Source organism: Flaviflexus massiliensis (assembly GCF_001375495.1).
Lineage (GTDB): Bacteria > Actinomycetota > Actinomycetes > Actinomycetales > Actinomycetaceae > Flaviflexus > Flaviflexus massiliensis.
Window position 1 is genome coordinate 290,327 of sequence record NZ_LN831056.1, and the last position, 51,315, is coordinate 341,641.

At 59.1% G+C, this 51,315-nt stretch carries 48 protein-coding genes, 1 tRNA gene and 3 pseudogenes (1 of these 52 running past the window's edge); 31 read left to right on the forward strand and 21 right to left on the reverse strand.

The genetic code is table 11. From position 1 onward, the window contains the following. Together BN1241_RS01410 and BN1241_RS01415 are read right to left on the reverse strand one after the other, a co-directional pair. A protein-coding gene (locus tag BN1241_RS01410; protein ID WP_082418149.1) for a recombinase family protein crosses the window boundary here: on the reverse strand, positions 1-279 show its 5' portion. It extends 300 nt beyond the left edge of the window; 279 of the gene's 579 nt are visible here — the first part of the coding sequence; the start codon lies at positions 277-279; the stop codon falls past the left edge of the window. Then, a complete protein-coding gene (locus BN1241_RS01415; protein WP_054951951.1) occupies positions 276-620 on the reverse strand; it encodes a hypothetical protein in 345 nt (114 codons plus the stop codon). Before BN1241_RS01415 ends, BN1241_RS01410 begins: the two co-directional genes overlap by 4 nt. Before the next feature lie 245 nt (positions 621-865). Here BN1241_RS01415 and BN1241_RS01420 point away from each other — a divergent pair, with 245 nt between their 5' ends. Further along, the gene (locus BN1241_RS01420; RefSeq protein WP_054951813.1) at positions 866-2,104 is read left to right on the forward strand and encodes an IS256 family transposase; all 1,239 of its coding nucleotides are present in this window, start codon (positions 866-868) and stop codon (positions 2,102-2,104) included. 263 nt (positions 2,105-2,367) lie between these two features. Beyond that, positions 2,368-2,901, forward strand: coding sequence for an ArdC family protein (locus BN1241_RS01425; RefSeq protein ID WP_054951952.1), 534 nt, complete (start codon positions 2,368-2,370; stop codon positions 2,899-2,901). A 309-nt stretch (positions 2,902-3,210) separates the two neighbouring features. Here the strand turns inward: BN1241_RS01425 and BN1241_RS12495 are convergent, their stop codons facing one another. Both BN1241_RS12495 and BN1241_RS12920 read right to left on the reverse strand, forming a co-directional pair. After that, complete coding sequence (locus BN1241_RS12495) at positions 3,211-3,414, reverse strand: restriction endonuclease subunit S domain-containing protein (protein WP_082418150.1); 204 nt, start codon at positions 3,412-3,414, stop codon at positions 3,211-3,213. Between the two features lie 27 nt (positions 3,415-3,441). Next, complete coding sequence (locus tag BN1241_RS12920) at positions 3,442-3,741, reverse strand: hypothetical protein (RefSeq protein ID WP_187117582.1); 300 nt, start codon at positions 3,739-3,741, stop codon at positions 3,442-3,444. 541 nt (positions 3,742-4,282) lie between these two features. On the opposite strand from BN1241_RS12920, the gene BN1241_RS01440 reads away from it, so the two are divergent. Next, positions 4,283-5,338, forward strand: a complete 1,056-nt coding sequence (locus BN1241_RS01440; protein ID WP_054951953.1) for a hypothetical protein — start codon at positions 4,283-4,285, stop codon at positions 5,336-5,338. An 839-nt stretch (positions 5,339-6,177) separates the two neighbouring features. Here BN1241_RS01440 and BN1241_RS01445 read toward each other — a convergent pair. Beyond that, complete coding sequence (locus tag BN1241_RS01445; protein WP_077138220.1) at positions 6,178-6,981, reverse strand: DeoR/GlpR family DNA-binding transcription regulator; 804 nt, start codon at positions 6,979-6,981, stop codon at positions 6,178-6,180. A gap of 132 nt (positions 6,982-7,113) precedes the next feature. On the opposite strand from BN1241_RS01445, the gene BN1241_RS01450 reads away from it, so the two are divergent. Beyond that, the gene (locus BN1241_RS01450) at positions 7,114-8,757 is read left to right on the forward strand and encodes a glycerol-3-phosphate dehydrogenase/oxidase (protein ID WP_082418151.1); all 1,644 of its coding nucleotides are present in this window, start codon (positions 7,114-7,116) and stop codon (positions 8,755-8,757) included. Further along, positions 8,754-10,265 carry an FGGY-family carbohydrate kinase gene (locus tag BN1241_RS01455; protein WP_054951955.1) on the forward strand — a complete coding sequence of 504 codons (1,512 nt, stop codon included), beginning with the start codon at positions 8,754-8,756 and terminating at the stop codon, positions 10,263-10,265. Before BN1241_RS01450 ends, BN1241_RS01455 begins: the two co-directional genes overlap by 4 nt. Positions 10,266-10,448: 183 nt before the next feature. On the opposite strand, the gene BN1241_RS01460 is transcribed toward BN1241_RS01455, so the two are convergent. Further along, complete coding sequence (locus BN1241_RS01460; RefSeq protein ID WP_054951956.1) at positions 10,449-10,994, reverse strand: PadR family transcriptional regulator; 546 nt, start codon at positions 10,992-10,994, stop codon at positions 10,449-10,451. Between the two features lie 60 nt (positions 10,995-11,054). Here BN1241_RS01460 and BN1241_RS13545 point away from each other — a divergent pair. The 9 genes and pseudogenes from BN1241_RS13545 (at position 11,055) to BN1241_RS01505 (ending at position 22,000) form a co-directional block, all read left to right on the forward strand. Next, positions 11,055-13,508 (forward strand): annotated as a pseudogene (locus BN1241_RS13545) (xanthine dehydrogenase family protein molybdopterin-binding subunit). 14 nt (positions 13,509-13,522) lie between these two features. Then, complete coding sequence (locus BN1241_RS01470) at positions 13,523-14,302, forward strand: enoyl-CoA hydratase/isomerase family protein (protein WP_054951957.1); 780 nt, start codon at positions 13,523-13,525, stop codon at positions 14,300-14,302. After that, positions 14,302-15,201, forward strand: coding sequence for an FAD binding domain-containing protein (locus tag BN1241_RS01475; protein WP_054951958.1), 900 nt, complete (start codon positions 14,302-14,304; stop codon positions 15,199-15,201). The genes BN1241_RS01470 and BN1241_RS01475 overlap by 1 nt, the downstream gene beginning before the upstream one ends. A gap of 14 nt (positions 15,202-15,215) precedes the next feature. Further along, positions 15,216-16,442 (forward strand): xanthine dehydrogenase family Fe-S subunit, encoded by a 1,227-nt coding sequence (locus tag BN1241_RS01480; RefSeq protein ID WP_187117583.1) that lies wholly within the window; start codon positions 15,216-15,218, stop codon positions 16,440-16,442. A gap of 3 nt (positions 16,443-16,445) precedes the next feature. Then, entirely contained in the window at positions 16,446-17,987 is a 1,542-nt protein-coding gene (locus tag BN1241_RS01485; protein ID WP_077138221.1) for a class I adenylate-forming enzyme family protein, read from the forward strand. 42 nt (positions 17,988-18,029) lie between these two features. Beyond that, positions 18,030-19,361, forward strand: a complete 1,332-nt coding sequence (locus BN1241_RS01490; RefSeq protein WP_077138222.1) for a benzoate/H(+) symporter BenE family transporter — start codon at positions 18,030-18,032, stop codon at positions 19,359-19,361. A gap of 23 nt (positions 19,362-19,384) precedes the next feature. Beyond that, entirely contained in the window at positions 19,385-20,509 is a 1,125-nt protein-coding gene (locus BN1241_RS01495; protein ID WP_077138223.1) for an XdhC family protein, read from the forward strand. 44 nt (positions 20,510-20,553) lie between these two features. Next, entirely contained in the window at positions 20,554-21,078 is a 525-nt protein-coding gene (locus BN1241_RS01500; RefSeq protein WP_187117584.1) for a nucleotidyltransferase family protein, read from the forward strand. A 148-nt stretch (positions 21,079-21,226) separates the two neighbouring features. Continuing rightward, positions 21,227-22,000 carry an SDR family oxidoreductase gene (locus BN1241_RS01505; protein ID WP_054951962.1) on the forward strand — a complete coding sequence of 258 codons (774 nt, stop codon included), beginning with the start codon at positions 21,227-21,229 and terminating at the stop codon, positions 21,998-22,000. A 144-nt stretch (positions 22,001-22,144) separates the two neighbouring features. Here BN1241_RS01505 and BN1241_RS01510 read toward each other — a convergent pair whose 3' ends face one another. Then, positions 22,145-23,623, reverse strand: coding sequence for an NAD-dependent succinate-semialdehyde dehydrogenase (locus BN1241_RS01510; RefSeq protein ID WP_054951963.1), 1,479 nt, complete (start codon positions 23,621-23,623; stop codon positions 22,145-22,147). 353 nt (positions 23,624-23,976) lie between these two features. On the opposite strand from BN1241_RS01510, the gene BN1241_RS01515 reads away from it, so the two are divergent. The 11 genes from BN1241_RS01515 (at position 23,977) to BN1241_RS12730 (ending at position 38,154) form a co-directional block, all read left to right on the forward strand. Further along, positions 23,977-25,215: an IS256 family transposase gene (locus BN1241_RS01515; RefSeq protein WP_054951813.1), complete on the forward strand. Its 1,239-nt coding sequence runs from the start codon at positions 23,977-23,979 to the stop codon at positions 25,213-25,215. A gap of 174 nt (positions 25,216-25,389) precedes the next feature. Further along, positions 25,390-26,130 carry a sensor histidine kinase gene (locus BN1241_RS01520; RefSeq protein WP_222704363.1) on the forward strand — a complete coding sequence of 247 codons (741 nt, stop codon included), beginning with the start codon at positions 25,390-25,392 and terminating at the stop codon, positions 26,128-26,130. After that, on the forward strand, positions 26,127-26,813 hold the full coding sequence (locus tag BN1241_RS01525; protein WP_077138224.1) for a response regulator transcription factor: 687 nt from the start codon (positions 26,127-26,129) through the stop codon (positions 26,811-26,813). The genes BN1241_RS01520 and BN1241_RS01525 overlap by 4 nt, the downstream gene beginning before the upstream one ends. A 152-nt stretch (positions 26,814-26,965) precedes the next feature. Continuing rightward, a complete protein-coding gene (locus tag BN1241_RS01530) occupies positions 26,966-28,381 on the forward strand; it encodes an MFS transporter (RefSeq protein WP_054951965.1) in 1,416 nt (471 codons plus the stop codon). Between the two features lie 58 nt (positions 28,382-28,439). Then, positions 28,440-29,462 carry an extracellular solute-binding protein gene (locus BN1241_RS01535; protein WP_222704364.1) on the forward strand — a complete coding sequence of 341 codons (1,023 nt, stop codon included), beginning with the start codon at positions 28,440-28,442 and terminating at the stop codon, positions 29,460-29,462. A gap of 1,048 nt (positions 29,463-30,510) precedes the next feature. Next, positions 30,511-31,002, forward strand: coding sequence for an ABC transporter permease family protein (locus tag BN1241_RS12725; protein WP_147599176.1), 492 nt, complete (start codon positions 30,511-30,513; stop codon positions 31,000-31,002). After that, positions 30,999-32,096 (forward strand): ABC transporter ATP-binding protein, encoded by a 1,098-nt coding sequence (locus BN1241_RS01545; RefSeq protein ID WP_054951968.1) that lies wholly within the window; start codon positions 30,999-31,001, stop codon positions 32,094-32,096. The genes BN1241_RS12725 and BN1241_RS01545 overlap by 4 nt, the downstream gene beginning before the upstream one ends. A 38-nt stretch (positions 32,097-32,134) precedes the next feature. Continuing rightward, positions 32,135-32,506 carry a metallopeptidase family protein gene (locus BN1241_RS01550; RefSeq protein ID WP_230198235.1) on the forward strand — a complete coding sequence of 124 codons (372 nt, stop codon included), beginning with the start codon at positions 32,135-32,137 and terminating at the stop codon, positions 32,504-32,506. Positions 32,507-32,741: 235 nt separating this feature from the next. Continuing rightward, positions 32,742-33,557 (forward strand): alpha/beta hydrolase, encoded by an 816-nt coding sequence (locus BN1241_RS01555; protein ID WP_054951970.1) that lies wholly within the window; start codon positions 32,742-32,744, stop codon positions 33,555-33,557. A 35-nt stretch (positions 33,558-33,592) separates the two neighbouring features. After that, positions 33,593-37,957, forward strand: a complete 4,365-nt coding sequence (locus BN1241_RS01560; protein WP_147599179.1) for a hypothetical protein — start codon at positions 33,593-33,595, stop codon at positions 37,955-37,957. Then, positions 37,954-38,154 (forward strand): hypothetical protein, encoded by a 201-nt coding sequence (locus BN1241_RS12730; protein ID WP_147599181.1) that lies wholly within the window; start codon positions 37,954-37,956, stop codon positions 38,152-38,154. Before BN1241_RS01560 ends, BN1241_RS12730 begins: the two co-directional genes overlap by 4 nt. 3 nt (positions 38,155-38,157) lie before the next feature. Here the strand turns inward: BN1241_RS12730 and mscL are convergent, their stop codons facing one another. Both mscL and BN1241_RS01570 read right to left on the reverse strand, forming a co-directional pair. Further along, entirely contained in the window at positions 38,158-38,565 is a 408-nt protein-coding gene (gene mscL, locus BN1241_RS01565; protein WP_054951972.1) for a large conductance mechanosensitive channel protein MscL, read from the reverse strand. Between the two features lie 30 nt (positions 38,566-38,595). Next, positions 38,596-39,210 (reverse strand): SAF domain-containing protein, encoded by a 615-nt coding sequence (locus tag BN1241_RS01570; RefSeq protein WP_082418152.1) that lies wholly within the window; start codon positions 39,208-39,210, stop codon positions 38,596-38,598. 282 nt (positions 39,211-39,492) lie between these two features. Between BN1241_RS01570 and BN1241_RS13140 the strand changes: the two genes are divergently transcribed. Then, positions 39,493-39,663, forward strand: a complete 171-nt coding sequence (locus BN1241_RS13140) for a hypothetical protein (RefSeq protein WP_230198236.1) — start codon at positions 39,493-39,495, stop codon at positions 39,661-39,663. A 14-nt stretch (positions 39,664-39,677) separates the two neighbouring features. Here BN1241_RS13140 and BN1241_RS13145 read toward each other — a convergent pair. Both BN1241_RS13145 and BN1241_RS01575 read right to left on the reverse strand, forming a co-directional pair. Further along, a pseudogene (locus tag BN1241_RS13145) lies at positions 39,678-39,818 on the reverse strand (FmdB family zinc ribbon protein); the annotation flags it as partial. A 191-nt stretch (positions 39,819-40,009) separates the two neighbouring features. Further along, the gene (locus BN1241_RS01575) at positions 40,010-40,630 is read right to left on the reverse strand and encodes a 5-formyltetrahydrofolate cyclo-ligase (protein ID WP_054951999.1); all 621 of its coding nucleotides are present in this window, start codon (positions 40,628-40,630) and stop codon (positions 40,010-40,012) included. Between the two features lie 182 nt (positions 40,631-40,812). Between BN1241_RS01575 and BN1241_RS01580 the strand changes: the two genes are divergently transcribed. From BN1241_RS01580 to BN1241_RS01595, 4 genes are all read left to right on the forward strand, one after another. After that, positions 40,813-42,036 (forward strand): molybdopterin molybdotransferase MoeA, encoded by a 1,224-nt coding sequence (locus BN1241_RS01580; RefSeq protein WP_077138226.1) that lies wholly within the window; start codon positions 40,813-40,815, stop codon positions 42,034-42,036. Between the two features lie 299 nt (positions 42,037-42,335). Then, complete coding sequence (locus tag BN1241_RS01585) at positions 42,336-43,109, forward strand: hypothetical protein (protein WP_147599185.1); 774 nt, start codon at positions 42,336-42,338, stop codon at positions 43,107-43,109. A gap of 66 nt (positions 43,110-43,175) precedes the next feature. Then, positions 43,176-43,248 (forward strand) — tRNA-Ala (locus BN1241_RS01590). Between the two features lie 34 nt (positions 43,249-43,282). Beyond that, a complete protein-coding gene (locus tag BN1241_RS01595) occupies positions 43,283-43,966 on the forward strand; it encodes a hypothetical protein (RefSeq protein WP_222704365.1) in 684 nt (227 codons plus the stop codon). Here BN1241_RS01595 and BN1241_RS12145 read toward each other — a convergent pair. The 3 genes from BN1241_RS12145 to BN1241_RS01605 all read right to left on the reverse strand — a co-directional run bounded on the left by BN1241_RS12145 (position 43,921) and on the right by BN1241_RS01605 (position 44,927). Continuing rightward, a complete protein-coding gene (locus BN1241_RS12145; RefSeq protein WP_082418153.1) occupies positions 43,921-44,325 on the reverse strand; it encodes a recombinase family protein in 405 nt (134 codons plus the stop codon). The genes BN1241_RS01595 and BN1241_RS12145 overlap by 46 nt on opposite strands. Positions 44,326-44,458: 133 nt before the next feature. Beyond that, positions 44,459-44,629, reverse strand: a complete 171-nt coding sequence (locus BN1241_RS13150; protein WP_230198204.1) for a hypothetical protein — start codon at positions 44,627-44,629, stop codon at positions 44,459-44,461. 16 nt (positions 44,630-44,645) lie between these two features. After that, a complete protein-coding gene (locus BN1241_RS01605; protein ID WP_222704341.1) occupies positions 44,646-44,927 on the reverse strand; it encodes a single-stranded DNA-binding protein in 282 nt (93 codons plus the stop codon). A gap of 119 nt (positions 44,928-45,046) precedes the next feature. On the opposite strand from BN1241_RS01605, the gene BN1241_RS12925 reads away from it, so the two are divergent. Then, positions 45,047-45,268, forward strand: a complete 222-nt coding sequence (locus BN1241_RS12925) for a hypothetical protein (protein WP_054951733.1) — start codon at positions 45,047-45,049, stop codon at positions 45,266-45,268. Between the two features lie 169 nt (positions 45,269-45,437). Here the strand turns inward: BN1241_RS12925 and BN1241_RS01615 are convergent, their stop codons facing one another. From BN1241_RS01615 to BN1241_RS01645, 7 genes and pseudogenes are all read right to left on the reverse strand, one after another. Beyond that, a complete protein-coding gene (locus tag BN1241_RS01615) occupies positions 45,438-46,268 on the reverse strand; it encodes a glycosyltransferase family 2 protein (protein ID WP_222704342.1) in 831 nt (276 codons plus the stop codon). Next, complete coding sequence (locus BN1241_RS01620) at positions 46,265-47,245, reverse strand: glycosyltransferase (protein ID WP_054951734.1); 981 nt, start codon at positions 47,243-47,245, stop codon at positions 46,265-46,267. The genes BN1241_RS01615 and BN1241_RS01620 overlap by 4 nt, the downstream gene beginning before the upstream one ends. Next, entirely contained in the window at positions 47,242-48,303 is a 1,062-nt protein-coding gene (locus tag BN1241_RS01625; protein ID WP_054951735.1) for a glycosyltransferase family 4 protein, read from the reverse strand. The genes BN1241_RS01620 and BN1241_RS01625 overlap by 4 nt, the downstream gene beginning before the upstream one ends. Further along, positions 48,300-49,349 carry a glycosyltransferase gene (locus BN1241_RS01630; RefSeq protein WP_054951736.1) on the reverse strand — a complete coding sequence of 350 codons (1,050 nt, stop codon included), beginning with the start codon at positions 49,347-49,349 and terminating at the stop codon, positions 48,300-48,302. Before BN1241_RS01630 ends, BN1241_RS01625 begins: the two co-directional genes overlap by 4 nt. Before the next feature lie 83 nt (positions 49,350-49,432). Next, positions 49,433-50,326 (reverse strand): annotated as a pseudogene (locus BN1241_RS01635) (NAD(P)H-hydrate dehydratase). Further along, positions 50,323-50,760, reverse strand: coding sequence for a histidine phosphatase family protein (locus BN1241_RS01640; protein ID WP_077138198.1), 438 nt, complete (start codon positions 50,758-50,760; stop codon positions 50,323-50,325). Before BN1241_RS01640 ends, BN1241_RS01635 begins: the two are co-directional and overlap by 4 nt. Further along, positions 50,753-51,315, reverse strand: a 563-nt coding sequence (locus BN1241_RS01645; protein WP_187117585.1) for a recombinase family protein, incomplete at its 5' end; no start/stop codon positions are given. The genes BN1241_RS01645 and BN1241_RS01640, both read right to left, overlap by 8 nt.

Here is a 51,315-nt window from a genome sequence, read left to right on the forward strand (position 1 = left end):
GGTGAGAGACCTGAAGGAGATTCTGCGATCTCCGAGCCCCGCCATAATTGTCGCCAGGTGGGAGAGTGATCGGCCAACGCGATCGATCTTCCACGCGACGAGAGTGTCTCCAGGGCGGAGGTATTCTAAGCATTTATCAAGCCCGGGCCGGGACGCCTTACCGCCTGACACGGTGTCGGTGAAAATCTTGTCGCATCCATCCTGTTCGAGTGCATCAATTTGCAAATCGAGAGACTGTGAGGCTGTCGAAACGCGAGCATATCCAATGTATGAACTCAAAATCTGCGCAGTCCTAGGAAGAGAAAGAAAAGCATAAAAGCACCTGTGAAGAGAAAAAGCTTAGCAAGCGCTTTCACGAGTCCGAGAGGGGCCTGTCCGTAGTTCCCGCGATACTTCCAAGCCACCCACGTTGTACGAAGCCATAAGACGAGAAGGATGTTGGCGAGTTTTGTATTGACGACTGCCAGGGCGAGAACAACAGAGGGAAGTAGACAGAGAATGCTTCCCGCGATGATAAAGCCCTTGAGGTTGAGGACTCGTTGCTGATCAGGGGAGAGTTCATGCCATTCAAGGCGTGGTGGTGGTTCATAAACGGGTCCGACCTGGTAACGCTCATCCATTGCTGTACCTCCTTTATGGAACGGGTTTATGGAACTCAGTACAGGTGTATGGGTGACAGATTCTCTTGATTTTCTGAATATTGGTGGGACGTTTCGTAAAGGGTCGTTTGTGGAACGAGTGCGTGGGGTTGCGTCCCTTAGTGTGGTGTAACGCTTTCTGATGGTGGGCCTTGGGAAATATTGGGGCGGCCACCGTCAGTAACCTTTCGACTCAACTACCACATCTCACCGAAAGGCACGTAACGATGACCGCTGCTCCGCATTCTATCGACCCTGCAACCTATCTGGACGATCTGCTGGCACAGGCTTCCCCGGATCTGATGCGTCAGATGCTGCAAGGGTTTATCAACCAGATCCTCTCCGCCCAGGCTGATACCGTCTGCGGGGCTGAATACGGCGTCGCTTCTGCTGAGCGGGTCAACCACCGTAACGGGTACCGTCACCGAGACCTCGACACCCGGGTCGGCACGATCGATGTGGCGGTACCGAAGCTGCGCCACGGCGCGTTCTTCCCGGACTGGCTGTTAGAGCGACGTTCACGGGCCGAACGAGCCTTATCGACTGTGATCGCGACCTGCTACCTCAAAGGGGTTTCCACCCGTAGGATGAATGACCTGGTGGCAACACTTGGGATTTCCAACATGTCGAAATCCCAAGTATCGCGCATGTCGGAAGAACTCGACGAGATGGTCGCAGACTTCAAAAACCGCCCACTCGATCCCGGCGGGTACGCCTACCTGTCCTGCGACGCATTGACGATCAAAGTGCGCGAAGGCGGCCGGGTGGTCAAATGCTCCGTACTTTTGGCCACCGGTGTTAACGCTGACGGGTACCGCGAAATGCTCGGCATACATGTCGCCACTGCGGAATCCAACGCATCGTGGAAAGGCTTCTTCCAGGACTTAAAAGCCCGCGGGCTTTGTGGTGTCTTCCTTATAACCAGTGACGCCCACGAAGGCATCCAGCACGCCATTTCTGAAGTGCTGCCTGATGCGTCGTGGCAGCGGTGCCGCACCCACTTCGCGAAAAACCTCTACGAAAAGGTCCCGAAGACACAGTGGCCGATGGTCTCTGCGATGTTCCAGACCATCTTCCAGCAACCCGATGCCTCATCTACTTGGGGACAAGCCCGGGAGGTCGTCGACTTGTTGGAGCCGAAATTCCCGCAGGTTGCGGCCTATCTGGAGGAGTCGCTTGATGAGGTGTTGGCGTTTACCGCAGCGCCGAAACCAGTCTGGACGAAGGTGTGGTCGAACAACCCCACCGAGCGGTTAAACAGGGAGATCCGCCGGCGCACCGATGTCGTGGGCATCTTCCCGAACCGCGAATCCATCATCCGGCTTGTCGGTGCGGTTCTTGCCGAGCAACACGACGATTGGATCCAACAAAAGCGCTACATGTCACTGTCCGCACTCGAACACACCAAACACCTCATGCACCACCCAGGAGGTGATCATGGCGACCAACACCAGCTAACCGCCTAACCCAAAACCCCGAACTTCATACCGAGCCGAAAGCTAGACCGCTACACCACTACACGGGACTTGACCGTGCGTGGGCCGTGTGCACGGTGCGCAATGGCATGCACATAGCAGGCATCCGCCAATATTTTGAGAAAGGACAAGAAGATGACTGATGCCGAAGCGATCCTGGCAGCCCACCAAGACATAGTCGAGACACTCCTGGAACGGATCGAGGTGCTTGAGCGGCGTGTGGCCGACCTAGAACAGGAACGGCGTGAAAACTGATGGGTGCCTCGCGCGATGAATATCTTGCCCGGCAACGTCAACAGTTAGAAGATCTCCATTCGATAATCGCTGATGAGATCAACCGAGTATCAACCGGGGCTGAATGGCAGGACATGGTCCGGACGGCCGCGAAATTCCATCAGTATAGTTTCCGCAATGCGCTTCTGATCTTGGTGCAAAGTCATGGGAAGGCAACGTTGCCGGCATCCTATACAACGTGGAAGAAGCTCAATCGATATGTGCGTAAGGGTGAGAAGGGACTGCGGATTCTCGCCCCAGTTATTCGACGAAGCCCTTTTGATCGGGAAACACAACAACGATTGACGAAGGATGAAGCGAAAAAACGGCCGCCGGGATCTGTGATCTGGCGATCTGATGTGGTGAGCGTGAAACCTGTTTCGGTGTTTGATGTCTCCCAAACAGAAGGAAAGCCGTTACCGCAACCTCCAGAGCCGGTGTTCCTGGAGGGCGGAGTCCCTGACGGGCTCCAGGACAAACTCCCGTCGATCGTATTACTTAGTCTTGAGTGTTGACCAGAATGACTTAGTCATCGCATTTACGAAGCACACGGTGTAACGGCCAACGGACTGGGCAATGCCCAAGTCCCAGCAGACATCCCCGAGTTGCTCACTAATGGCCTTGTGTTCCATGATTGGCGTGGAACACAAGGCCATCAGCAACGTCACCGCGGAGCGTGTGCGCTATCCGCAGGGCCCTTCGGCCGGGGAAGCATCTTGAACGCTATCGAAAGCCCATCCCAACATGCGGCGGGAATACCCATCTCGGATGACACTCAAGCACACTCGGTCCTCGCCGTTGAGCAGGTAGGTAATATCCGACAGTCAAACCTTGTCAAGCTCACCGGCATCAAACATGTGCTCGACCAGGTCAGGGAGCGTGGATTTACGCTCGGATGGAATCGTTGTCACCGGGACAAAGGCGCGTGGCGAGATCCCTTCAAACCCCATCAGACCCATCCGTTTGGCCACGGCCTTCCGGTTAAGACCAATGCCGTAGCGTCCGGCTGGTTCTGCGGCGATCCGCATGGACCCATAAGTCTCACCGGCATTCGATCAGATCTTGTGGATCTTGCGATCACCGTCGTCGTAGCATGCTTCCCGGTCATCTTTGCCTGATAGTCGGTGCTGCTGCTTACGGGCCCGCGTGTAGCATCTGGGCCGAGACAGCTTCAACAGATGTGCCATACGTTTGATGCTGTAGTTCGCCTTCTCCTGCTGTATTAGTTCGAACTTTTCTGTTCGCGTTGCTTCGCAGAAGGGTGTCGCTTTGACAAAAAACTCGTTGTCCAATCTGGCCTGTGCCAACTCGCGGCGCAAACGAGCATTCTCAGCACGAAGATCAGCCGCGCTCATCCCGCCACAGGCACCTCGACGCTACCTCTCATTTTGGCCCACTTGCCCAAAAGTCCAGGAACGACACCAATTCCCCTTGCCACATGAGCAATCGGACGCTCGGAGTCAATAAACTAGATTCACGGCTTCACTCCGATACTCCGGTGTGAACTTCTTGCGTTGCTGACTCACAATGAACATCCTTTCCTACAGACACGACATCTGTACAAGTAGGGTGTCCACCAAACGAGGATAACCTCATGAGATGGGGTCGCAAGTATATTGTGGTCCCAACTTCTATGGGGCACCATCTCAACCAGGCTATTCGCGTCGATGCGATTAGGTCGAGGTTGTCATTCCCCTTCACTAGGATTTGCCTGTGGGAGCCAGCATTCCTGCGCTTGTTCGACATCGCGTACACAGTAGGATGTCTACGATTTGAGGGCTGGTGGGGCGAAACCTTTGTCCACTTAAGACTGGAGTGGTTGCTGCGAACCGTTGCCCTATTCCGGTGTCAGAGTGTGACCGTGACAAACTCGGGCAAACATGGAGAATAGGTCTCATGTTTATTTCCAAGGACCGGAAGAATCTTACCGCTATCGTCGCTACTTGCGTAGGAGCCGGGCTTGCTCTGAGCGGGTGTAGCGAGGACTCCTCAAATAGCGAAGATGTTGATTCGATGGAAGAAGACTCCAATGTTTCGCGGGAGGTTCCGGAGGGCCGTCCGGCGGAGTCCGACTTTTACCAGGACCTGGGGAACGGATACTTTGTTTACGGCGATGGATACGATGATACTCCGGACCTTCGAACCCTCTATGTAGCGCATGATGATTTGAATTCCCAACTTGAGCTGGTCGAGGACGGGGTGCTGAAAACCCCGCTTGTACTCGAAGGTGAGGGCTTTGCTGATGGGGTGACCGATCAGCTCGAGGACGCAATCGTCCTGGCGCACGCCAGTGACGAGGTTCTAGCATTCTCAAACTTCTTCTGGTTCGTCGATGAACGCGGGAATTTGATTAGCGACTCCGGTGACTTCTCGCCAATCGCCAAGATCCAGTTGAAGGCGGGCGATGACTACATTGATCCGGTGGCAGAACCGCAGGTGATTCTTGATGTGGTGAACAGTGACTACTACTTCTCCACCGTTCCTCGTGGCGGGAAGGACGAGAAAACTTTCGAATATGACCCCGACCTGCCGTTGGGGGATCATGAACCCTTCACATACGACCGTTCGGATGTTGGGCATGGGAACCTGGCTGACTTGGATGAATACCATCTGGCAACGTCATTCTTGATCAGCCAAGAGCAAGCGGATGTTGCGGCGGCTAAGCCTCTGTCGTTCCGGCTTGTGATGGAGGATGGGACAACGGTTGACGTTGACCTAGCAAGCATCCTTGGTGATGACACGACGTATATTGAGGACTTCCGGTACACGGGCAATGACACGTTCAAGGTGCTGGATCCTGGTCTGACCAGTTGGGCAAGCAATGATGAAATATTCGATGACGAGTTCGGTACTTCCCAGCGCTATTCAGATATGCAACGAGAACTGGGGCGGCACCAGGCCATTGGTGAGATGATGAGACTCGAGATCGAAAACCAACCCGAAGACTACTAGGCAGGGAAACTGCCCAAGTGCTTTGTGCGGAGTGACTGCCTCATTTCCGTAACCGACCCAGGGGCAGTCCAGGCAGCAGTCGGGGCCCAAAATGATCGGTGCCAGGTGTCAAAGCCCCGGTTGCCCACTCCCTGTGCACGCGGGCCTGCCTGATGCGTTTGCCTATCGGGAAGGGTTTGAGATTCCCGTAGTGGCATGATCTTTAGGGATGTAGGACTCAGTTACCGGGTTGCAGTATTCACCTAGGCAGTGACGATCGTTTGCCGTCGAACGATTTTTACTGAATGATTTCCACTGATTTACCTTATAGACGCAATTCAGAAAGTCGCTCACCCGCACCATCGCAACACATGTGCCTCACGTTGGGTGGGGAACCGGTTGAGCGAAAATAAGACGGCAGTTCAATACGGACAAGGATTCGCCGCGCTCGGGACCTCTTATTCGTGACGGCAACCGTGGCCCCCGGCCGGCCTGGACCGCTCGAGCGGCAACGGATTCTATTGGACCGTTCTGGCACTAATCGGCACGGATGCAACGGTCGTGGCAATCCGTCGAAAGGTGTCATCACCCAGCAAGATCCCACCCACGTCCCGCCGTGCTGTAGAAGATGAGTTGGGACCCTCGTTGCACTTTCTCCGCTGTCGCGGCATTTCCCTACCTCCCGGCCCCCAAACGGGTACCCTCCTGCAAGCATGGAAGTGTAGTTAGTTTTGTGCGGGGAACCGGTGTGCCTGCTCGTGGATCGCGGTAATGTGTCAGCTACTTCTCGGCTCGATATGTGTCTGCACATCCGTGGGCCGCATGGTGAGGTTGCTGCGTGCAAAGCTCCCGGCTGAGGCCTACAGAGAGCCCGTAGCGACAGAAATGACTGTGGTGCCCGCTTCTTTCATGATTCCAATCTCTTCGGCCGGTGCCCCCTCATCAACAATCACAATGTCGAATTCGGCAACGGAGGCAACGCGATAGGTGGCGGTGTGTCCGAACTTCGAATGGTCTGCCAGCAGAACGGAAACGGCAGATGATGCGAGCATCGCCTGCTTCACGTCGGCATTAGCCTGGAGCGGATGAAAGAGCTCGCCGCCCACGATGGCCGTGGTTGACATGAAGCAGATATCGGCGCGTAGCGTGCGAAGGTTACTGACCGTTGTGGACCCGTACATGGATTCGGATTCCGGACGGTACATGCCGCCGGTGACGAACAGATTCAGCGACGAGAGTCCCGTAGCCTCCTGGGCTACGGCCTGGGAGTGGGTAATGAGGGTGAGGGGGCCGCGGGAGGGAAGGAACGGGACCATGGCGAGAGTCGTCGTCGAATCGTCAATCATAATCGTCGCGCCCGCCTCAATCTCCTCTGCCGCACGCTCCGCGAGGGCTGACTTAATGGTGGAGTTGAGGCCCTTCCGGAATGATGCCGAGGCCTCCGTGAAGGAGGTTGCGCGTGCCGACACGAATCCGTGAGTTCGCGTGATGATACCGAGCCTCTCCAGCTCGGCAAGATCACGGTAGATCGTCATGGCAGAAACGGGGTAGCGGACGGTGAGCTCATCCACCGACATGGAACCGTTCTTGAGAACGAGCTCTGCCATGGAAGTGAGGCGGTCCTGCCGCTCATTACTTCGGTTCGAGGGTGTTGAAGAGTCCATTGCGCCATCATCTCACGATCTTGCGAAGTGAAAATGAGACCAGTTTTTTAGTTTCATAGTGTGAAAACAACATTAGTATGTGTTATTCTCGTGGGCATATCGGGCAAATGTTGCTAGCACGAAGGAGTGTGAATGATGAAGATTGCAGATAAACGAGCTGCCAAGTTCGCTGCAACAAGCGCGGGATACGACGTTGTCGTGGTAGGTGCGGGAGTCAACGGTGCGGGGATCGCATGGGATGCTTCGCTACGAGGGCTTCGGGTCCTGCTCATCGATAAGGGTGATGTGGGATCGGGAACATCCTCGTGGTCATCGAAAATGATCCACGGAGGGCTCAAGTATCTCGAAAAGTACGATGTTTCACTCGTCCGGGAGTCCTTGCGGGAGCGGGAATGGCTATTGCAAGCGGCTCCGCACCTAGTTCGGGAACTGCGATTCATCCTGCCGTTCTACGACCGTAACGTGCACTCGAAGGCAATCCTGTCTCTCGGAATGGTTGCCTATGATGTCCTGTCGTTTGACAAGTCGGTTAGGCGATTCGAGCTACTCTCCCGGGATAAGATGCTAGCTCGCGAGCCCGGACTGGATCCCGAGGGGCTGACTGGTGGAGCCGTCTACTCCGATGGTCAGGTGAACTACGCCGAGCGACTCTCCTTCGAGATTGCGCTCGCGGCCCAGCGGGCCGGCGCCACCCTCCTTACCTACACTCGTGCCACCAAGGTTGGTCGTATCGATGGGCGGGTGGCTTCCCTGACGGTCCGCGATGAGATCGATGGCAAGGAATATACGATTCCTACGCGAGCAATCGTCAATGCGGCAGGACCGTGGATTGATGAAGTCTGGGCCGAGGATAACCTCGGGCTGCCCCGCATGAACGGCGGCACGAAGGGAACCCATCTCGTTGTCGATTCCTTCCCGGGAGCCCCCAAGGATGCGTTCTACTACGAAGCGGTGACCGATGGTCGCCCCATGATGGTGATTCCCTGGACTGGGCGCTATCTCATTGGTTCCACGGATCTGCGCTTCACCGGGGATTTGGATATGGCGAGTGCAACCCAGGATGAGTACGACTACATCCTGCGGGAAACGAACAAGATCATCCCGGGTGCCAACCTGACCATGGCGGATGTGCGCTACTCCTACACGGGAGTGAGGCCCCTGCCGTACGCGGATGAAAGTTCTGATGTCTCGGATATTACGCGCCGCCACGACATCCGCCACCACAAGGATGTGGCCGACGGGCTCTACACGCTCGTGGGAGGCAAACTCACCACGTTCCGCCAGGTCGGTCAGGACTTTGGTGATATTCTGGCCAGGCGCTTTGGCTCCAAGCGCAAGTCCGTGACGCGCAAACTCGCCCTCCCGGGAGGTGGGGATCGCGATCTCAATCGGCTGCGTGGCCGAGTGGCGCGCTTCGGTCTCGCCGACGATCTCGTCAACCGGCTCGTCGACCAGTACGGTAGCAGAGCCATCGATGTCGCCACGTTCATTGTCTCGGGCGAGGCCCTGACCAGGGTGCTTGACGAGTCTTTTAATCTCACGGTTGGTGAGGTGGAGTGGGCGATCCGCTACGAGGATGCCGTCCGCCTCGCTGACATTCTTGCCCGTAGAACAGTTGTGGGCCTGGAAAACGACCTGGGTAGGGCAGTCATCGAGCCGGTCGCGGACATTGCCGCGGAACTGCTTGGCTGGGATGATGCGCGCCTCGCGGACGAGATCGCGCGATATGAACACTACCTCACTCGATTCATACCAAAAACAGAGGATGCACGATGACGAGCACCGAGAATTCAGCAGTAGTTATTGGGGTCGATATTGGCCTGACTGGAATGAAGGCGGTTGCCTTCACGGCTGCGGGCGAGGCCGTTGCGATCGCGACAGAAGCCTCTCCGCAAACCATGCCGCGCCCACACTGGGTGGAGCGTGACGAAAGGGAATTCTGGGCTCTCTTTGGTCGGATGCTCAGGACGCTCACAACCGAGCTCGAAGCGCAGAAGCGAGAAATCGCTTCAATTGGCATCAGCGCTCACGGTGACGGTGTGTGGCTGGTTAATGAGGAGCTCACTCCGGTCCGCCCGGGCATTCTCTCGCTCGACTCCCGCGCACAGGACACTGCCGCGAAGCTCATGGAAGTGAGCGGTGAAAAGCTCATGAGCATCACTGGGCAGGGAGTGGTGCCGGCCTCTACGGGAGCTGTTCTGCGGTGGCTCTACGACAACGAACCCGAAGCGGTGGAGTCCGCCACCTGGTTCATGTCCGCAAAAGACTTTCTGCGCATGAGGCTCACCGACACGGTTGGAACGGATCTGACCGAGGCGTCGACCGCCTTCACCAATGTCGAGACCCAGGACTATGACGATGCGGCATTCGCTGCATACGGCCTCGAATCCCTCAAGGATAAGGCACCGAAGATCGACTTGTCCTCCGATGTTATTGGGGAAGTCAGCTACCTCGCCCACCTACACACGGGCCTCCCCGCAGGGCTACCCGTGATCGCAGGCGTTCACGATGTTGATGCTGGAGCGATCGGTGCTGGAGCGGTACGTCCCGGGCAGTTGGCTGTCATGGCGGGGACGTGGTCCATCAACGAAGTGATCTCGGATCATCCCAAGATCGGTGAAGGATGGCTGGGACGCGCCTTCGTTGAACGTGGCCGATGGATGAATATGTCGATCTCACCAGCATCATCTGCCAACCTCGAATGGTTCGTCAATACCCTGTGTTCGGCCGATGTTGATGCGGCACGGCGTGCCGGGGAATCTCCCTTCGCATTCGTTGACCGCGAGATCTCCCGTGTTGAAGACACGGACGATCCCGTGACCTTCCTGCCCTTCCTCTACGGCAGCCCGCTACCGCACGATGCCTCCGCCGCCATCGCCGGACTGCGCGCCTGGCATACGCGCGGTCACATCCTGCGCGGGCTGTACGAAGGCATTGCCTTCAATCACCGCTACCATGTTGACGGCCTCCTAGGGGCATTCGATGTGAATGAGATTCGAGTCGTGGGGGGTGTGACGAGATCAAGCATCTGGCCCCAGCTGTTTGCTGATACCCTCAACCGCCCCATCATTATCCCCACAGCGGCGGAAGGTGGAGCGCTGGGCACGGCCATGCTCGCCGCCGTGGGTGCTGGCTGGTTCTCCGACCTCGAGGAAGCATCTGCCATGGCATCCGAAACCGTCACGGTTACACCCGGGCCCGGGGTGCAGGTCCAGCAGGAACGCTACAACAAGTTCCTTGAGCTCATCGAGGTGCACAAACCCTGGTGGGCAAAGCAGTCCTAGCCAAACACTCTCGCGTCCCTCTCGATGCTTCACGGTATCGAGAGGGACGCGGTTCTTATGCATTGCAGTGCGCGTAGGGTGAGCCCCGCACCGGCTGATGCGTGATCCTGTTCAATACTGTTGATATGGGGATTCGGCAAGCGGGGTTGGTGCGCTTTTGCTTCCCTCACTGCACCAGCGTGCCTAGCGAGTATGAGGTTCGTTCTCTTTCGCTAGTTCTTCCCAAAAGTCTTTGACCGTTTGCTCAATTCTGATGCCAAGTTCGAGGGGGACCATACGCAGTTCTAGTGCCGGAATATTTGCATAGCGCTCTTCCTTGGCGCGGTAAATTTTTAGCCTCTCACTATGTTGCTCTACCTGTTCCTGCGCCATAGCCTTGATGTTCTCCGGTGTGGTGAGCTCGGCGAAAAAGAGTTTTAATTCTGCCACGTCTCGGACCTGCATGGGTTCAGTGAGGGGGTCTGCCAGCCACTCGGACAACCGGTGTTTCCCATTATCGGTCAGTGAATACGTGTGGCGACGACGTCCACCCTCTTCGACAGAGACTGCCAGTAAGCCAGCGTCTACCAGTTTCTTGGGCTCGGAATACAGTTGCGCGCGTGGGAACGGCCAAAAGTAGCCGATTGAATTTGAGGTGGCGCGTTCCAGGTCGTAAGAAGTGGATGGGCCGCGCAACCCGATTAGTCCCAAAATGACAAACGAAATCGTTGTGAGCCTACTGGTTGACATGTGACATAGACTACCTTAAGCTCCTCGGCATGGTCTAATTTGGACCGTAACATCTGGATGATGTCTCAATGGGAAGTGGGAAGATCATTGTCGATCGAACGTGCATCATTTGTGGGCCAACCTTTGGCAAGACTGGAGGATCCGCCTCTCCTCACCGGCAAGGGGGAGTTTCTTGATGACCTGGATCCAATTCCGGGAACTCTCGTAGCAACCGTTGTCCGTAGCCCCCATCCCCATGCTCGCATCGTGTCCGTCGACCTCGAGGCAGCAAGGGCCGTCCTAGGCGTTGCCTGCGTAATCTGCCCAGAGGAAGTACTCGAAACTCTTCGACCATTCCCTCTCTCCCTGCAGGCTCCCACCCCGTACTACCCGGTTGGAACCGACAAGGTCCGCTACGTTGGCGAACCCGTTGCGGTTGTTGTTGCGGGGGATAGGTATGCGGCAGAAGATGCTGCCGAGCTCGTCAATATTGAATACGAGCTCCTCTCCACCGTTGTGGACACGAAGAAGGCGATGGAGGAATCGGCTCCGGTCCTGCACGAAGCAGCGGGATCGAATGTCGTGAGCGATCGATCCTTCTCCTACGGGGATCCGGAGACCGCCTTCGCGGAAGCTTCGCGAGTCATTGAGGCTGAATACTCGTTCCCCCGCTACTCGTCTACGCCCATGGAGTGCTTCTCGGTCATTGCACACTGGGAAGACTTGGGTAGCGGTCCGGAAGTGACCGCATACTCGAACTTTCACGGCCCCTTCTCCATGGTTCCCGTTCTCACGGGAGCGCTCGGGATCAGCCCGTCCCGCCTGCGTCTCGTTGTCCCGAAGGACATCGGCGGGAGCTTCGGAATCAAGGCCGGCATTTACCCCTAAATTGCACTCATGGCGGTGGCGAGCAAATATGCTGGCAGGCCCGTCCGCTGGACCGAAGATCGCCTCGAGCACATGCTGTCGAGCTCCGCGGGCTCTGACCGCGTCATGAAGTTCAAGGCTGCGGTTGATGAGGGCGGAAAGGTGACGGCGCTCGATATCGACTTTATGGAAAATGTTGGCGCCTATCTCCGTCCTCCCGAGCCGGCCACGCTTTACCGTTGCTTTGGTAACTTGACCGGGGCATATCGCATTGATTCCGTTCGCCTGCGCTCGCGGGCGGTCGTCACGAACAAACTACCAACGGGCCTCAACAGAGGTTTCGGTGGTCAGCAGCTCTATTTCGGCCTGGAACGGACAATGGATAAGGTTGCCCGCGAATTCGGTGTCGACCCCCTGGAGCTTCGCAGGCGCAACCTCATTTCAGATCAGTCCTTCCCGTACGAAACACCCACCGGTGGCATATACGATTCCGGGGCCTACGAAAAGGCTCTCGAAATTCTCGAGGGATCGGCGGATTATCAGGCGCTTCGCGAACGGCACCGGGAAGCGCGAGCCCGTGGGGAATTGGTTGGTCTTGGCCTTGCGGCCATCGTTGAACCCTCAGCAACGAACATTGGTTACGTAGGACTGGCAACCCCACCCGAGCATCGCCGCGAGGGCAGGGACAAGTCCGGATCGACAGAGCATGTTCGGATCACGGTTGATCCGTTCGGGACCGTCACGGTTCTCCTTGGGACCGTTCCCCAGGGTCAGGGGCACGCAACTGTTGCTCGACAAATCGTTGCCGACCAGCTCGGACTACCGCTCGACAAGGTCGTTCCCAAGGTAGAGATGGACACGAACAGCACGCCGTGGACCGTAACAACAGGAAGCTACTCCTCACGATTCAGCCCCCTCCTGTCCTCTGCCCTCGTTGAGGCGTGCGCCAAGATCGCCATCTCAATCAAGCGGGCGGGCGCGGTTCTGCTGGGGCAGGACGCGGATAACGTTGAGCTTGTCGATGGAACAATCCAGGTTGTAGGCGACCCGGGCAAGTCGGTTCCCTTTAAGGCAGCCGCCGGGCTTCTGCACTGGGATCCCGGTGCGCTTCCAGCGGATGTGGATGCGGAAACCTATGTTGATGCTGCCTTTACTCCACCCGAGTCGAAAGCACCCAGCCGGGAAGACCGAGTGAATTCATCGCTGTGCTACGGCTTTGCGGCTGAGCTCGTGGAGGTACGCCTTGATCCGGACACCTATGAGGTTTCGATCGAAAACGTGTACGCGGTCCATGATGCTGGCACGGTTTTGAATCCGAAACTTATCGAGGGTCAGATCCATGGTGCGATGGTGCACGGACTTGGCGGCGCACTGTACGAGGAGATGGCCTATACGGATGCTGGTCAGCCGACCTCAACGTTCATGGATTACCTGATTCCCACGACCGCGGAAACCTCATTCCCACTCCACTCCAGCCGTGTCGTCACGCCCTCACCCGTGACCAGGCTCGGAGCGAAGGGCTCCGGAGAGGGAAGCAGCATGAGCTTCCCTGTTGCCATCGCCAATGCGGTGACAGACGCACTGTTCGAACACAGTATCGACATTGATTTCTTACCGGTTCATGGAAGCAAAATCCATAGCCTGCTCACAGATTCAAACTCCAACTAAGGAAAAGAGAAAGTATGCCCCTGCAAGGCGGAGAGATCCACTACACCACAAGCCACGATGGTCGAGTAGCCAACCTGACCCTGGACCATGGGCGGTTCAATATCATCACCATGTCCATGCGTGCCCTCATGCAGGAACGGTTTGCCGAAATCGATCGCGACCCGAACGTAGCCGTCGTTGTGATTCGAGCCCAGGGTGAACACTTCACCTCGGGCGGTGACATCGCGGGATTCATGGAGGTTGAACCATTCGACCTGACAGATCTCGGCCAAGACGTGACGGCAGCAGCCCGGTCACCCAAACCCGTGATCACGGCAATCGACGGATACTGTTTTGGAGTCGGGCTTGAAATGGCGCTCGCGACCGATATTCGCATCGCAACCAGGCGATCCGAGTTCGCGCTTCCCGAGATGCGGCTGGGCATGATGCCCGGAAGCGGTGGAACCCAGCGGCTTGCACGCCTCATTGGCCTGTCGCGCGCCAAGTACCACATCCTCACGGCTGAACGGATCCCCGCTGACAAGGCGGAGGCCTGGGGATTGCTGTCTGCCATGACCGAAACCCGTGAAGAGCTCGAGGCAGAAGTCGAAAGAGTTGTCGCCATGCTGCTCGGCTACTCTCCCTCCGCGCTGCGCACCGCGAAAGAGGTGCTCGACCGTGGTGTTGATGGGCCGCTCGCGACCGGCGTGGAGCTTGAGCGGAAGGCCTACTCCATGCTGCGGGCGACCCACGACTTTGCTGAAGGCGTGGCTGCGTTCGGGGAGAAGCGCGCACCAAAGTTTGAAGGACGATAGTGAAACCTGCTCCGTTTTCCTACGTGCGTCCGGCTCAGCCGAGTGACGTCGTCGCAGAACTCGTTGCCGCAGATGCTGGCCAGGGCGGGAAGGTGATTGCCGGCGGGCAGTCACTCGTGCCGGTCCTGGCCATGAGGCTGGGCCGGCCGGGAGTTCTCGTTGACGTCACAGGTGTGGAAAATTTCAAGCGGGTTGGCATCACCGGTGACTACCTGTCGATTGGGGCCGGGGTGCGTCAGCGAGCTGTGGAACGAAACCACACGGGCTCGGTTCCACTCCTGGGACGTGCGATCCCGTGGATTGGTCATCGTGAAATCCGTAGCCGCGGCACCGTCTGTGGATCGATCGCGCACGCTGATCCCTCGGCGGAACTGCCGGCGGTGGCCGCCTGCTTGGATGCGGAAATTGTTGTCATGGGCAGGGAGGGAGTGCGCACGGTTTCGGCACGTGACTTCTTTGTTGGTGCCATGACGACGCAGCTGTCATCAACCGATGTTCTGTCCTCGGTGCGATTCCCGACCGCTCGGCCCGGTGACGGGTTTGGTTTCGGTGAGGTTGCCAGGCGCCACGGCGACTTCGCCCTGGCCGGTGTCGCCATCCATGTTGCTGTGAAGAACTCCGATGTTCGCGAAGCCACGGTCGTATCTTTTGGTGTCTCTGACAGGCCGCAGGTGCGGGATATGACGGGGGCGCTGAGGGAAGCAGTTCGCGGTGACGGGGCCGATCCGGACATTGAACGGAACCTCGATGATCCGGTATGGGAGATGGCCCGTGATGTTGTGACGGCGCCCGATGACGTGCAGGCAACCACCGAATATCGGCAGAGACTTATCGCGGTTCAGGCCAAGAGGGAACTAGTGAGGGCCTATCGCCAAGCAAGAAAGAGTGAGACGACGTGAGTGCAATTGACACGATGAAATCGACGCTACAGCGATTCACAAAACGATCGGAAGAGAATCCGGTCTACCGGATTGAAGCGGACGAGACGCGAGAAATCTCCTTCACGGTCAACGGCAAGGAAGCGACCGTCAACGTTGCACCGCGCGTACTTTTAAGTGATGCACTTCGTCAGCACCTTGGACTGACGGGTACGCACATTGGCTGCGAACACGGTGTGTGCGGAATGTGCACGGTCATTGTCGACGGGGAAGCAGCCCGGTCCTGCCTGATCCTGGCCTGCCAGGTCGAAGGATCGGAAATCATGACAGTCGAAGGCCTGGGAACACCGGATGATCTCCATCCCCTCCAGGAATCGTTTGGGGCGAACCACGCACTCCAGTGCGGATTCTGCACACCGGGGATGCTCATGAGCGCCTACGATCTCTTGGAGCACGAAGAAACCCTCGACCGTGACGATATCGCCGACCAGATGTCCGGCGTCCTGTGCCGGTGCACGGGTTACCGAAACATTGTTGAAGCGGTCAGCCAGGTGGCCGAGGAGTACCCGGATGAGCGGCCGGCGCCGCGCAACTGCGGTTCCGGGCAGCACCTGTCCCACGGTTGCGGTGTCACGGGTGTTGCAAACCCGGGCATCAGCCAGGATTCGCTCATTCGCTCCCGCGACACCATCACGCTCCCAACCTCAGAACCGACGATGGTGGTCGAAGTGGAGACGGTCGTGGAGACCGACGCGGACGAGATCTGGACGATCATGCAGGACACTGAGCAGCTCGCTCGCTGCCTGCCGGGCGCTGAACTCATCGAAGACTTCGGCAATGACAAATACGTTGGGCGAATCAAGGTGGCCCTCGGTCCCGTCAAACTTTCCTTCCTCGGTGACGTGCACGTGGTGGTACGAGACCAAGAAAACAAGCGCATCGTTGCGCTTGTTGAAGCAGCAGACAAGGGCGGCGGCAGCGTACAGGCTGAGGTCGACCTTGTTATCGACGAACATCCGCAGGGAAGCGTGATCCGCGCCCTGGGGAATGTCCACATGACTGGCAGGATCGCACAGTTCGGCAGATCGCTAGGACAGGATGCCGTGCGAGACATGTTCCTCCAGTTCACCTCCGCACTCGATGCCACGGCACGAGGCGAAGAAATTGCTGACGTCGGTTCCGCATCGGCTTTTGGAATGGCAAAGCAAATCATCAAGGGAAGAATCTCTGGCCTTAGTAACAAGATGACAAGAAAGAAATGAGTTATGGAAGTATCTCGCGCATTCGCGTGGACTGTGGAGCGGTTTCCTGAGAAGCCCGCAATCACAGGCTCGCGGCCCATGAATTACCGTGAATGGGATATTCGAACCAATCAAATAGCGAACGCCCTCCTGGGGCTTGGGGTGGAACCGCACGACAGAGTGGTCCTGTTCCTCTCCAACTCCGAAGTGCTCGCATCCACCCACCTGGCACTCCAAAAGATCCGTGCCATGTCGACCCCGTTTAATATCCGGCTATCCGCCGTTGAACTGTCCTACTGCCTCGACGATTCTGAGCCGCGCGTCGTCATCGTCGACGATGTTGCCGCAGCCATTGCCCAAAAGGCCTTCGATGGTGCGTCAGTCAAGCCCATTATTCTTCATGCCGGAAACACGACCTTGAAAGGTAGCCAGTCGTTTGAGGATCTCGTTGCCGCGGCCTCAACGAAGGCTCCGGACATTGTTGTTGGACCCGATGACCCGTCGGTCATGCTCTACACCTCCGGTACCACCGGGAAGCCGAAGGGTGTGCCCCGTACCCAATTGAACGAGTACGCCGCATCATCCGCCCACGTCATGCAATGCCAGTACTCGTACGATGAGTCCACGCTGGGTGCGATGCCGATGTACCATACGATGGGGATACGCTCGCTCATCTCCATGATCATCGTGGGTGGCAAGTTTGTTGAGCAACCGATCTTCAACGCAGAGCGCGCCATTCAGCTCATTGAGTCTGAACAGATTTCAGCGCTCTATCTCGTGCCCACCGCGTACTGGTCGATTGTTGAAACCGGGCAACTATCTCGTGTGGCCAAGTCGGTTCGGAAACTCGCATTCGCCGGTGCCGCTATGACCTCCAGCCTGTGTGAACAGCTGGATCGTGAGGTCCAGCCGGAGGTCTTCGTCAACCACTACGGTTCCAGCGAAATCTACACGTACGCGATTGAAAACAAGGCTGGAGTGAAGCCAGGTAGTGCGGGACGCCCCGGATTGCTGTCACGACTTCGCGTTGTGGACCCGAGCCCGGATGGGACATTTGACTCCTTGCCAACCAATGACGTTGGCGAGATTGTTGCATCACTGCGCTCCGATGAAGCTTTCCAGGGCTACTGGCGTAGGCCGGATGCCGATGAGAAAGCGATTCACGGCGAGTGGTACCGGACCGGCGACCTCGGCCACATCGACGAGAATGGTGACCTGTGGGTTGATGGTCGCGTCGATGACATGATCATCACCGGCGGCGAAAACGTTCACCCCATCGAGGTGGAAGACATTATTGCCCGCCACCCCAACGTCGCAGAAGTGGCTGTTGTTGGCCTTAAGGATGACAAGTGGGGACAGGCCGTCACCGCGTTTGTGGTGCCGCGAGTACAAATGGGGGATAGGCAGCTGTTCCTCGATCAAATCAACGACTGGCTGCGCAACGAAGCGCCGCTCTCTCCCTATAAGCGCCCCAAAGAAGTGCGGCTTATTCCTCAGTTGCCGAAGAACCCGGTCGGAAAGATTCTTCGACGCAAGCTCGTTTCAGGCGAATACGAAACCGAGTAGTCGGTACCTCCACGGCCAGCATTGACATAAAGGGAAATAATCATGGCTAGCGGTCAAGACAATCAACAATCAGAAAAACGTTACCTCATTGAACGAGGACCGGGGTTCCGTGCCGGCCGTCGTGACCTACCAAGAAACCTTAACGCCGCCACCATTGGCGCAGGCGTTGTCGCGGCAATCTTCGGATGCACGGGACCCGCACTCATTGTCATTAACGGCGCACAGCAGGGCGGGCTCACCGCCACCGAGACAGCGTCCTGGATCTTCGGCATCTACGCCTTCGGCGGGCTCATCTCGCTCCTCATGGCGCTCTACTACAAGCTTCCAATCGTCGGGGCCTTCTCCATTCCAGGAGCAGTTCTCGTCATCAGCGGCTTTGGTGAATTCACCTTCGCCGAACTCGTTGGGGCATTCCTCTCTGCCGGTGTCATCGTCCTCCTCATCGGCCTCTCGGGGTTGATCCGACAAGTGGCGAACTGGATGCCGTATCCGATCGTCATGGCGATGATCGCGGGAGCACTCATCCGATTCGGGGTTGGCGTTGTTGGCGCTGCGGTTGCGCTGCCGGTAGTCGTCCTCTCCGCCATCGTCGGATACATCCTCATGAGCCGCTTCACCAAGCAGATCCCCGGCGTCATTGGCGCGCTGATCTTCGGTGTGGTTGCGGCCCTCATCTCCGGATCCTTCAACACCGTGGAGGGCGGAATTGGTTTCACCGCACCCCAGCTTGTTGCTCCGCAGTTCAGCTTTGAAGCGATCCTCGCGATCGGCCTCCCGCTCGTACTGCTGGTCATCGGCGCTGAGAATGCGCAGGCCATGGGAGTGCTGATGTCGCAGAAGTACAAGATCCCATTCAACTCGATGACGATCATCTCCGGCATCGGAGGCCTCCTCGCGCCCCTGTTTGGTGGACACAATGCCAACATTGCTGGCCCAATGACCGCGATCTGCTCCTCCGATCAGGCCGGTGAAAGGAAGGAAGGCCGCTACGCGGCCGCCGTTGTTAACGGCGTCTTGTTCGGTGCCTTCGGTGTCTTTGCTGGCGTTGCCGTTGCAACCGTCAGTATTCTGCCGAGCGAATTGACGGCAACACTGGCCGGTCTCGCCATGATCGGCGTGCTCCTCACTGCATTCCAGGGCAGCTTCGGAGTTGGGCAATTCCAGGTCAGTGCGCTTGTCGCGCTCATAATTGCCATGAGTGAAGTTTCACTACTCAACATCTCGGCCCCGTTCTGGTCACTCGTTGGAGGAGTCATCACAGCCCTCCTGCTGGAGTCCAAGGACTTCAGATACAAGGACGAGGTGCAACCCGAATTCATTGAGGTTGGCGAAGACGATTTCGACGAAGACATCGAAACGCCCAGCCAGAGGTAGCCACCAGAGTAGGAGAGCGCATCATGCGTGACATTCTCAGCAGCATTGTGCATTGGACAGAACCATTTGCCGTTGCCACCGTGACAGAAACATGGAGCTCCGCCCCCAGAAGGCCGGGATCGTCCATGGCGGTCAGCTCCACCGGCGAAGTCGTCGGAAGCGTTTCGGGTGGTTGCGTGGAAAGCGACCTCTACCTGCGATGCCAAGAGGTGATCGCGGGAGGGGACACTCAGGTGGTCCGGTACAGCGTTGGTGATGGTGATGCGCTCTCCATTGGGCTGACGTGCGGAGGACGGATCGATGTCGTCATTCAATACATCGATCCGTCCCTCGGATGGCTCGCAGCACTCCATGACGCGGTCCTCTCGCGAACACCCGTTGCACTCTGCACGATCCTGGATGGCGACGGAGCCGGGCAAACAAGACTCGTTTTGCGGGCAGAATCGCATGGCACCACCCATGTTCCGCACGTTGATCGAGAGCTCGACCGGAGGGCGCTCGATACGGTGAGCCGCGATGATGGGTCGATCATCGACATCGCATGCGACTGGCTCGACAAACCCGTGCATGCACGAGCCTTTGTCCTGTCACTCACCCCGCCATCACGCATGGTGATCTTCGGATCCACCGACCACGCGGCGGCAGTGTGCCGCATCGCCAAGTTCATGGGATACGACGTCACAGTATGCGATACCCGCCCCGTGTTCACGACACCGGCCCGGTTCCCCGATGCTGACGAGGTCGTTGTGGAATGGCCAGAAGACTACCTCGACCAAACCGTCATCGATTCACAGACCGCGATCTGCATCCTCACCCACGATCCGCGATTCGACATTCCCCTGCTCGAAAAGTCGCTCGCAACAAGAGCCAGATACATCGGTGCAATGGGGAGCCGCAAGGTTCATAAGAAACGGATGGAGGAGCTGCGTGCTCGCGGACTGACCGAAACGGAACTCAGCAGACTCCATTCCCCTATCGGCCTGGATATTGGCGGATACTCACCCGAGGAGGTTGCGGTCGCAGTCGCTGCCGAACTCATTGCCGAACGCCACGGTGGGACCGGGCAGTCGCTCTCCCGAGTATCGACAGCCGAACGCACGGGTGATGTTCTTGCCAGGGAACTGGAGACAGCGGTGACTCAGCCGTGACCCACGCGGAGGCTGTACAAGGACAAGAGCGAATCGGAGGGATCGTGCTTGCTGCCGGGGCAGGAAGCCGCTACGGCAAGCCAAAGATTCTCGTCGATGACTGGCTGGAAAGATCTGTGGCGGCGCTTGTTGATGGTGGTTGCCACGAGGTCTTTGTCGTCACCGGTGCGGTTAGGCCTCCCATGCCCCTAGGAGTAATCGAGATACACAATCCCGACTGGAGCGAAGGTATTGGATCTTCCCTTCGTCGGGGCCTCGACTTCGTCGGTAGTACCTGGGACTGTCTCGCCATCCACCTCATTGATTGCCCGGACATCGGAGCCAACGTCGTGCGCCGAGTGCTGCTCAGTGAGGCGCCGCTTGCTCGAGCCACATTCAACGGACTCCCGGGCCATCCGGCCAAGATCCCCGGACCGCTCATCCAAACCGTCAGAGCACGGGTCCACGGTGACATTGGAGCCGGACCGATCCTCAAGGAACTTGGCGTTGCCAGCATCGAATGCGGTGATCTCGCATCAGGCATCGACATTGACTACATTCTCGAACGAGAACACACCGCTACTCGGTAAATTCTAATACAGGAACTTTAAGCAATATATGACTTAAGTACCATTTGCCCGGTTAGAGTAAATCTCTTCCCTTTGAATGGTCTTGTTTGTATCCTGGAGGTACGTCACGCCAAGAGCGTGAGACGGAACCCAGGAAAGGGAGAACGGCATGACCGTGATGGATAAGTTCAAACTTGATGGCAAGGTAGCCTACGTGACCGGTGCGGCGCAGGGCATTGGTGAGGCACTCGCAACGGGACTCGCAGAAGCGGGAGCCGACGTTGCAATCGTCGACATTAACCAAGAAAAGGCCGAAGCAGCCGCAAAGCGAATCGCCGAAGCAACGGGGCGCAAGACCAAGGCATACGCCGTCGACGTGACGGACCCCGAAAATGCTGGCAAGCTCGTTGACCAGGTCGTTGCCGACTTTGGGGGATTGCACGCCGCATTCCACAATGCTGGCATGGCGCACAACGTTCCGGCCGAGGACCTGTCGGTCGAAGACTGGCACAAGATGATCAACCTCAACATGCATGCGGTGTTCTACGGTACCCAGGCAGCTGGTCGCTACATGCTGGAAAACGGTGGTGGCTCGATCGTCAACACCGGTTCGATGTCCGCCTCGATCGTTAACGTTCCCCAGCCCCAGATCCACTACAACACCTCCAAGGCCGGAGTCGTCCACATGTCGAAGTCGTTTGCAGTCGAGTGGGCAACCCGCGGTGTCCGTGTGAACACGATTAGCCCCGGCTACATTGCCACCGAACTGCTCCAGTCGGCAGAGCTCGCTCCGCTCCGTGAGGAGTGGGAGTCGGTGACCCCGCAACGCCGTCTCGGCCAAGCCGAAGAACTCGCTGGCATTGCCGTCTACCTGGCAAGCGACGCAAGCACGTTTGCAACCGGCTCCGACTTCATTGTTGATGGTGGATACACGGCAGTGTAAGTAGCCATGTCACCTGCCAAAACGCAGTGACTAACAAAGTGACGAACAACTTGCTGTGCTGTGCCCGGTCTCTATCGAGACCGGGCACAGTGCTTTCCAAATCCATCTGAACCAACTAGTAGTCGGACCGGTTTGGAATTGTGGTTAGCTCAGATCGGGGGCTGGCAATCCCACGTAAACGGTTTCGAGGTATTCCTCGATTCCTTCCTTCCCACCCTCGCGACCAAGTCCAGACTGCTTGAGCCCGCCAAAGGGAGCCGCTGCATTGGAGATGGTGGCGGTGTTGACGCCGAGCATGCCGATCTCCAGCTTCTCTGCGAGGCGGAGGGTGCGGGGAAGGTCGTTGGTGTGGAAATATCCGCCCAAGCCAACCGTGTCCGTATTGATGATCCTGACCAGTTCCTTCTCGTCCTCAAAGCGCACAACGGGTGCTACGGGTCCAAAGATTTCTTCGGTCATGATCTCCGCGTCCACCGGAACATTCGTTAGCACCGTTGGCTCAAAGAAATAACCTTCGTCTCCAATGCGGCTACCTCCGGTTTCCACTGTGGCGCCGCCCTTGACTGCACGGTCAACGAGGCCAGTGACATCGTCAAGCTGCTGCTGACTGACGAGCGGACCAACCTGGGTGCCTTCCTCGAGACCGTCACCGACTCTGTGTGCCGCAAGTGCCTTCGTGAGCTTGGAAGTGAACTCGTCATACACGTCGGTGTGAACAAAGAAGTGGTCGGCTGCGTTGCAGGCCTCACCCATGTTCCTCATCTTTGTCGCCACGGCAGCGTCGACAGCGCGATCAACGTCGGCATCCTCGAACACAATGAAGGGTGCGTTTCCGCCCAGCTCCATCGAGGTGCGCAGGACGTTCGTGGCCGCCTCCTTAAGGAGTGCCCGGCCCACGGCAGTGGAGCCGGTGAAGGACAGCTTGCGCAGGCGCCGGTCGGCAATGATCGGGCCCGTGATTTCTCGGGAGTTCTTGGAAGGAATGACGGAGAGAACGCCCTTGGGTAGGCCCGCTTCGTCCATGATCTTCGCAAACATGAGGGCAGTGAGCGGGGTTTCCTTCGACGGCTTGAGGATGGCTACGTTGCCGGCCGCGAAGGCGGGGCCGGCCTTGCGGGTGGCCATGGCAAGAGGAAAGTTCCAGGGAGTAATGAAAAGGCAGGGACCAACCGGGCGGCGCACGACGAGTGCCTGAAGGTGACCTTCGGGAAGGCGGAAGTAGTCTCCGCGAATACGGGTGGCTTCTTCGGAGAACCAGCGCAGGAACTCTGCCCCGTACGTGACCTCACCCTGAGCCTGGTCGAGGGGTTTTCCCATCTCCAACGTCATGATCAACGCCAGATCATCGCGGTATTTCGTGGCTGCTAGTTCAAAGGCTTTGCGGAGAATATCCGCACGGAACCGGGGAGAGGTTGCCGCCCACTCTTCCTGCGCGGCAACCGCAGCATCCAGAGCCTCGATACCCTCCTCTGGAGTTGCAGAGGCAACCGTTGTCAGGACCTCGCCGGTCGCAGGGTTGAGGACATTGAATCGCTCACCACTTACAGAGGGACGGAACTCGCCGTTAATAAAAAGATTGGTGGGGATATGGGCCAGGAGGCCAGCGATATTGTGCTCGGTCATGTCCTTCTCCTTCGAAGTGTGCGTTTCATTCCCTTCCACTCTATTGCTCGGCGGGAAGCAGTGCGAGTATCGAATCTTTTTTTGAGCGGAGATTCGGGACTTCACTCCTTTCAATAAATCGCTTGGAGAGAAGGCTCCAGGGAACAACGAAGAAGATTGATTCATGAAATGTCCGGAATACACAGGTGATTCTGTGAAATGGAGTGAGACTGCGGTTTTTGGGCACGTGGTAAGGGTTGCGTCCCTTAGTGTGGTGTAACGCTTTCTGATGGTGGGCCTTGGGAAATATTGGGGCGGCCACCGTCAGTAACCTTTCGACTCAACTACCACATCTCACCGAAAGGCACGTAACGATGACCGCTGCTCCGCATTCTATCGACCCTGCAACCTATCTGGACGATCTGCTGGCACAGGCTTCCCCGGATCTGATGCGTCAGATGCTGCAAGGGTTTATCAACCAGATCCTCTCCGCCCAGGCTGATACCGTCTGCGGGGCTGAATACGGCGTCGCTTCTGCTGAGCGGGTCAACCACCGTAACGGGTACCGTCACCGAGACCTCGACACCCGGGTCGGCACGATCGATGTGGCGGTACCGAAGCTGCGCCACGGCGCGTTCTTCCCGGACTGGCTGTTAGAGCGACGTTCACGGGCCGAACGAGCCTTATCGACTGTGATCGCGACCTGCTACCTCAAAGGGGTTTCCACCCGTAGGATGAATGACCTGGTGGCAACACTTGGGATTTCCAACATGTCGAAATCCCAAGTATCGCGCATGTCGGAAGAACTCGACGAGATGGTCGCAGACTTCAAAAACCGCCCACTCGATCCCGGCGGGTACGCCTACCTGTCCTGCGACGCATTGACGATCAAAGTGCGCGAAGGCGGCCGGGTGGTCAAATGCTCCGTACTTTTGGCCACCGGTGTTAACGCTGACGGGTACCGCGAAATGCTCGGCATACATGTCGCCACTGCGGAATCCAACGCATCGTGGAAAGGCTTCTTCCAGGACTTAAAAGCCCGCGGGCTTTGTGGTGTCTTCCTTATAACCAGTGACGCCCACGAAGGCATCCAGCACGCCATTTCTGAAGTGCTGCCTGATGCGTCGTGGCAGCGGTGCCGCACCCACTTCGCGAAAAACCTCTACGAAAAGGTCCCGAAGACACAGTGGCCGATGGTCTCTGCGATGTTCCAGACCATCTTCCAGCAACCCGATGCCTCATCTACTTGGGGACAAGCCCGGGAGGTCGTCGACTTGTTGGAGCCGAAATTCCCGCAGGTTGCGGCCTATCTGGAGGAGTCGCTTGATGAGGTGTTGGCGTTTACCGCAGCGCCGAAACCAGTCTGGACGAAGGTGTGGTCGAACAACCCCACCGAGCGGTTAAACAGGGAGATCCGCCGGCGCACCGATGTCGTGGGCATCTTCCCGAACCGCGAATCCATCATCCGGCTTGTCGGTGCGGTTCTTGCCGAGCAACACGACGATTGGATCCAACAAAAGCGCTACATGTCACTGTCCGCACTCGAACACACCAAACACCTCATGCACCACCCAGGAGGTGATCATGGCGACCAACACCAGCTAACCGCCTAACCCAAAACCCCGAACTTCATACCGAGCCGAAAGCTAGACCGCTACACCACTACACGGGACTTGACCGTGGTAAGTCGCTTTGCGGCGAGTTTGTGCGCCATGTGAGAGGATTCGAAGATGCCCCTTCTCCTCACTGTGCTTCTGATACTTCTGCTAGTCAGTTCGGGTACCTGCGTGGTGTTGATTCGCAAGATCAAGAGACTGGAATACGAGGTTGGGGAACTTCGGGATGAGGCTGAGGTGCGAGAACGAAGGCCAGCCATCATCGCTCATGAAATTAGAACTCCGCTGGCACTCGTTCGTGGTGCTGCAGAACTTCTTGCAGAGCAAACTCCCGGACCACTCAATGATCGACAGCTCGAGTTTGTTGAAACAATTACCGAAAACTTATCGCAGATTATCGACATTTCGGAGAATTTTATTGCACAGGTGCACCTGGCTGAGAACCCGGAAATTCAGCATTGGGAAACCGTAAATGTGCGGGATGTCGTTTACGAGACTGCGCGGAACTTGAGAAAGGTAACCAGCGTACCGATTCATGTGGATGCTCGAGGTGGCCCAATGCCGATTGCTTCGGATCCGAAACTCATTCGTCAGCTCGTTTGGAATCTCGTCAATAATGCGGCAAGGCACGCGGGCGAGGGAGTGCCCGTGTCGGTGCGTATCTCGCCTTCTGAGAGCGGGGGAGTGCTCCTGTCCGTGAATGATTCGGGTTCGGGTATGGGGGAGGAGGATCTCAAAAAGCTATTCACGCCATTTGCTACGGGTTCTTCCCGTAGGCCAGGTAGCGGCATTGGCATGATGGTAACCAAGCAAATCGTTGAAGCACACGGAGGGAAAATAATGATCGACTCTGAGAAAGGATATGGAACGGCCGTTCTCGTCGCCTTGCCGGCAGGCGGTGGGCGCCTGTGACTAAGCCGGTTGCCCTCATCGTCGATGATGAAAAGCAAATGACATCAATTGTCTCCTTTGCGCTGGAAGTGCAGGGGTTTGATTTTCATACCGCCCACAATGTGGCCGATGCGTGGCGAATTCTCAACACCTATTCGATCGATATTGTTGTCCTGGATGTCATGATGCCTTCCGGATCAGGTATCGACCTTACGCATCGGATTCGCACGTTGTCGTCCAGCATCCCCATCATCCTCCTGACCGCCCTCGGTGCGGAGAAGGACAGGATTGCTGGCTTGGAGGCTGGGGCTGATGACTACGTGACGAAACCGTTTAGTCCGCGAGAACTCGCGTTGAGAGCACAGGCAATTGTGCGCCGGTCCAATTCGAGAGCTAACCAGGATTTTGTGGAGTACGGTTCACTTCTGATTGACCGCACAAGGTTGTCGGCAACGTGGAAGGGTCGCCACCTGGATCTGTCGGACACGGAAGTTCGGTTGTTACTGGCTTTGTCCGGGGGTGACATCGTGAGCCAACGGGAAATCCTCAATAAAGCATGGGCGACGACCGAGACCGTTGGCGGGCGTGAAATGGTGAAGACGACCATCTACAGACTGAGGCGGCAACTGGCCAATCTGAAGGTTGAGGGCCTCGAGATCGAATCTCACAGGGGTCTGGGCTACTCCTTGAACGTTGAGGAATAGCTATTTCTTTGGCTGACCTCACTCTTGGTGACAGCGTTGTTACCAAGTGTTACCTGGGGCTGTGGTGGTGTTACCCGGGTATAGCCAGGATATTCAGTGAACGGTGCCGTTGACATTGGAGTGATGGTGCCCCACTGAGTAAGGGATATTTCATGGCTGAAAAATCTAGAGGGAGTTTGGGCGTGCTAGCAGCTCCAAGCGTCGCACCCCGCCTTCCGGAAGAAGAGCAAGCGCCTCTCTATAAGCGCCTCCGAGGGCAAGCATTCCTAGGAATTTTCCTAGGCTACGCAGGCTATTATCTGATTCGAAACAACGTATCGATTGTTTCTGCAGTACTTGAAGAACACAATGTGCTTGACGCACTGGGATTGGGCATTGTTGCGAATGCTGTTCTCTTCTCCTACGGTCTTTCCAAGTTCTTCATGGCCATGCTGTCCGACCGGGCGAATGCGCGCTACTTCCTCCCGCTCGGACTCGCATTGTCCGCGATCGTTAACCTCCTCCTTGCCTTCGTTCCGATTCTGACGGCGTCGGTCGGCATCTTTGCCACGATGATGTTCATCAACGGTTGGTTCCAAGGAATGGGTTGGCCGCCTTCCGGGCGTGTACTCGTGCACTGGTTCTCGACCAATGAACGTGGCTGGATGACCTCGATTTGGAATTGCGCCCACAATGTTGGCGGTGCCGGCGTCGGTATTCTGTCAGCCTGGGCCCTGTCTGAGTTTGCGAGCAATGAGGCTGACTGGACTCCGGCGTTCTGGGTTCCTGCTATTGTCGCTCTCGTTGTCGCAGTCATTGCCTTTATTCTTATTCGCGACAGGCCAGAGGCAGTCGGTCTTCCCCCGATTGAAGAATGGCGAGAAGACCCGGCGAAGGTTGACGAGACCGCTGAAGAGCTGGAGATGCCGTGGAAGGACAAGCTGTTTAAGCACGTCCTCACCAACCGAGTGATCGTACTGCTCGCACTGACCAATGTATTTGTTTACACCCTCCGTTACGGTGTCCTGAACTGGATTCCGATCTACCTGACGAATCAAATCCACGCCGCAAACATCACGGATGGCATCATCGGCTTCGCTATCTACGAGCTTGCTGGAATTGTCGGCACCCTGCTGTGCGGTTGGATGTCTGACAAGGTGTTCAAGGGATGGCGTTCCGGTGCGGGACTAGTCTTCATCCTGGGAGTTGGAATCGCGCTAGTTTTCTACTGGCAGATTCCCGCGTCGGCTCCGCTATGGATCTTCTACGTTCTGATCGCAATCATTGGTGGCCTGATTTACGGCCCGGTCATGCTCATTGGTTTGATGGCAATTGACATGTCTCCTACGAACATCGCGGGAACAGCAGCCGGTTTCACAGGACTGTTTGGATACCTGCTTGGAGCTTCGCTCGCCTCCACTGGCGTTGGTCTGCTGGTCAAGCACTTTGGCTGGGACGTAACATTCGCCTGCCTGGTAGGGGTTGTTCTTCTGGCTCTCGTCTTTATGTGGGTGCTGGGACGAGATGAGCGGAAGATGATGATCGAGCGGGAAGAAAAACTCCGCGACATGGTGGAAGACACCAAGTAAACGCTCAATCATGACGTGTATCCGCCAGCACTTGATGCTGGCGGATACACTGCCAATTATGCTTGTACGGTCTCGCTGGTGGCGGGCAAAGCTGCCCACAATTGCCACACTAGTAATCCTCTCCGCCGTCGCGCTCGGATTGGTCGTAGTACCCCGGATTGGTGCTTCCGAACTTGTGGTTCTGTGCTCAAACAATGTTTCAGCATGTGAGGCCGTCAGTGCGGCTTATGAAGAGCAGAGTGGGCAACAGGTCACCGTGGTTCGTATGCCCACATCTCAAGCCTTGACTCGAGTGCGTGTTCCCAAGGAATCTGGAGAGTTCGATGTCTGGACGGGTGGACCTGCAGACGCCTATGCCATTGCCGCCCGTGAGGGTCATCTTGCAAGTGTTGAACTTGAAGCTCAATCAGTACCGGACAGGTTGCAGGACTCAGAAGGGCGATGGTACGGAATCTACGGAGGTATTCTTTCTTTTTGCGTTACCAACTCGATTGAGCCACCAACCACCTGGGCGGAACTCAACAGCGACTCTTCTTACCGAATTGTTCTTCCCAACCCGGTGAGTTCTGGAACTGCGGCCACGATCCTCTCTGTCCAGGTAGAACGGCTGGGAGGTGAGAGTGCGATGGTGGACTATATGAAAAGACTCGACGAAGCCGTGCTCTCATACACGGATTCGGGAACGGTCCCGGCTCATCTCGTCGCGTCGGGAAGAGCCGACATTGGGGTTTCCTTCGCCCCTTACTGTGAAACTGAAAAGCTCCTTGGAGCGGACGTTTCTGCAATCTATCCATCCGACGGTACGGGTTTCGAAGTTGGGGCAATCGCAGTCTTGGAGGAAAGTAGGAGACAGGATGCCGCAGTCCAGTTCCTTAACTACGTAGTCTCGGATGAAGGGCAGCAAATTGGCGCCCAGGTTGAGAACCAGTTACCGGTAAGTGAGTCGCTCGAACCGAACTTAATCGGGCAGTTGGAGGAACTTGAGACTGCAATTTATGGCTGGAATATTCAGGAAATTGGAGCAAGCCGAGCCGGTTTGATCAATCTCTGGTTGAACGAGGTCCGCAACGGTGCGTACTAGCCCGCCGTCGGTGCAGGTCAAGAGAAATCGGGTCAGTGTTCGTACTGGTCTCATTGCGGTCCTCGCTTTCGCTTGGTTCTCTGCATATTGGATTGCTATTGGAGAGCAGGGGACCCATCTTCTGCCGGTGGTGCAAAGAACGTGGGTTATGGGACTCTCCTCGGGCTACTTGGCTGCCTTGGTGGCAGTACCGTTAGCGTTCTACTACCGCACTGGGCCCCGGACAAGCAGGGTCCTAATTGGATTTGGTGCCTGTACTCCTGTTGCCTTCGCTCCACTGACACTAGCGACCGCACTGGTCCAAGAACCTTTTAACCTTGATCCGTACGGCTCGGCAGTCATTGTGCTGTCGCAGGCGCTAGCTAACCTGCCGATTGCATTCCTGCTACAGGTAGGGACCCTCATGCTGGTCCATGACAATCTTATTTTTGCGAGCGCGACATTGGGACTCGAGCCTCGCAGAACTGCTAGGCGCCTCTTCGGGAGCAGAAGAAGATGGTCCTTTGTTGTTAGCGGAATGGTTGCATCGCTCTTTGCGGCATCGGATCCTTCGGTAAGCCTGGTATACGGCGGAACTCAGAGCTATCTCGCATCCCATATTTATCGGGGGCTGAATGCCGGGATGCAACCTGGTGCCGCTATCGGTGCGACTCTCGCACTTCTACTACCGGCCGTTTTTCTGGCGATTTACCTCACCAGGACGATCACGTCCTCATGGTCTGCCAGTAGCCTGCTCGCATTCGGTCAATCTGATGTCAGTACTTACTTTGGGAGGCAGAGGTTATACCAATTCCTGAGTTTTGCTCTGCTGGCTCTGATTGGACTTGTCCTGTTGGTGATTGTCGTAGGAGCACTTGGCGTAAATATTGGGGAGGTTCTCAACGTCAGTACTGTACTGACAACACTGGTAACGGTCATTGCCATAGTTGTGAGTGCGTCCCTGGTTGGTCTGTGGACAGCGCGACTCTCGAGGCGGGGATCAAGCTCGGCGTTCGTCGTTTCCTTTGTCCTGATCCTGAGCTTTCTTGTTTCTCAAACTGCCATTGGAATGATTCTCTCGTCCCTGCTTCGCAATGCTGTCATCATCGGACAGACACCTGTGCTTCCGTCACTCGTTGGCGGTGGAGCATTCGCTGGAGGATACATTGCGGTAGGAATTGCGTACCTCTCCATCGCAGCTCCGATAGCACACCTGACAATGAGTGGGATTTTACGGAGTACTACAGATCTTTACGATGCTGCACTCGATAACGGGGCCGGCCGACTTCGTTCCGTTTTTATGGTACTCCCTGCCGTGGCGCCACGTCTGGTCGCCATGATGGCGATCCTGTCAGGGATTATCTTGACGAGGCTTTCACCGATCCTGTTTGTGCAACCTCCCGGCTATGCCGTCCCATCCACGAATCTTCTGACACTGGCATCGGCAGGGTGGGATGAGCACGTTTTTGCTCTCGGGGTCGTATCGGCGATTATCCCGATGCTAGCTTTTGCCTACGCTGCAACTCATGAATTTCAAGGAAAGGGACGTAAGAACGCGTGACGGAACTGGAACGGCAAAATCACCGTGAGCACGGCAATACCGAAACGGGACTGGTGGTGCGAAACCTGAACGTCTCCTTTGACAAACCAGTAATTAGGGGTGTCAACCTTCGTGTTGATGAAGGTGAAATACTGAGTCTGGTGGGCCCTTCGGGATCAGGAAAAACAACTCTTTTACGGACTATTGCCGGCTTGCATGCCCATGCAGGTGGGAGGATCTTGATCAACGGGCGCGATATCAGTGATGAACAACCACAGCATCGCAAAACCGGCTTGGTGTTCCAAACGCCGGCACTCTTTCCCGACTTAACAGTCCGAGAAAATGTCGCTTTCGGATTAGATGACGCAATGATGAGTGACAGTCGCCGCGATGATCTGGTCGAGATTGGCATGACCATGATGAATATCGCGGGGCTTGCCGACTTACGACCGGATGTCCTCTCAGGTGGGCAGGGTCAGCGAGTTTCGTTTGCTCGCACTATTGTCCGTAGGCCGCGCGTACTTCTACTTGATGAGCCCGTTGCTCACGTGGAGGTGGCACTAAGGCACGCAATTCACAAGGACATCACCACCCAAGTGCGCAGGATGGGGATGAGCGCAATCTACGTCACCCATGACATTAGCGAGGCCTGTGCACTGGGTGGTCGGATCGCGATCATGAATGACGGTCAGATTGTTCAAGAAGGTACACCGCGGTGGGTTTACCAGCATCCAAACAGTGCTTTCGTTGCGGAGCTCATGGGGGTGGTCAACGGGTTTGCTGCGAGGGCGATCAATAGGACAGGCAATCTAGCGCATGTGAGACTTGGCAAGGCGACAGTGTCATTGCCGTGCCAAGACAGCGTAGTAAATGGCCCCGTCACGGTGTTTGTTCCTCCCGAATCTGTGGACCTTTCCGACGCTCCCCAGAGGGAAGGATTCATGCTTGGACAAGTTATCGAAGCAGGATTCGCCCGAACCCATATGGTTTATGACATTGAGACGGATTTCGGGACGCTTGTCGCTCACGACTCCACGCAAAAGCCTCCACGCCAGATTGGAGAACGAGCCTGGTTTCGGATCCGTGACGGCTGGGTTATCCCACCTGAAGACTAGTCACGCCACAGGCATGACAAAATAGCCACGTGGTAGAGATTTCTGAAGAAGAGTTCGAGGAAGCTGTCGGTGACGCCCTTGACTTGGTGCCGCCTGAGCTAATGAATGCTGTCGACAACGTCGTGTTCCTCATTGAAGAGGAGCCCACAGAAGAGCAAATGGTTGGAACCGAGCTAGTGGATGGTCAGCCGGGCCTACTGGGACTCTACGAGGGAACGGCATTGACCGATCGAGACGATGGTTGGTCTGGAGCCCTGCCCGATACGATCTTCATTTTCCGTGGCCCCCTGTTGAGGCTGTGCGAAAGCAGAGAAAAACTTACCGAAGAAATAGCCATCACTGTCATTCACGAAATTGCTCATCACTTCGGGATCGACGATGATCGTCTCCACGATCTTGGATGGGCATAGAGATGGGGGAGTAGACGCAACTTCAAGAGAGGAAGTACCACTTGTGTTGAGCGCAGGGGGAACACCTTCTCATTTCGACAGTGTGTAAACCTCGTCGCCTCGGAAGCTATATCTCCTGGTTGGGGCCCAGTGGTGTCACATCCATGTTTGTCGGGATCCTGTAATTCACCAATCGTTCAGCTGGTGCTTAACAACCGGGGTGAACCGGTGACTGTTTCGTGGGAAAGTGAGTGGTATGGAACTACGTCACATCATCGCTAATGGTCAGCCCCGCAGTACGATCCTGCTCCTGCACGGCTACGCCGAACACTCCGGTCGCTACTCGCACGCCATCGAACGTTTCGCTGCGGCCGGATTTGATGTGTTCTCGTACGACCAGCAAGGGCACGGTACGTCCGAAGGGAAGCGGGCCCGAGTCGATGTGGCTGACCTGATCGCCGACCACCGGGTAGCGAGGGCGATGGTGGGGGAGCGAAAGCGTACAGAGAGTCTCATGCTCTTCGGTCACTCCATGGGAGGCCTGGTCACCGCGGCCTCCGCACTCATTGATCCCAGTGGCGTGGATGCTGTCGTGCTCTCAGGACCGGCCTTCCGGCAATACCCGGAGACAGCACCCGTGGTTTCCCGCATGGGCTATCGCCTCTCTCGGCTCTTGCCAGGTGTGCCGATGGTGAAGCTCGATGCTGGGCTGGTCAGCCGCGATCCGCTCGCTGTACGCAAGTACGAGCGTGATCCGCTGAACTACCAGGGCAGGGTACCCCTGCTGACGGGAGCTTCCATGGCGGTTCAGGGGCGCAGGGTTCTGGATCATGCTCGCCTGTGGGATAGCAAGCTGCCTCTCCTTGTCATGCACGGGGAGGATGATGGGCTGGCAAACGTCGATGGTTCGAGAGAATTTGTGGCCTCCGCAAGGCTCGTAGAAGCACCCGCCCGGCTTGTGACAATTCCGGGTGCCTACCATGAGCTTCTGCAGGAGCCCGAGGGTGATGACCTGCAGGATCAGATGGTGGAGTGGATGATTGACCAGCTTGCCGAAAGCGGCCCTGCCTAGCAGACTCGGAGCCCTTCACTAGGTACGGTAAAGGGGTGAGTCCCATATCGTTCTTCCGTAAGAAAAGCTCCGAGCCACAGGAGTCGGCACCCTCTGCCGACTCACCGGTTGAGGTGGAGGAAACAGCGCCCGTCGCAGTTCCTGAACCGGAGCCGAAACCTGCCCCGCAGCTTGAGGATGACCTCCACGGCGAGGACACGAACGACGATTCTCAGGCCGCCTATGCGGCAGTGACTCAAGCCTTTGCGACATGGCGATCCGACCTGGAGAACCGGACGGATGACATCGTGCTGTCTGCTGATGAACCGGATGTTCTCGACCTGTCGCAGCTACACCCGACGGGTGCTGCTCAACTGTATTCGGGTAGCCCCACTCCGCTGACCTCACTCATTCGCGAAGTCGACGCGCAATCCAGGGCGCGCACCAAGATCAACGCTTTGATCGCGAAGCAGAGGTCCCTCGAGGAAGCCTACGGCTCCGCCCCCATCTCCCTCATTCTTGGAACCCTCACGTGGTCCGAGATCAGGGCCGGGCGCCCCGGCCCTGTCGAACCCGATGAAGACCATGACGAGGTTGAGCTCGGTGCCGCCTTTGATGAGACCGGCCAGATCGACGTTACCGAGGTTGAGGCAGTCGGTGAGCCCGTTGGTCCCCAGATCACGGAAATCACCGAGCCTGCCCTCCGCAGGTCCATTCACGTAGTTTCCTCCACGGCCTCCGACCCGGTCTTGACGCTGGGAGATGAGGCGGATGTGTCATCCGCCGTGCTCGCTGCGCTACGCCGGCACGGGGCACCGCCGGAAGCGGTCGAAGACGTGCGCACTCTCGCGCATGGTTCCGATACTCAGGAGCAGGCACTGGTCCGGCTCCGTGAACTCGCACGCGTGTACCTGCCAGGTTGCGAGTTTAAGAGCGCCACCCTCGTTGCCCTCGCTTCCTCACCTTCGGCGATCCTGCACGACGATCTGGTCATGATGGAACCGCAGATCCGCGGATCCCGATTCATTGCCGATCTGGTGCAGGAAAAGGAACCGACCACCGAGATCGCGGCTGACCCGTACGATCGGCCGCCCCATGCGGAGCGCGGTGCCGGTCAACTCGACACCACCGAACTCGACATCGTCGATGCTGTTGCTGAGGGCACCTCTATCTTTATCAATTCGACACCCGGAACAGACCCGCGCCGGGTCCTTGCCTCCATCGCCTCCGACATTGCCGCCTCCGGCAAGTCCGTTCTCTACGTGTACGGAAACACGGCCGCCCACCGGTCGTTCACGGGGCAGCTGGAACGCATGGGTCTCGATGATCTCGTGGCCGACTTCGGTCAGTCCTCCTCCGTTCCCCTGAGACTCCGCACCGGGATGAGGCTCAAGGCGCCCTCGATCGATGTTGAAGCCGTATCGGAACGCAACTCGGAACTTGAATCGGGCAGGGAAGCGCTCGTGGAATTCATGACCGCGCTTCACGAGACCTCACCCAAGTGGGGAGTCTCAGCCTACGAGCTCCTCACCCAGATCGTTGAGATGTCCTTGGTGGAGGATGGGGCGCGCACGAGCGTGCGCCTATCCGAACAGGTCGTTGGTGATCTGTCCGATGAGGAAGCGCGGCGCGGTGCCGCAGCGAAGCTGGATGAATCCCTCAGGCTCGGCCAGCGCACCTCGGAAACCAACCCGTGGGCAGGCAGCAACATCTTCACCGAAGATGAGGCAACGACGGCTCACGAGCGGGTCACCCACCTGGCCGATATCAGCCTGCCCGCGCTCATGGACCAGGTCCAGCGAGTCGCAGCACAGACCGGCCTCCGACAAGCAGAATCCCTTGACGACTGGGCAGAGCAACTGGAACTCATGGTCGAGGTATCCGACACCCTCGATGTTTTCCGACCCCACATTTACGAACGCTCCGTTGCCGACATGCTGATCGCAACAGCATCGAAGGAATGGCGAGCAAGCCACGGGGCCACCATGGGCATGACCGAACGCAGGCACCTGAAGAAGGAAGCCCGCGACATGGTCCGCCCCGGCCAAGACACCCCCGATCTCCACTCGGCACTTGCACAAGTGCAGCGCGAGCGTGAGAAGTGGCGCCTGCTTGCCGAACCGGGCTCGTGGCCCACCGTTCCGGAAGGAATGTCGCAGCTCCAGGACACCTACCGGGAAGTTAGGGCAGAGATCGACGAGATCACCGAGCTTCTGCCCGAGGATGAGCTGACGAGCATGCCCCTGCACGCTCTGCGCCAGCGCTGCCAGGTGCTCGCACGCGAATCCGGTGACCTCCAGGATCTGCCGCGCCGCAACACCCTCAACCGAGAGATCGCGGAAGCCGGACTATCGGAACTCTACGCGGACCTGCAGACTCGCGGCGTGACCCCGGAACGGGCCGGCAACGAACTCCACGCCGCCTACCTGGCCTCTGTGTTCGAGCACATGTTTTCCAGCACGCCGGCGCTCGCGGCAGGAGCAGGAAACCGGGCCGGTGACCTCATCTCCACGGTTGTGCGTCTCGACCGTGAGCACGTGGCCTCGATGCCGACCTACATTTCCCGTGCCGTCATCTCCTCCATGCGCTCCCATATCACCAAGAAGAAGGACCAGACCCTCGAGGTCGATGGATTCTTGGCCGATCATGGTGTGACGGGCTTGAAGGAAGCGATTGCCAAGCACGGTGACCTGCTTCAGTCGGCACGTCCCGTGTGGGCCATGAGCGCGGTGGCTGTTGCCCAGTTCCTGCCTCCCATGCAGTGGGCTGATGTTGTCATTCTCGATGGCATTGATGGTGTGGAGCTCGCTCAGCTCGTTCCCTCACTCCTGCGCGGCCGAACCGTCGTGGTGTCGGGCCGTGCCCACAGCTCCGGCGAAGCGGTCTCGGCACTAGCCAAGTCCCTGCCCGTCGCGAGCCTACCCACGCATTCCTCGCGCCACGATGACATGACCGCGAGCTTCCTTGCGAGCAACGGCTTTGCTTCCGACCTCAAGGTCTTCCCGAGCGCACCCACCAGGCCCGCCCCGAAGCTCAAGATCGTGGAGGGCACGGGGGTGCCTGGACCGACCTCGGGACTCGTTGAGGGGCCCGAGAAGGAAGTTGAAGCAGTGGTCGAGCAGGTCGTGGACCTCGCACTGTCCAAGCCCGGCGAATCCGTGGGTGTCATTGCTCTGAATGCGGCACATGCGGAGCGCATCCGCGCCGCCATCCGATCCGTCGCCCGCACCTCCTCCGCGCTTGGTCACTTGACCGACCCGACCGTGAAGGAACCCTTTACTGTCGTGGATGCGTTCTCTACGCTGGGGCTGCGCAGGGACCACATTGTTCTGACCGTGGGGCTTGGCAAGACCGTGCACGGCCGGGTCCTCCACTCCTTCGGTGAGCTTTCCACCCCGGCGGGTGTGGAAGGGCTCGTGTCCGCACTCGAGTCACCACGGAAGTCGCTGACCATTATCTCGTCCTTTGCCGCAAGCGACATTGACCGCAAGCGGCTGGGAGCACCGGGCTCGATCCTGCTCGTCGACCTGCTCGAAGCCTATTCCCAGCAGGGCCCGGCAGAGACCGCCCCGCAGGAAGGCACCCGCAACGCCCTCATCACCGACCTCTCGCTGAGGTTGCAGGAGCGCGGATATCGGGCGCAGGCAGCATACTCGCGTGGCGATTCGCTCGTGATTCCGCTCGTCGTTGGTCACGATGACATCCCCGGCACTTGGGCCGTGGCTGTCACGATTGATGATGATGTGTATGCGCGGGAGACATCCCTGCGGCGCAGGGATGAGTTCTGGCCCGCCATGCTCACCTCACGCGGTTGGACCGTTGTCTCCACCGTCACGACCTCCGTGTTCTTCGGTCCCCAAACCGAAGTCGACCGGATCATCGCGGCCGTGGATCACGTTCGTGACGAGGTGCGCCGAGCGCGACAGCGGCAGGCCATGGTTGGCAAGCCCCTGCCCTCACACCTCGACATCTCCACCCTGGATGATGATCTGGACAATCCCATGTGGAAGTCACGCGGTCCCCGTCCCAAGGTCTCCCCGGGCATGCCACTTGCCGCCTACTCGGATGATCAGCTCGATGAGCTCGTGACCTGGATTCTGAGTGATGGGCGCAAGAGAAGCGAGGAGGACGTGGTGAATGAACTTCGTTCCGAACTCGATTTACGCCGCCGCGGCGTCCAAATCGATGTCGTTCTCCGCAACGTTGTCCGCCGTCAATTCCCAGCAGATTCCGATCAGCGGCAACCTGCAGGTGCACCGGTGGAAGACAATGGGCAATCATTCACCGATGCCGAGGCGAACACGGGTGAGAATGGTGCTCGTGGAACCGACCAGGGTGACCGAGTCGAAGGTAATCAGTCACTTGATTCAATAGATGAGGGTGATCTGCCGGGTGGGGATGAGCAGGACGAGATCGGGTGAAGAAACGAGCTGTCTACCTTTCCCGAGTAGATCGGGAGAGGCTCGAGCGCGGCGAGATCACCTCTGCTGAAGAGGCACTACATAAAGACGATCCGCCTGCCCGGAGAAAACCCGGACAGGCGGAATCGAAAAAGAAGACTGCACTGTCCCAGCGGGATCGGGAGATCTTGGAAGACCGCCCACCCCACTGGGGTTAAGCCTTAGAGGCGGGGATCGGTGCCACCAGCATTCTGGCGAAGCAGGTCGCGGATCTCGGTGAGGAGAACAACGTCATCGGCGGGGAGCTCGGGATCCTCCGCGATGCCGGCCTTGCGGCGCTCAGCGAGCTTGTTCATGGGCATGACAACGAAGAAGTAGAGAGCAAGAGCAACGAGGAGGAAGCTCACGAGGGCGGTCAGGACCGCGCCCGGGAGGATCGTTGCACCGTTGATGGTGAAGGCACCAACGGAGTCGAAGTTGGGCTCACCAAAGATCGCGCCGATCAGCGGGTTGAGAACCTTGTCGACGAGAGCGGTCACAACCGCGGTGAAAGCAGCACCGATAACCATACCGACGGCGAGGTCGATGGCGTTACCGCGGGAAATGAATTCTTTAAAACCTTGAATCATGGGATGGGGTCCTTTCTGAATGGGGACGACTTAATCCTGCAGAACCGCAAAAAGGGGCGCCCTGGCACTCATGCCAAGGACAAATGTAGCGTGCTCTACGTCGATTGCAACATAGGCATAGACCAAGTTGTCAGAATCGGACATTGATGATGGTGCGGCCTCAGCGTCAGAAAAAGCGAGAATCGTGGCATGAGTGGCCACCTCAATCGCATTCCCTTCCTCCGTCAATGCCAGCAGCATGACCACCGAACCCACGGGAATCAGATCCTTCGGAGTGGCGAGATAAAGCGGAACAACCACCGTCCCCTCCGGCGCACCATCGGACAGGGTGGGGCCAATGACCATGCTCGAGGTTAGGGGAGTGCCCTCGGGAATGGCCACCGCCAAACGTCTCCCTTGTAGGTCATCAACGTTCTTATCAGCTGGGATAAGGCCCGAGGGAGCCTGCACCAATGTGATGTCTTCCTCAGAGATCACGTGCCCCGCCGGCATCGATCTGCTCGCCACCGCCAACTCCGCCATCATCACCCGCCCCGAGGAACCAATACTCGCCACAACCAGGGCCAGACAGAGTGCAAGAAACGTTGCGGTCAGGAGCTTGCGCCAGCGCCAAAGCATGGCCCGAACAGAAGGTTTTGAGGACATGGTCAGATCCTAAGAACCACGCCTTGACGCACTAATGTCAGGGAACTGTAAGTGGGGAGAACCTGGAGGAGGCATGCAATGTGGAAGAGCCTAAGGATACCTGCTTACAAATGCTGAGCAGGGTCGGATAAATAACTGAGCGCAGCTAGACAAATCGCTGAGTACGGCTGGACAAAAGGACTGGGGATCCACCAGTGGTGAATTCCCAGAAAGACTCTTGGATGCTTGATCCTGGCAAGCAGTGAAAGAAAAGAGTTCGGAGCTTAGCTTGCCTTCGATGACGTGGACGAGCTCGAGGATGACGAAGCGGAGCTCGATGAGGAGCTGGACTTGGAGGAGCTACCCGAGTCAGAGGAGGTGGAAGCGGCGGGCTTCGACTCGGAAGAGGAGTCCTTAGCGGGCTTGTCTGAGGCGGTCAGGCCGCTCGACTGGGAGCGCGAATCGTTTCGGTAGAAGCCTGAGCCCTTGAAGACAACGCCAACAGAGTTGAAGAGCTTGCGCAGCTCGCCGCCGCATTTGTCGCAAACAGACAGCGGATCATCACTAAAAGACTGATGAATATCGAATTCGTTTCCGCACGACTTGCAACGGTAAGAATAGGTAGGCACTCAACACTCCATCGGACAAGGATCTAACGAGTTGTAATCGTACTCCAAAGAACACCCTGGTAGCCGTGAGCGTGGCAGGGATGACACTCCCGTAAGACAGTCCCAATCGTGAGGCATCAAGAATGCTCCGGAATTGGGCTGGGAAGATTGCACAGCTGATCGGCTGGGATCAACCAGGCACAACTTTGAATTTAGATGGATCGATCGATTTTGATGATGGAGTCTGGCTGCATCACCCACGAGACCTGAACATCCTGCTCATCATGCGGCAGTGATGTGTCGAGGTACTCCCAGGGATAAATAACGGCACCAACGCGGTCGGTGACATTCAGTTTGAGGATCCTGTCGTACCAGCCCCCTCCTTGACCGAGACGGAATCCCGCATGGTCAACAGCAAGAGCCGGAACAACAATGACATCGGCTTCCTCCACTGCTTCGGAGGGGAGTGCTTCACCTCGGGGTGCAGGGGGGCGCCCGGGAGCATCCACCACCAGGTCATCATCCTCGTACTCGGCCCACATGCGAGCCAGCCCCGGACCAAGTTTGGGAAGGAGTACTCGTGTGCCGCGCTCGCGGAGTGTGGTGATGGCGGAACGCGTGTCCGGCTCATTGTGCACGGACACGTACATAGCAACAGTCTTGGCGTCTGCAACAAACTCGGCGATGGTAGACGCGAATGCGGTTGAGTACCTTGCTAGTTCCTTCGAGGTCAGCTTTGACCTCTGCTCGCGCAATGTACTGCGTACCATCTGCTTGGCATCGACCAGTTCGAAGCCAGTGAGATCGGGCAGGGCCACTTCGTGGGTGGTCATGGACACCATTGTTTCATCATTTTGATTCCGATATGAAGTTTTGCGCTGGTAACGGACAGGAGACTTTTCGCAGGTCAGGGGCTCAACTGAGGTTGTAGAGAGCGGGTTCAGGATGTCCTTGGTAGGGCATATTCCGCCTGCTCAGACAGCTACCTGACTAGGCTTGCTCCCAGGAGGTTGTTGTGAAAACGGTGAAGGAATTTTGTGAGGCCTGCCTGGCTGTCATGGGTGATATGCAGGCGTTGGACATGCCGCTGGCGGAGAGCCTCGGAGCGGTGCTCGAAAGCGATGCGCTCGCACAGGTTAGCTTGCCCCCAGTGGACATGGCGAGCACCGATGGCTACGCCATCCGCTCCACAGATCTCGCACGTGCCACACCTAAGAAGCCGGTGCCCCTGCCCGTGGTGGGGGTAATCCGTGCGGGTGAGGATTCCTTCTCGGTCCTCCCACCTGGCCATGCCATGCGTGTCTGGTCCGGCTCCCGCATCCCCAAGGGTGCAGATGCAGTAGTCCCGCTCGAGGAAACCGATAGTGGCAAAGTTAAGGTCACGATCACCCGCAGTGTTCCTGAGGGCCACGGGGTCCGTTACGAGGCTGAAGACTTTGAGGTGGGCCTCCCCGTACTTGAAGCTGGTACCCGGATCGGGAGCCGTGACATTGCACTTCTTGCTGCTGTCGGGCTCGGTTCCGTTATGGTCAAGCCGCCGCCCCGAGTCGTGGTCCTGACAGTGGGAGATGAGCTCGTTGAACCAGGAAGAACCGGGCACCCGGGAACTGTATACGACGCCAACGGTTATGGCCTCACCACCGCCATCCAAGAAATTGGAGCAACAGTCTTCCAAGCAACCCGAGTGCCGGATAGCAAGCAGGACCTGCGAGAATCACTTCTCCACCAGATAACCCGTGCCGATACTGTCATCACCACAGGCGGACTGTCCTCAGGAGGTACTGGCAACCTCAAGGAAGTTCTTAACCAATTGGGTGAAGTCCGTTTCGACAGAGTCAGCATGGCACCGCTGCGCCAATACGGAGTTGGGACCATTGGGGCGGAATACGGAATGAAGGTCCCGATCTACTGCCTACCCGGCAGTCCCGTTGCTGCACTCATTGGATACGAACTCTTCGTACGCCCCGCGCTACGCCGAGCAGTTGGGCACCGAACCATGCACCGCAGAGCAATCGAAGCGGAAGCAACAGCTCCCTGGACCTCGACAGTAGGGCTTGGTGAATATGTTCCCGTCAAGGTCACGGGCAAGCCAAGTACCGGATATCGGTTCGAACCGACCGGGATCCCCGGAGTGGAACTCCTGTACGGCCTCGCGAGAGCTAATGCGCTTGCGATCATCCCAGCAGCACAAGAAACGGTGGCTGTAGGGGATTGGCTGAGGTGCCTGATCCTGGATTGAGCCCCATACCCTGAAGATCACCTGCACGTTACGGCAACACTCCGTGAGGCTTCATGATTTACCGGGGGTTCAAGCTTTAGGTTTATGGTGTGGAGATTCAGGGATACGCTCTCTTTGCGGCAATAGTCATCTTGGTGGCAGTCGTATATCCGGCACTATCCTGGAAAAGCCGAGTTGCACTCGCAACACCGGTTGCTGAAGGCGAATCTGAGAACCTCCGCGTAGTTAACTCCGTGGACCGATGGTCAACAGCTCGTTCATCGAACCGCGGCACGATCCTTCCGAGAGTAGAGTCGACAATGAGCGAAAAGCGACGGGTTGATCCCAACAATCTGCGTACGCTCGCGGCCACCCGCGCCCGCACACGTGCCAGGGTCTCCCAACGTACGGCCCGCATGAAGGCGCTGGGCATGGGCGTGGGAGTAGCAGTCCTCATCTCCCTCATTGTCTGGATCCTAGTTGCTGCCACCAGTATCACCATCCTCCTCGGCTTTGTCCCCACGGTTCTTACCGTGGCCGGAACAGCCTTCTATGTGAAGATGCTGATGGATGCTCGCGAACTCAACCACCAGGACCAGGTCGCCATCGCCAACCTCGATGCGAAGCTTGCGAAGCTCTCCGCAACCGCACGCACCCAGGACCGCAAGGCCAAGGTAGCGAAGAAGGCACCCCGCCGAGTCCAGGAAGCCCGCAGGGCCTCAGCCGCTTCCGCAGTTTCGGCTTCCGCAACCTCCAGTACTTCCGCCCTCTCCACCGCTTCGGCTACCGATGCGGTCTCCGCACCCACGGTTGCATCTGCTCCTGAGGCACAGACAGTGGTAGCCCAGCCCATCCGGCAACAGGCCCCGAAGCGTGAAGTTGCGACACCGTCGTACACTCCGAAGCCCACGTTCTCCCGCCGCACGGTCAAGCCCTTCGAACCCGAAGAGGCGCCCACGGCCGCGGTTCCATACCGGCCCACCCAGCTTGGTGAGAAGTTCTCCAGCTCGGTCTCGGCATCGTCTGCTGATGCTGCTCCCGTCATCGCGACCTTCAACTTCGATGAAGTTCTCGAAAGGCGACGCCACGCATAAGTGACGAACGAGACTGGCCCCACACCTTGGAAGAGAAGTGGGGCCTGATAATATTTATGGGTACCTGGGGCTATGGCGCAGTTGGTAGCGCGTCTCGTTCGCAATGAGAAGGTCGGGGGTTCGAATCCCCCTAGCTCCACGTAAGATGAGAAAATCGAAACTTGCCCCGCCTGATGGCGGGGCAGTTTTGTTTCTGCGGTGACGTGCGCCGGGGCGTCGATGTTGGTGTGGGCGAGGATGCTGGCGGTGGTCTTGTCGGGTGTGTAGGTGGCGTTCTCTTCGTCGTCGATGGTGATGCGGGTGAACAGGGCGCGGTTGAGGATGCGTCGTTCGGCTGGATCGCACTTGTTGTAGAGGTTGTCGAGGTCGACGAGGAGTTCGGGCAGCTGGTCCAAGCCTGTTCGGGCGTCGGCGTAGGTGTCGGTGAGGTTGTCGAGCCGTGTGCTGATCTGGTCGAGGCTGACGCGGATGCGGTCTTGTTCGCTCTTAAGGAGGTCGAGTGGGATCGCGTCGGCGTAGTGGGCCTGGACGAGTTTGAGGCGTTCGGCTTCGAGCTTGTCGCGTTGGGCAGTCAGGAGCTTGCGTTCGTCCTCGCTGGATCCTTCGAGCTGGTCGAACACGTCGTTGAGGACCTTCCGGACGTGCTCGGCCTGGGTTGGGCTCAGGGAGTTGCGCTGGTAGGTACGTTCAATCTCGGCTTCGGCGCGTTCGGCGAGGATCGCGGAGCGAGTGCAGTGGGTGGTCTTGCGTCGTCGTCCGGAGCAGGTGAAGTACTCGTAGCGGTCCCCGGTCTTGTCGCGGGGGCGTTCGATCATGAGCTTGGTCCGCAGGAGCAGTACAGGGTGCCTTTGAGGTAGTGGTCGTACTTCTGTGGTCGTTCGCCACGGGCGTTGTTGGCGTCGAGGTTGGTCTGGACACGCAGCCACGTCTCTGCGTCGACGAGGGGCTCGTGGGTGCCGTCGTAGGTGACCCCGCGGAAGGTGACGGTGCCCTGGTAGTAGGGGTTGGTCAGGATCTTGTGCAGCCCGGTCGTGGTGACTGGCTTGGCGGGCTGGGAGGGGGTGGGGCGGGGGGTCCGGGCACGGGCGGGGGGGTCCCTTGGTCGGCGGGGCACGGGGCAGGTGGCGCAGGCGGGTGCCGGAGGCCGTGACCCAGTCGCGCAGACGGTGGCGGGCGTCGGCGAAGTCGCGGTGCCAGCCCAAAGGTGCGGAACCATTTTGTTCGGGGTCGTAGGCGCACAGCCAGTGCAGGTGCAGCGCGGACAGCTCCCAGACCAGTTCGGGGTGGCGGTGCCAGTAGGGCGGCACCACTGAGGCGGGTAGGCCGTAGGTGTGGCGGAGCCAGTCGACTCACCAGTTCAGCTCCAGCAGCTCTGCTTCCAGATCCTGCGCCGACAGCAGGTTCCAGTTGATCGGGTGCGGCGGCTCGGGCAGGGCATCGGCGTTGAACATGTCGGGCTGGTCGTCGAGGATACCGGGGTCGTCGTACTGGTCGTCGGGATCGGGGCCGTGAGTGCTCATGATCGGTCCGCCCGGGTCACATGCTGAGGCTGTCGGCAGCAGGCGTGGCCTGGTGGTGCTGGGGTGGTTCGAAGGCCTGCCCAGCCGCCTGGCGTTCGAGTGCCTGGCGGGATGTGCGGTCGACGTCGTAGCGGGTGCGGGCGGTGTCGTGGCCGATCTTCTTGGCGACGAACTCCTCGCCCGCGATGGGCTGTCCGTCGCGCTCGTAGGTATAGTCGTGGGCGTAGCCTTCGGCGACGAACTGGTCACCCTTGGTGAAGCGTTCGAAAGCCCGCTCGGTGGTGGCGCGGTAGAGCACCAGATTGCCGAAAGACGGCTCCAGCTTGGTGAAGGAGCCGTGTCAAGCCCCGGCCAGTCCGGAGCATTGATGTCGGCCTCGTCCGAGACGGGGCGAGGATCCACCACCCGTTCCCCAGCGTGGCAGCGGACCAACCCCTCGGCGAGTTCATCTGCGCTCAGCGCCTTGGAGAGGTACCCATCGGCGCCAAGCTTCAGCGCATGCTCGACGATGCCGGGATCCAGATTCCAGGAGTAGATCACGACCCGCCCGAAGCGCGGATCCCTGATGAGCTTGCCCATCTCCTCCTCCTGGTCCTCGGAGGCGAACGTGTCCACGAGGACGACATCCACAGCACCTGAGGGGTCGACCATCGAGTCGAGTTCGATCACGGCAAGGCGCTGGTCTCGTCGCAGCAGGTTCGAGACGCCCTCGACGATGACGGGATAGTCATTGACGATGGCCACCGAGATCGGATCCACATGTATGCTCCGAGAGCATACCGGCACAACAGGCGGTGCTGCGGCCAGGTCAGGCTTCGCGCCATCCCGCGGGACCGAGCATCAGATGCCCCTCACGCTGGAGTTGGGCGAGCCACCCCTCCATCGGGTAGAAGCCCCAGTTGGAGTGGAAGAGGTTCGCGTTGCGTGCGATCGCCACTGCATGTTCGACCGGGGGGTCGCTGATCGGATGATACTGGTGGAAGGCCTCGGCTCCTGCACTCCAGTACATGGTGCCCCCGGCAGCCTTGAGACGCTGCCCGAAGTCCGTGTCCTCGCCCCCATACCCGACGTAGCGTTCGTCGAAGCCGCCAATACGGTGCCAGTCCGTGAGGCTCATGGCGACGTTGAGGGACCACAGCAGGCGGGGATCGCCCTCCACGAGGTCCCCCGGTTCAGGGACGGTACGCACCGGATGGTCCTCACCTGCACGACGGAGACGAGCCAGGGTGTAGTCGGCCTCCACGAGCCCCGAGGGCAGGTAGTAGACCCGCCCACACACCACTGCGGGTGATTCCTCGTCGGCGGCCTCCTGGATCGCCTCGGTGTAGTCCCTCGCCAGGTCGGGACCCGGCAGGCAGTCCACATCGAGCAGGGCTACGTTCTGCGCGCCATGTTCCTCCGCCACCCGCACACCGAGGTTCCGTGCGGCGGACAGCGGCAACTCTCCACCAGTGTCCAGCTGGGTCACGACGGTGGGGCAGGCATCGGTTTCCGCCACCACGGACCGGATCTCGTCGTCGTCCATGGACACGACCACGTGGAGCAGCGGCTGCGGCTCCATCGCCTCGATCCAAGCCCGCTGGCGCCGCAGATGGGCATGGCGTCGATGCACGATGGTGACCAGTGCGAGTCGCATCATTGAACCTCCTCGTGTAGCCGGTCGAGAGCTGCGGCTGCCCGGCGTGCGCCGTCGCCCGGATTCCAATCCCGCCATGCCTGGCCGCCGATGGATGTCGCTTGTTTCAGGAGGATCGGCCAGTCCTCATTGCTCGGCCAGTCCTCCAGGGCGACACACGCCCCTGCCCTGCGTAGTGCACCCACAGTAGCGCCCTGCTCATCGAAGGGTCGGGGCTGGGCCACCACAACGGCGGGTCGGCGGGCGGCGGCGACCTCCGCGACGGCGTTGTCGCCCGCATGCGTGACGACGACGTCGGCCTCGGCCAACTCCCGCCACAGGTCGGGTGACGGTTCCTCCGGGGTTCGTAGGATCCACTCCCATCCCGGCGTCGCTCGACGGGCACCCGCGAGGTCCCCGTCCCGCAACCGGTCACCCCCCGAGCCCCACACGACCAGAACGCGCGGCACATCGGAGGTGGATGGCGGAGGCGACTCGATACCGTCGAAGCGGGAGAAGGCGCCCGTGTGGACGGTCTTGGCTTCCCATTCGGGTGGCCACCACGGCTCACCGTGCTCCCGGTTCCACGGCGCGATGATTGCGGATGCCGCATCGTAGGCGGTCAGATGGGGTCGGTCGGTCCTGTCACCACGCAGTGCGACCACAACGGTCCTCACACCGAACAGGCGGGACAGTAGCGTCACTTCGGCGGAGGTATCGACGACCATCACGTCGACGTGCCCGGTCAGCCAGTCAACGATTCGCGCGAGTCGGGTGCGGTGGCGGGGAACCTCGAGGGGTGCCCAGTGAAACACCCCGTTCGCGGTCGGGTCGAGCGGTTCATGGACGAGATCGGGTTCCAGCATCACCCAGCGTCCGGGCCACCCCTCGGGGGCCTCGAGGGAACTGAACCCGACCACGGGCGCACGCAGGGCCAACGCGATCTGCAGGGCACGCATGCGGTGCCCCTGTCCCTGGTGGTGCACGTAGTAGCCGATCATCGTCCCACCAGTTCCCCGTAGAGGTCGACGTAGGCGGCCACGGTGTCCTCCAGGGAGAGGGTGTGCTCGGCCTGGGCCCGGACCACCCGTCGATCCAACTGGACCACGTCGTCGAGGACAGCTACCGCCGCGGCCACGGTCATCTCGTCGGAAGTGCCGGGCGGGACCAGGATGCCGGCACCCGGGCGCACGACCTCCAGGAGGCCAGCACGAGCCAGCCCGAGGACTGGCGTGCCGCAGGACATCGCCTCGGCAGCCACCAGGCCGAAGGGCTCGTCCCATGCGGGTGTCACCAGGCAGGCGGCAGACTGCGCCAGCAGTCGCTGGAGATCGACATTGGCGAGGTGGCCGACGTGGCGGATCCGCTCATCGAGCAGCGGCTCCACCTGTGAGGCGAAGTACTGCCCGTCGATGATGGGACCGGCCAGCACGAGACGCCGGCCAGCGGTTCGTGCGATGGCCGCGGCGATGTGGGGCGCCTTCTCGGGGACGATCCGTCCGGACCACACCAGGTCGTCGCCGCCCTCCCCGAACCGCCACTCGGCGAGGTCCACGCCATTGCGGATGACCGTGGCGGTGGTGACGTGGCTCCACATCTCGGCCACGGCCTGGCTGACGGCAACCGTGCGCGCCGACGGCGTCAGCTTCAGGGCCGGCTCCATCCAGGGCGTGGGTGGGCTGTGCAGCGTCGTGACGAGGGGCTGGGGTGCGATCTGTCCCAGAACGATGGGCAGGTAGTGCAGCGAGTTGTTGTGGATGACATCGATGTCTCGGCGCTCGGCCAGGTATCGCATCGCCTGCAGATAGGCGGTGGTTTCCTGGACCTGGTGCGCGGGCGGCATGGCGACATCATTGCGGGCGCTGGCGCTCAGCTCCGGGGGCGTGAAGGCCAACTCCTCGGCCTCGAGGTGCGGGTCGCTGCCGGGCCCGGCGAACAGGACGACTTCGATCCCTCGACGCCTGAGGCCGACGGTCAGGCTCCACGTGAACGACTCCAGTCCCCCGGCGAAGGGAGCCGCGATGGGGAACCTGTCATGGGCGAGCAGGGCAACCTTCATGCCCGTCCCAGGGCGTCGGTGTAGATGCGCCGGTGGGCAGCGGCGATATCGCGCCGCTGCTCGAGGCGGTCCTGCGGATCCGCCCGCCAGTCGTCACGGGATCGGTCCATCGCGTCCAGGGCAGCCGCGATGTCGGCGGCCCGCGGGAGGCCATCGTCCAAGTGGTACCCGAGGACCCCGGCATGCTGCTGGTGGTAGTAGCCCAGGTGTGGGGCGAGCACGCGGGTCCCCACGTCGTGACACGCCTCCAGCCAGCCGGAATGCGTGCCGAAGCGGTAGGGCAGCACCGAGAGGTCGAGGCTGCGGAAGTAGTCCCACAACTCCTCGTCGCTGTAGAAGTCATGCACATGGACCTCGACTTCAGGTGGGAGGCTCCGCAGGAAATCGACGACATCCGGTTTGTGGTTGTACTGTCCCGGGGTCATGACGTCGGTGTGGACGTCGATCACCAGCTCGAATTCCCTGCGCCGCAGCTCAGCCACGAGCGCTCCGATCATCGGCAGGGGATCGAGGTTCGCGCGCATGCTCTTCAGATGCAGCCCCACCCGGGGAACGGTCCGCTGCGGGCGGTTCACGGACATCTGGTCGAATCCCACCACGTGGGGGTGCTTCACCATGTGCGCAGCCCGGCCCCATCGCCGGGAGATCTCGTCCGCGGCGCCGGGGGTCAGGGTGATGAGTTGGTCCGCGGCAGGGACCAGCACGTCCAGGGCTGCGTCGTGCGTGCGGCGGTCGAGCTGGTGGGGGTTGCGCAGGTCATGGACGGTGTAGACCAACGGCTTGCCCTGCTCACGGAGCGCGGCCACGATCGTGTCCAACTCCGATGGCTCGATCGAATCGAACCCGAAGTGGAGGTGGTACAGGTCGAATTCCTCGGCGTGGTCATGAATCCACTGTGCGTCCAACATGACCAAGGGCCACCATGGCGCCCCGACGGCCGGGTTCTCGGGGGTCGGGTCCGGCAGGCGGACGACACCATCGTCTCGGTCGGGATCGCTGAGGTGCTCGACGTAGACATGCCCATGCGGCACCGATGCGATTCTCATGGCAGACTCCTTCTTGAGTCATCATTTTACGCTGGCGGATTGGGTCCAGTCTACATCCCTGGGGGTAGGTTTGGGCGGCCTGTTCAGTACTCGAGCTCGGCGATCACCTGGGGGATGTGGGTGAGCAGATCGCGGGCCAGGAACCCTCTCGGCCCGAAGTGCGACGTCAGCCGTTCACCGCATCGGCCGTGGACGTACTTGGCCCATACAGCCGCCTGCACCGGATCTGCCCCGCGCGCCAGAAGTCCCACGATGATCCCCGCCTTCACGTCACCGCTACCGGAGATCGCCAGGCCCTGACCACCGGTCTCATCGCGCCATGCACGCCCATCCGGCGCCGCGACGAAGGAGGTGTCCGCGCCGCTGACCACGACCACCTCGGCGCGTTTCGCGAGGTCGCTCACGGCAGCCCGTAGTTCCTTGATCCCGGCCTCGCTCTGGAGCTCCGCGGGCGCGTTCTGCTCCAGCGTCGTGAACAACTCCTTGACGTTCGGGGACACCACCGAGCGTCCGCCCAGGTGGGCCAGACCGTCGAGGTTTCCCGTCAGGTAGGCCAGCCCCAGGGCATCCAGGTACACGGTCGCCTACAGCTGTGGAATCACCTGCTCCAGCAACGCGTTGGCCGCTGCGGGGTGCATCATGCCGGGTCCCAGCAGGACGGCGTCACGCTCGGAGGCCAGGTCGACGGTGGTGTCGGCAGCGCTCGGCGCGATGTCGCCGCCGCCGTCGGTCTCCAAACCTTGGACAAAACCCTCCGGGATGGCCAGGCCCAAGGCTGTCGCAGCGCTCTGGACGGTGGCGATCTGGAGTTTGCCAGCACCGGCCCGCATGGCGGCCTCGGCAGCCAGGAACACGGCCCCCGGCACGTGGTCGTTGCCACCGACGATCAGGACCCGGCCACCAGCATTCTTGTCGCCTTCCGGGTTGGGCAGTCGCCAGGAGCGGAGCAGCCCGGGGGTGACGACGACGGCGCTCATGCGCCCTCCCCATCGGCGGGTGGTTCCCGCGTCGTGGGGGCATCCCCCACGGCGGCGGCATAGCGGATTAGGTCCAGGCCACCGTCGTCGTCCGGTTCGTAGGACGTCATGGAACAGTTCGGCAGGGGTTGCTCCGCATCGATTGTGAGCAGGGTGGGCTCGTCCAGGGACTCAAGGACGTACCTGAACGACATGATGGTGGCTTGGTGGCTGAACACCCACACATTCTCACCGTCGTACTCTGCACGGATGTCGGCCAGGACGCTGCGGATGCGTAGGGCGACGTCACACCAGCTCTCACCGCCGGCCGGACGGTGGTAGAACTTGCCCAGACGCGTGCGTCGCTCCGCCTCCTCCGGGAACTGCGCCTCGATGCCCTTGCGGGTGAAGCCGTCCATCACCCCCAGGTCCCGCTCCCGCAACCGTTCATCCACGATCAGCCGGTGCTCGAGGCCAGGTGACGGTGCCCTGGTAATAGGGGTTGGTCAGGATCTTGTGCAGCCCGGTCGTGGTGACTGGCTTGGCCGGCTGCGAGGGGGTGGGCCGGGTGGTCAGGCCACGGGCGGTGAGTTCCTTGGCTAGGCGCGACAGGGACCAGTTGCCGGTGGCGTAGGTGGTGAAGGCGAAACGGACGAGGTCGGCGCGTTCGGGGTCGATTTGGATCACGCGAGACTCGCGTCCTTGGGCGTCGGTGGTGCGGACGTTGAGGTAGCCCAGAGGCGCTTTGGTGGGGGTGCCGCCGATCGCGGCTTTCTGGGTCATGCCTTTGAGGACTTCCTGGGCCAGGTTCAGCGAGTAGAACTCGGCCATGGAGGCCAGGATGCCGTGCATCAGCATCCCTGAGGAGGTCTCGTCGATGTTCTCGGTGACCGAGACCAGGCTGATGTTCTCATCCCGTAGCGCGGCGTGGATCATGGCGTCATCGAGCCGGTTGCGGGCGAGGCGGTCGACCTTGTTGATGATGCAGTACCGCACCGGGTGCGTGGTCG

Bases quoted from the DNA above. Each gene is read 5' to 3' on its own strand.
- BN1241_RS01415 (WP_054951951.1), bottom strand. From the start codon at position 620: ATGGATGAGCGTTACCAGGTCGGACCCGTTTATGAACCACCACCACGC.
- BN1241_RS01420 (WP_054951813.1), top strand. From the start codon at position 866: ATGACCGCTGCTCCGCATTCTATCGACCCTGCAACCTATCTGGACGAT.
- BN1241_RS01425 (WP_054951952.1), top strand. From the start codon at position 2,368: ATGGGTGCCTCGCGCGATGAATATCTTGCCCGGCAACGTCAACAGTTA.
- BN1241_RS12495 (WP_082418150.1), bottom strand. From the start codon at position 3,414: ATGCGGATCGCCGCAGAACCAGCCGGACGCTACGGCATTGGTCTTAAC.
- BN1241_RS12920 (WP_187117582.1), bottom strand. From the start codon at position 3,741: ATGAGCGCGGCTGATCTTCGTGCTGAGAATGCTCGTTTGCGCCGCGAG.
- BN1241_RS01440 (WP_054951953.1), top strand. From the start codon at position 4,283: ATGTTTATTTCCAAGGACCGGAAGAATCTTACCGCTATCGTCGCTACT.
- BN1241_RS01445 (WP_077138220.1), bottom strand. From the start codon at position 6,981: ATGGACTCTTCAACACCCTCGAACCGAAGTAATGAGCGGCAGGACCGC.
- BN1241_RS01450 (WP_082418151.1), top strand. From the start codon at position 7,114: ATGATGAAGATTGCAGATAAACGAGCTGCCAAGTTCGCTGCAACAAGC.
- BN1241_RS01455 (WP_054951955.1), top strand. From the start codon at position 8,754: ATGACGAGCACCGAGAATTCAGCAGTAGTTATTGGGGTCGATATTGGC.
- BN1241_RS01460 (WP_054951956.1), bottom strand. From the start codon at position 10,994: ATGTCAACCAGTAGGCTCACAACGATTTCGTTTGTCATTTTGGGACTA.
- BN1241_RS01470 (WP_054951957.1), top strand. From the start codon at position 13,523: ATGCCCCTGCAAGGCGGAGAGATCCACTACACCACAAGCCACGATGGT.
- BN1241_RS01480 (WP_187117583.1), top strand. From the start codon at position 15,216: ATGAAATCGACGCTACAGCGATTCACAAAACGATCGGAAGAGAATCCG.
- BN1241_RS01485 (WP_077138221.1), top strand. From the start codon at position 16,446: ATGGAAGTATCTCGCGCATTCGCGTGGACTGTGGAGCGGTTTCCTGAG.
- BN1241_RS01490 (WP_077138222.1), top strand. From the start codon at position 18,030: ATGGCTAGCGGTCAAGACAATCAACAATCAGAAAAACGTTACCTCATT.
- BN1241_RS01495 (WP_077138223.1), top strand. From the start codon at position 19,385: ATGCGTGACATTCTCAGCAGCATTGTGCATTGGACAGAACCATTTGCC.
- BN1241_RS01505 (WP_054951962.1), top strand. From the start codon at position 21,227: ATGACCGTGATGGATAAGTTCAAACTTGATGGCAAGGTAGCCTACGTG.
- BN1241_RS01510 (WP_054951963.1), bottom strand. From the start codon at position 23,623: ATGACCGAGCACAATATCGCTGGCCTCCTGGCCCATATCCCCACCAAT.
- BN1241_RS01515 (WP_054951813.1), top strand. From the start codon at position 23,977: ATGACCGCTGCTCCGCATTCTATCGACCCTGCAACCTATCTGGACGAT.
- BN1241_RS01530 (WP_054951965.1), top strand. From the start codon at position 26,966: ATGGCTGAAAAATCTAGAGGGAGTTTGGGCGTGCTAGCAGCTCCAAGC.
- BN1241_RS01535 (WP_222704364.1), top strand. From the start codon at position 28,440: ATGCTTGTACGGTCTCGCTGGTGGCGGGCAAAGCTGCCCACAATTGCC.
- BN1241_RS12725 (WP_147599176.1), top strand. From the start codon at position 30,511: ATGATTCTCTCGTCCCTGCTTCGCAATGCTGTCATCATCGGACAGACA.
- BN1241_RS01555 (WP_054951970.1), top strand. From the start codon at position 32,742: ATGGAACTACGTCACATCATCGCTAATGGTCAGCCCCGCAGTACGATC.
- mscL (WP_054951972.1), bottom strand. From the start codon at position 38,565: ATGATTCAAGGTTTTAAAGAATTCATTTCCCGCGGTAACGCCATCGAC.
- BN1241_RS01570 (WP_082418152.1), bottom strand. From the start codon at position 39,210: ATGTCCTCAAAACCTTCTGTTCGGGCCATGCTTTGGCGCTGGCGCAAG.
- BN1241_RS01575 (WP_054951999.1), bottom strand. From the start codon at position 40,630: ATGACCACCCACGAAGTGGCCCTGCCCGATCTCACTGGCTTCGAACTG.
- BN1241_RS01585 (WP_147599185.1), top strand. From the start codon at position 42,336: ATGAGCGAAAAGCGACGGGTTGATCCCAACAATCTGCGTACGCTCGCG.
- BN1241_RS01595 (WP_222704365.1), top strand. From the start codon at position 43,283: ATGGCGGGGCAGTTTTGTTTCTGCGGTGACGTGCGCCGGGGCGTCGAT.
- BN1241_RS12145 (WP_082418153.1), bottom strand. From the start codon at position 44,325: ATGGTTCCGCACCTTTGGGCTGGCACCGCGACTTCGCCGACGCCCGCC.
- BN1241_RS13150 (WP_230198204.1), bottom strand. From the start codon at position 44,629: ATGAGCACTCACGGCCCCGATCCCGACGACCAGTACGACGACCCCGGT.
- BN1241_RS01615 (WP_222704342.1), bottom strand. From the start codon at position 46,268: ATGATGCGACTCGCACTGGTCACCATCGTGCATCGACGCCATGCCCAT.
- BN1241_RS01620 (WP_054951734.1), bottom strand. From the start codon at position 47,245: ATGATCGGCTACTACGTGCACCACCAGGGACAGGGGCACCGCATGCGT.
- BN1241_RS01625 (WP_054951735.1), bottom strand. From the start codon at position 48,303: ATGAAGGTTGCCCTGCTCGCCCATGACAGGTTCCCCATCGCGGCTCCC.
- BN1241_RS01630 (WP_054951736.1), bottom strand. From the start codon at position 49,349: ATGAGAATCGCATCGGTGCCGCATGGGCATGTCTACGTCGAGCACCTC.